General features: G+C 67.8%; 54 protein-coding genes and 2 tRNA genes (1 of these 56 running past the window's edge). 26 read left to right on the top strand and 30 right to left on the bottom strand.

Going from position 1 to position 54,410, the window contains the following annotated elements:
• Positions 1–307: 307 nt before the first annotated feature.
• Both fdxA and mutS read right to left on the bottom strand, forming a co-directional pair.
• Entirely contained in the window at positions 308–631 is a 324-nt protein-coding gene (fdxA, locus tag LMJ29_RS13270) for a ferredoxin FdxA (protein WP_229605996.1), read from the bottom strand.
• A gap of 78 nt (positions 632–709) precedes the next feature.
• Positions 710–3,289, bottom strand: a complete 2,580-nt coding sequence (gene mutS / locus LMJ29_RS13275) for a DNA mismatch repair protein MutS (protein WP_229605997.1) — start codon at positions 3,287–3,289, stop codon at positions 710–712.
• A gap of 74 nt (positions 3,290–3,363) precedes the next feature.
• Here mutS and LMJ29_RS13280 point away from each other — a divergent pair, with 74 nt between their 5' ends.
• From LMJ29_RS13280 to recX, 3 genes are all read left to right on the top strand, one after another.
• Positions 3,364–3,864 (top strand): CinA family protein, encoded by a 501-nt coding sequence (locus LMJ29_RS13280; RefSeq protein WP_229605998.1) that lies wholly within the window; start codon positions 3,364–3,366, stop codon positions 3,862–3,864.
• Between the two features lie 84 nt (positions 3,865–3,948).
• Entirely contained in the window at positions 3,949–4,998 is a 1,050-nt protein-coding gene (gene recA / locus LMJ29_RS13285; RefSeq protein ID WP_229605999.1) for a recombinase RecA, read from the top strand.
• 6 nt (positions 4,999–5,004) lie between these two features.
• On the top strand, positions 5,005–5,466 hold the full coding sequence (recX, locus tag LMJ29_RS13290; protein ID WP_229606000.1) for a recombination regulator RecX: 462 nt from the start codon (positions 5,005–5,007) through the stop codon (positions 5,464–5,466).
• Positions 5,467–5,537: 71 nt separating this feature from the next.
• On the opposite strand, the gene LMJ29_RS13295 is transcribed toward recX, so the two are convergent.
• Together LMJ29_RS13295 and LMJ29_RS13300 are read right to left on the bottom strand one after the other, a co-directional pair.
• The gene (locus tag LMJ29_RS13295) at positions 5,538–6,626 is read right to left on the bottom strand and encodes an LOG family protein (RefSeq protein WP_229606001.1); all 1,089 of its coding nucleotides are present in this window, start codon (positions 6,624–6,626) and stop codon (positions 5,538–5,540) included.
• A 24-nt stretch (positions 6,627–6,650) separates the two neighbouring features.
• Entirely contained in the window at positions 6,651–8,054 is a 1,404-nt protein-coding gene (locus LMJ29_RS13300) for an MBL fold metallo-hydrolase RNA specificity domain-containing protein (protein WP_229606002.1), read from the bottom strand.
• A 124-nt stretch (positions 8,055–8,178) separates the two neighbouring features.
• Here LMJ29_RS13300 and LMJ29_RS13305 point away from each other — a divergent pair, with 124 nt between their 5' ends.
• Positions 8,179–10,584, top strand: coding sequence for a phosphoketolase family protein (locus tag LMJ29_RS13305; protein WP_229606003.1), 2,406 nt, complete (start codon positions 8,179–8,181; stop codon positions 10,582–10,584).
• Positions 10,585–10,598: 14 nt separating this feature from the next.
• On the opposite strand, the gene LMJ29_RS13310 is transcribed toward LMJ29_RS13305, so the two are convergent.
• Entirely contained in the window at positions 10,599–11,003 is a 405-nt protein-coding gene (locus LMJ29_RS13310) for a quorum-sensing-regulated virulence factor family protein (RefSeq protein ID WP_229606004.1), read from the bottom strand.
• Positions 11,004–11,173: 170 nt separating this feature from the next.
• On the opposite strand from LMJ29_RS13310, the gene LMJ29_RS13315 reads away from it, so the two are divergent.
• A complete protein-coding gene (locus LMJ29_RS13315; RefSeq protein WP_229606005.1) occupies positions 11,174–11,890 on the top strand; it encodes a tRNA-uridine aminocarboxypropyltransferase in 717 nt (238 codons plus the stop codon).
• Here the strand turns inward: LMJ29_RS13315 and LMJ29_RS13320 are convergent.
• Positions 11,881–12,774, bottom strand: coding sequence for a DMT family transporter (locus LMJ29_RS13320; protein ID WP_229606006.1), 894 nt, complete (start codon positions 12,772–12,774; stop codon positions 11,881–11,883). The genes LMJ29_RS13315 and LMJ29_RS13320 overlap by 10 nt on opposite strands.
• A 191-nt stretch (positions 12,775–12,965) precedes the next feature.
• Here LMJ29_RS13320 and erdR point away from each other — a divergent pair, with 191 nt between their 5' ends.
• Positions 12,966–13,616 carry a response regulator transcription factor ErdR gene (gene erdR / locus LMJ29_RS13325; protein ID WP_229606007.1) on the top strand — a complete coding sequence of 217 codons (651 nt, stop codon included), beginning with the start codon at positions 12,966–12,968 and terminating at the stop codon, positions 13,614–13,616.
• 89 nt (positions 13,617–13,705) lie between these two features.
• Positions 13,706–14,074 carry a diacylglycerol kinase gene (locus tag LMJ29_RS13330; RefSeq protein WP_229606008.1) on the top strand — a complete coding sequence of 123 codons (369 nt, stop codon included), beginning with the start codon at positions 13,706–13,708 and terminating at the stop codon, positions 14,072–14,074.
• Positions 14,075–14,097: 23 nt separating this feature from the next.
• Here LMJ29_RS13330 and LMJ29_RS13335 read toward each other — a convergent pair whose 3' ends face one another.
• On the bottom strand, positions 14,098–15,024 hold the full coding sequence (locus LMJ29_RS13335; protein WP_229606009.1) for a LysR family transcriptional regulator: 927 nt from the start codon (positions 15,022–15,024) through the stop codon (positions 14,098–14,100).
• A 130-nt stretch (positions 15,025–15,154) separates the two neighbouring features.
• On the opposite strand from LMJ29_RS13335, the gene fpr reads away from it, so the two are divergent.
• The gene (fpr, locus tag LMJ29_RS13340; protein ID WP_229606010.1) at positions 15,155–15,931 is read left to right on the top strand and encodes a ferredoxin-NADP reductase; all 777 of its coding nucleotides are present in this window, start codon (positions 15,155–15,157) and stop codon (positions 15,929–15,931) included.
• A gap of 170 nt (positions 15,932–16,101) precedes the next feature.
• On the opposite strand, the gene tsaA is transcribed toward fpr, so the two are convergent.
• From tsaA to LMJ29_RS13380, 8 genes are all read right to left on the bottom strand, one after another.
• On the bottom strand, positions 16,102–16,800 hold the full coding sequence (gene tsaA / locus LMJ29_RS13345; RefSeq protein WP_229606011.1) for a tRNA (N6-threonylcarbamoyladenosine(37)-N6)-methyltransferase TrmO: 699 nt from the start codon (positions 16,798–16,800) through the stop codon (positions 16,102–16,104).
• A gap of 96 nt (positions 16,801–16,896) precedes the next feature.
• Positions 16,897–18,105, bottom strand: coding sequence for a tryptophan synthase subunit beta (trpB, locus tag LMJ29_RS13350; RefSeq protein WP_229606012.1), 1,209 nt, complete (start codon positions 18,103–18,105; stop codon positions 16,897–16,899).
• A gap of 106 nt (positions 18,106–18,211) precedes the next feature.
• On the bottom strand, positions 18,212–18,595 hold the full coding sequence (locus tag LMJ29_RS13355) for a hypothetical protein (RefSeq protein ID WP_229606013.1): 384 nt from the start codon (positions 18,593–18,595) through the stop codon (positions 18,212–18,214).
• 107 nt (positions 18,596–18,702) lie between these two features.
• Positions 18,703–19,416, bottom strand: a complete 714-nt coding sequence (locus LMJ29_RS13360) for a ZIP family metal transporter (RefSeq protein ID WP_229606014.1) — start codon at positions 19,414–19,416, stop codon at positions 18,703–18,705.
• Positions 19,417–19,526: 110 nt separating this feature from the next.
• The gene (gene rimO / locus LMJ29_RS13365; protein WP_229606015.1) at positions 19,527–20,852 is read right to left on the bottom strand and encodes a 30S ribosomal protein S12 methylthiotransferase RimO; all 1,326 of its coding nucleotides are present in this window, start codon (positions 20,850–20,852) and stop codon (positions 19,527–19,529) included.
• Between the two features lie 147 nt (positions 20,853–20,999).
• Positions 21,000–21,542: a cytochrome b gene (locus LMJ29_RS13370; RefSeq protein WP_229606016.1), complete on the bottom strand. Its 543-nt coding sequence runs from the start codon at positions 21,540–21,542 to the stop codon at positions 21,000–21,002.
• A gap of 125 nt (positions 21,543–21,667) precedes the next feature.
• A tRNA-Met gene (locus LMJ29_RS13375) sits at positions 21,668–21,744 on the bottom strand.
• 131 nt (positions 21,745–21,875) lie between these two features.
• Positions 21,876–21,952, bottom strand: a tRNA-Met gene (locus LMJ29_RS13380).
• 222 nt (positions 21,953–22,174) lie between these two features.
• Here LMJ29_RS13380 and dinB point away from each other — a divergent pair.
• Complete coding sequence (gene dinB / locus LMJ29_RS13385) at positions 22,175–23,224, top strand: DNA polymerase IV (RefSeq protein WP_229606017.1); 1,050 nt, start codon at positions 22,175–22,177, stop codon at positions 23,222–23,224.
• A 33-nt stretch (positions 23,225–23,257) separates the two neighbouring features.
• On the opposite strand, the gene LMJ29_RS13390 is transcribed toward dinB, so the two are convergent.
• The 4 genes from LMJ29_RS13390 to LMJ29_RS13405 are packed head-to-tail and all read right to left on the bottom strand — an operon-like array spanning position 23,258 to position 27,936.
• Complete coding sequence (locus LMJ29_RS13390) at positions 23,258–23,659, bottom strand: META domain-containing protein (RefSeq protein WP_229606018.1); 402 nt, start codon at positions 23,657–23,659, stop codon at positions 23,258–23,260.
• Positions 23,659–24,096, bottom strand: a complete 438-nt coding sequence (locus tag LMJ29_RS13395; RefSeq protein ID WP_229606019.1) for a hypothetical protein — start codon at positions 24,094–24,096, stop codon at positions 23,659–23,661. The genes LMJ29_RS13390 and LMJ29_RS13395 overlap by 1 nt, the downstream gene beginning before the upstream one ends.
• Positions 24,097–24,143: 47 nt before the next feature.
• The gene (locus LMJ29_RS13400; RefSeq protein ID WP_229606020.1) at positions 24,144–25,133 is read right to left on the bottom strand and encodes a 2-hydroxyacid dehydrogenase; all 990 of its coding nucleotides are present in this window, start codon (positions 25,131–25,133) and stop codon (positions 24,144–24,146) included.
• A gap of 13 nt (positions 25,134–25,146) precedes the next feature.
• Positions 25,147–27,936, bottom strand: a complete 2,790-nt coding sequence (locus LMJ29_RS13405) for a response regulator (protein WP_229606021.1) — start codon at positions 27,934–27,936, stop codon at positions 25,147–25,149.
• A gap of 209 nt (positions 27,937–28,145) precedes the next feature.
• Between LMJ29_RS13405 and cysM the strand changes: the two genes are divergently transcribed.
• From cysM to LMJ29_RS13430, 5 genes are all read left to right on the top strand, one after another.
• Positions 28,146–29,051, top strand: a complete 906-nt coding sequence (gene cysM, locus LMJ29_RS13410) for a cysteine synthase CysM (protein WP_229606022.1) — start codon at positions 28,146–28,148, stop codon at positions 29,049–29,051.
• Positions 29,052–29,141: 90 nt separating this feature from the next.
• Complete coding sequence (rlmD, locus tag LMJ29_RS13415; protein ID WP_229606023.1) at positions 29,142–30,506, top strand: 23S rRNA (uracil(1939)-C(5))-methyltransferase RlmD; 1,365 nt, start codon at positions 29,142–29,144, stop codon at positions 30,504–30,506.
• A 149-nt stretch (positions 30,507–30,655) separates the two neighbouring features.
• Entirely contained in the window at positions 30,656–32,899 is a 2,244-nt protein-coding gene (gene relA / locus LMJ29_RS13420; RefSeq protein WP_229606024.1) for a GTP diphosphokinase, read from the top strand.
• Positions 32,900–33,014: 115 nt separating this feature from the next.
• Positions 33,015–33,848 carry a nucleoside triphosphate pyrophosphohydrolase gene (gene mazG / locus LMJ29_RS13425; protein WP_229606025.1) on the top strand — a complete coding sequence of 278 codons (834 nt, stop codon included), beginning with the start codon at positions 33,015–33,017 and terminating at the stop codon, positions 33,846–33,848.
• Positions 33,849–34,009: 161 nt separating this feature from the next.
• Positions 34,010–34,552: a DUF2058 domain-containing protein gene (locus LMJ29_RS13430; RefSeq protein WP_229606026.1), complete on the top strand. Its 543-nt coding sequence runs from the start codon at positions 34,010–34,012 to the stop codon at positions 34,550–34,552.
• Between the two features lie 21 nt (positions 34,553–34,573).
• On the opposite strand, the gene LMJ29_RS13435 is transcribed toward LMJ29_RS13430, so the two are convergent.
• The 4 genes from LMJ29_RS13435 to purM all read right to left on the bottom strand — a co-directional run bounded on the left by LMJ29_RS13435 (position 34,574) and on the right by purM (position 37,434).
• Positions 34,574–34,840, bottom strand: a complete 267-nt coding sequence (locus LMJ29_RS13435; RefSeq protein WP_229606027.1) for a Rho-binding antiterminator — start codon at positions 34,838–34,840, stop codon at positions 34,574–34,576.
• 121 nt (positions 34,841–34,961) lie between these two features.
• Entirely contained in the window at positions 34,962–35,672 is a 711-nt protein-coding gene (locus tag LMJ29_RS13440) for a DUF3108 domain-containing protein (RefSeq protein WP_229606028.1), read from the bottom strand.
• A 38-nt stretch (positions 35,673–35,710) separates the two neighbouring features.
• A complete protein-coding gene (gene purN / locus LMJ29_RS13445; RefSeq protein ID WP_229606029.1) occupies positions 35,711–36,376 on the bottom strand; it encodes a phosphoribosylglycinamide formyltransferase in 666 nt (221 codons plus the stop codon).
• On the bottom strand, positions 36,376–37,434 hold the full coding sequence (gene purM / locus LMJ29_RS13450; RefSeq protein ID WP_229606030.1) for a phosphoribosylformylglycinamidine cyclo-ligase: 1,059 nt from the start codon (positions 37,432–37,434) through the stop codon (positions 36,376–36,378). Before purM ends, purN begins: the two co-directional genes overlap by 1 nt.
• 164 nt (positions 37,435–37,598) lie before the next feature.
• Between purM and LMJ29_RS13455 the strand changes: the two genes are divergently transcribed.
• Genes LMJ29_RS13455 through hda form a run of 3 tightly spaced genes read left to right on the top strand, consistent with a single transcriptional unit; the run spans position 37,599 to position 40,475 of the window.
• Positions 37,599–38,636 carry a DUF2066 domain-containing protein gene (locus tag LMJ29_RS13455; protein WP_229606031.1) on the top strand — a complete coding sequence of 346 codons (1,038 nt, stop codon included), beginning with the start codon at positions 37,599–37,601 and terminating at the stop codon, positions 38,634–38,636.
• A gap of 43 nt (positions 38,637–38,679) precedes the next feature.
• The gene (locus LMJ29_RS13460) at positions 38,680–39,774 is read left to right on the top strand and encodes an AI-2E family transporter (protein WP_377656705.1); all 1,095 of its coding nucleotides are present in this window, start codon (positions 38,680–38,682) and stop codon (positions 39,772–39,774) included.
• Entirely contained in the window at positions 39,771–40,475 is a 705-nt protein-coding gene (gene hda, locus LMJ29_RS13465; protein ID WP_229606032.1) for a DnaA regulatory inactivator Hda, read from the top strand. The genes LMJ29_RS13460 and hda overlap by 4 nt, the downstream gene beginning before the upstream one ends.
• 123 nt (positions 40,476–40,598) lie before the next feature.
• Here hda and LMJ29_RS13470 read toward each other — a convergent pair whose 3' ends face one another.
• From LMJ29_RS13470 to arsC, 3 genes are read right to left on the bottom strand one after another with little or no spacing between them, the layout of a single operon-like run.
• Positions 40,599–41,006 (bottom strand): DUF2069 domain-containing protein, encoded by a 408-nt coding sequence (locus LMJ29_RS13470; RefSeq protein WP_229606033.1) that lies wholly within the window; start codon positions 41,004–41,006, stop codon positions 40,599–40,601.
• Between the two features lies 1 nt (position 41,007).
• Positions 41,008–41,604, bottom strand: a complete 597-nt coding sequence (gene wrbA, locus LMJ29_RS13475) for an NAD(P)H:quinone oxidoreductase (protein ID WP_229606034.1) — start codon at positions 41,602–41,604, stop codon at positions 41,008–41,010.
• A complete protein-coding gene (arsC, locus tag LMJ29_RS13480; RefSeq protein WP_229606035.1) occupies positions 41,601–41,954 on the bottom strand; it encodes an arsenate reductase (glutaredoxin) in 354 nt (117 codons plus the stop codon). Before arsC ends, wrbA begins: the two co-directional genes overlap by 4 nt.
• 96 nt (positions 41,955–42,050) lie before the next feature.
• On the opposite strand from arsC, the gene LMJ29_RS13485 reads away from it, so the two are divergent.
• Positions 42,051–43,283 (top strand): YihY family inner membrane protein, encoded by a 1,233-nt coding sequence (locus LMJ29_RS13485; RefSeq protein WP_229606036.1) that lies wholly within the window; start codon positions 42,051–42,053, stop codon positions 43,281–43,283.
• A 6-nt stretch (positions 43,284–43,289) separates the two neighbouring features.
• On the opposite strand, the gene LMJ29_RS13490 is transcribed toward LMJ29_RS13485, so the two are convergent.
• Positions 43,290–43,661 (bottom strand): hypothetical protein, encoded by a 372-nt coding sequence (locus LMJ29_RS13490; protein ID WP_229606037.1) that lies wholly within the window; start codon positions 43,659–43,661, stop codon positions 43,290–43,292.
• Positions 43,662–43,873: 212 nt separating this feature from the next.
• Here LMJ29_RS13490 and LMJ29_RS13495 point away from each other — a divergent pair, with 212 nt between their 5' ends.
• Entirely contained in the window at positions 43,874–44,344 is a 471-nt protein-coding gene (locus tag LMJ29_RS13495; protein ID WP_229606038.1) for a TlpA family protein disulfide reductase, read from the top strand.
• A gap of 13 nt (positions 44,345–44,357) precedes the next feature.
• Here the strand turns inward: LMJ29_RS13495 and LMJ29_RS13500 are convergent, their stop codons facing one another.
• The 3 genes from LMJ29_RS13500 to LMJ29_RS13510 all read right to left on the bottom strand — a co-directional run bounded on the left by LMJ29_RS13500 (position 44,358) and on the right by LMJ29_RS13510 (position 48,536).
• Positions 44,358–45,311 carry a hypothetical protein gene (locus LMJ29_RS13500; RefSeq protein WP_229606039.1) on the bottom strand — a complete coding sequence of 318 codons (954 nt, stop codon included), beginning with the start codon at positions 45,309–45,311 and terminating at the stop codon, positions 44,358–44,360.
• An 8-nt stretch (positions 45,312–45,319) separates the two neighbouring features.
• Positions 45,320–47,035, bottom strand: a complete 1,716-nt coding sequence (locus LMJ29_RS13505) for a proline--tRNA ligase (RefSeq protein ID WP_229606040.1) — start codon at positions 47,033–47,035, stop codon at positions 45,320–45,322.
• Between the two features lie 163 nt (positions 47,036–47,198).
• The gene (locus LMJ29_RS13510) at positions 47,199–48,536 is read right to left on the bottom strand and encodes an OprD family porin (protein ID WP_229606041.1); all 1,338 of its coding nucleotides are present in this window, start codon (positions 48,534–48,536) and stop codon (positions 47,199–47,201) included.
• A gap of 248 nt (positions 48,537–48,784) precedes the next feature.
• Here LMJ29_RS13510 and LMJ29_RS13515 point away from each other — a divergent pair, with 248 nt between their 5' ends.
• The 7 genes from LMJ29_RS13515 to LMJ29_RS13545 all read left to right on the top strand — a co-directional run.
• On the top strand, positions 48,785–49,483 hold the full coding sequence (locus LMJ29_RS13515; RefSeq protein WP_377656715.1) for a thermostable hemolysin: 699 nt from the start codon (positions 48,785–48,787) through the stop codon (positions 49,481–49,483).
• On the top strand, positions 49,467–50,921 hold the full coding sequence (locus LMJ29_RS13520; protein ID WP_229606042.1) for an AMP-binding protein: 1,455 nt from the start codon (positions 49,467–49,469) through the stop codon (positions 50,919–50,921). The genes LMJ29_RS13515 and LMJ29_RS13520 overlap by 17 nt, the downstream gene beginning before the upstream one ends.
• Positions 50,922–50,934: 13 nt before the next feature.
• On the top strand, positions 50,935–51,609 hold the full coding sequence (locus tag LMJ29_RS13525; protein WP_229606043.1) for a TenA family transcriptional regulator: 675 nt from the start codon (positions 50,935–50,937) through the stop codon (positions 51,607–51,609).
• Positions 51,596–52,387: an SDR family oxidoreductase gene (locus LMJ29_RS13530; protein WP_229606044.1), complete on the top strand. Its 792-nt coding sequence runs from the start codon at positions 51,596–51,598 to the stop codon at positions 52,385–52,387. Before LMJ29_RS13525 ends, LMJ29_RS13530 begins: the two co-directional genes overlap by 14 nt.
• A gap of 25 nt (positions 52,388–52,412) precedes the next feature.
• On the top strand, positions 52,413–53,069 hold the full coding sequence (locus LMJ29_RS13535) for a TRAP transporter TatT component family protein (protein WP_377656718.1): 657 nt from the start codon (positions 52,413–52,415) through the stop codon (positions 53,067–53,069).
• Positions 53,070–53,167: 98 nt separating this feature from the next.
• Positions 53,168–53,827, top strand: a complete 660-nt coding sequence (locus LMJ29_RS13540; RefSeq protein WP_229606045.1) for a response regulator — start codon at positions 53,168–53,170, stop codon at positions 53,825–53,827.
• Positions 53,824–54,410: the 5' portion of an ATP-binding protein gene (locus LMJ29_RS13545; RefSeq protein ID WP_229606046.1), read on the top strand. The gene runs 886 nt beyond the window's last position; 587 of the gene's 1,473 nt are visible here — the first part of the coding sequence; its start codon is at positions 53,824–53,826; its stop codon lies off the right edge, out of view. Before LMJ29_RS13540 ends, LMJ29_RS13545 begins: the two co-directional genes overlap by 4 nt.

Consider the following 54,410-nt stretch of genomic DNA (forward strand, 5'->3'; position numbering starts at 1 on the left):
GGTCATCGTCAAGCACCTATACCGAACCCCCGATCAGCATTGCTGGTCGGGGGTTCGTCTTTGCGCGCCGGAAAAAGGGCGCCGGACGGCGCGGGCCGACGGGTAGGCCTGCCGCTGCAGGGGCGAATGCATTGGCCCCTGCAACACACAGACCACTGCTCAGCGTCGGGCCTCGCTCCACAGGCACAGATCCAGACTGTGCTTCGCCCCCGGCACGAGGCCTACACGGCTGGTCACGGATCTTGCAGGCATAAAAAAGCCCCGCTGCGTCAGCAAGCGGGGCTTTGCGGGGCCTGATCGTATTAGATCAGCGCTCCAGATGCTGCAGCTTGTCCTTCACGCCATCCCACTCTTCGGCGTCGGGCAGAGCATCCTTCTTCTCGGTGATGTTCGGCCAGACCTCCGCCAGATCGCGGTTCAGCTCGATGAACTCTTGCTGCTCCTCAGGCACCTCGTCTTCCGAGAAGATAGCCTGGGCCGGGCACTCGGGTTCGCACAGCGCGCAGTCGATGCACTCGTCCGGGTGGATCACCAGAAAGTTCGGGCCTTCGTAGAAGCAGTCCACCGGGCAGACTTCCACGCAGTCGGTGTACTTGCACTTGATGCAGTTGTCGGTAACGACGAAGGTCATATTTTTTTATCTCCTCAGACGGGCAGGCGCGAGCCACGGCATGGCGCGCAGAATTTTAACAGTTTGGCTTTCGGTTGGTTATAGCTGGCTCTTCCAAGCATATAGCAGCTCCAGTGCCTGCCTTGGCGACAGGTCATCAGGCGTCAGCCGCTCGAGCTCCTCCAGCAACGGATGTGCCTGGCTTGCAAAGAGATCCGGCTGGATCGGCGCTGCCTTGCGGCTTTTCTTGTCAGGGGGGCTGCTGGGCGCCTCATGGGGCAGACTGGTCTGCTCGAGGCGAGCCAGATGCTCGCGTGCACGACGAATCACCGGATCGGGGACCCCCGCCAGTTGGGCCACCGCCAGGCCGTAGCTCTGGCTGGCCGGCCCGGGCAATACATGGTGCAGGAAGACGATACGCTCCTTGTGCTCGGCAGCATCGAGGTGAACGTTGGCCACCACCGGCTCGCTCTCGGGCAGCACCGTCAGCTCGAAATAGTGGGTGGCGAATAGAGTGAATGCGCGCAGCCGGGCCAGATGTTCGGCGGCTGCCCACGCCAGCGACAGGCCGTCGAAGGTGCTGGTGCCGCGACCGACTTCGTCCATCAGCACCAGGCTGCGTTCGCTGGCATTGTGCAGGATACTGGCGGTTTCGCTCATCTCGACCATGAAGGTCGAGCGCCCGCCCGCCAGATCGTCGCTCGAGCCGATGCGGGTGAAGATTCGGTCGACCAGCGACAGCTCGCAGGCTTCGGCCGGTACGTAGCTGCCGATATGGGCCAGCAGGACGATCAGCGCGGTCTGCCGCATGTACGTGGATTTACCGCCCATGTTCGGACCGGTGATGATCAGCATCCGCGTGTTGTCGTCGAGGCTGACGTCGTTGGCGACGAAGGGCGTGGTCAGCACCTGTTCGACCACCGGATGGCGGCCCTGCGTGATGCATAGGCTGGGCTCGTCGACGAAGGTCGGCCGGCTGAGGTCGAGGTTGAGTGCACGCTCGGCCAGATTGCTCAGTACGTCGAGTTCGGCCAATGCGGCGGCGGTGTCCTGCAGCGGTGCCAACTGCTCTATCAGGGCTTCGATCAGCGCGTCGTAGAGCATTTTTTCGCGCGCCAGCGCGCGGCTCTTGGCCGACAGCGCCTTGTCCTCGAAGGCCTTCAGCTCGGGAGTGATGAAGCGTTCGGCGCCCTTGAGGGTCTGGCGGCGAATGTAGTCGGCCGGCGCCTGTTCGGCCTGTACGCGCGGTAACTCGATGTAGTAGCCGTGGATGCGGTTGTAGCCGACCTTGAGGTTGGGCAGGCCGGTGCGCGCCTTCTCGCGAGTCTCCAGATCCATCAGGTATTGCCCGGCGTTCTCGCTGAGCAGTTGCAGGTCGTCGAGCTCGGTGTCGTAACCGCGCTTGATCACCCCGCCGTCGCGAATCACCGCCGGCGGATTGTCGATGATCGCCCGAGCCAGCAGATCGGCCAGTTCCGGATAGGTGCGGATGCTACCGGCCAATTCCTGCAGACGCGGTGCCTCCAGGGCGCTCATGTGCTGTTGCAGATCGGGCAGCGCGGCCAGGGCGTCGCGCAGGCGGGCGAGATCGCGTGGTCGCGCGCTGCGCAGGCCGATACGGGCGAGGATCCGTTCGACGTCGCCGATTTCCTTGAGGCGCGGTTGCAGATTCTCGAAGCGATAGTCGTCGAGCAGGCAGCCGATGGCCTGCTGGCGGCCCTCGAGGACGGCGCGGTCGCGCAGCGGGCGATTCAGCCAGCGGCACAGCAGGCGGCTGCCCATGGCGGTCATGCTGCGATCGACCACGCTCTGCAGGGTGTTGTCGCGGCCGCCGGCGAGGTTGGTGTCGATCTCCAGGTTGCGTCGGCTGGCGGCATCCAGGATCACCGCATCGTCGAGACGCTCGTGGCGCAGGCTGCGGATGTGCGGCAGGGCACTGCGCTGGGTCTCGCGCGCATACAGAAGCAGGCAACCGGCGGCGCCGATGGCCAGGGTCAGCCCCTGGCAGCCAAAGCCGTTAAGGTCCTGGGTAGCGAACTGCTGGCACAGGCTTTTCAGCGCAGTGGCGCGATCGAAGTCCCAGGGCGCACGGCGACGCACGCCGGGGCGCCTTTCCGCCGGCAAGTCCTGCGGCCAATCGTCGGGAATCAGCAACTCGGCTGGATTGAGCCGCTCCAGCTCGGCCAGGAGCGCCTCCCAGCCCTTGATCTCCTGCACGCTGAAACGCCCGCTGGTGATGTCCAGTACCGCCAGGCCGAACAGGCGTTCGTCGCCGAGCAGCGCCGCGAGCAGGTTGTCGCGACGCTCGTCGAGCAGCGCTTCGTCGCTGACCGTACCGGGGGTGATGATGCGGACCACCTGGCGCTCGACCGGGCCCTTGCTGGTGGCCGGATCGCCGATCTGTTCACAGATCGCCACCGACTCGCCGAGCTTCACCAGGCGGGCCAGGTATCCTTCCGCCGAGTGGAACGGAATACCGGCCATCGGGATCGGCTGACCGGCCGACTGACCGCGCGCGGTGAGGGTGATGTCGAGCAGCTTGGCCGCCTTCTGCGCGTCGGCATAGAACAGCTCGTAGAAGTCGCCCATGCGATAGAACAGCAACTGATCGGGATGCTGCTGCTTGATCTTCAGGTACTGCTGCATCATCGGCGTGTGGGCGGAAAAATCGGTGCTCATCGCGGTCGGGCTTCAGGTCGCAAAAGCGCCTAGTGTACGGTATCGCTCCGACAGGCTTAACCCCGGAGGCATTCATGGATCGCATTACCCGCCTGGCTGCACGATTGGGGGAAGCGCTGGTCGCCCGGCAACTGCAGGTGACCACTGCGGAATCCTGTACCGGCGGTGGCATCGCCGAGGCCATCACCCGCATTCCCGGCAGTTCGCAGTGGTTCGAGGCGGGCTATATCACCTACTCAAATCGCCAGAAGAGCCTGCAGCTCGGCGTGCCCGAAGCCCTGTTCGCGACGGTCGGTGCGGTCAGCCGCGAGGTGGTCGAAGCCATGGCGCGCGGTGCCTGCACGCACAGTGGCGCGCCGCTGGCGGTGGCGGTCAGTGGCATCGCCGGCCCGGATGGCGGCAGTCCGGACAAGCCGGTGGGTAGCGTGTGGCTGGCCTGGCTGGCGCACGGGCAGCTGTTCAGTTGTCGATGCCAGTTTGCCGGCGATCGCCAGGCGGTGCGCGAGCAGACGGTGGCGCGTGCCTTGGAGGGATTGGTGCGACTGACGGCAGGGGAAAATCCCGCTGAGGGGTAGGCGGGTGCTCGACCCTGTGAAATAATACTGGCTAATTATACAGTTGATAAAGGCCTGCTGGCCGCTAGCAAAGAGAGGACTTCAATGGACGAGAACAAGAAGCGCGCCTTGGCTGCGGCCCTGGGTCAGATCGAGCGTCAGTTTGGCAAGGGCGCGGTCATGCGCATGGGCGACCACGAGCGCCTGGCGGTGCCGGCCGTCTCCACCGGTTCGCTGGGCCTGGACATCGCGCTCGGCATCGGTGGCCTGCCCAAGGGCCGTATCGTCGAGATCTACGGACCGGAATCCTCGGGCAAGACCACCCTGACCCTGTCGGTGATCGCCGAGGCGCAGAAGCAGGGCGCCACCTGCGCCTTCGTCGACGCCGAGCACGCGCTGGATCCCGACTATGCCGCCAAACTGGGTGTCAACGTCGACGACCTGCTGGTCTCGCAGCCGGACACCGGCGAGCAGGCTCTGGAGATCACCGACATGCTGGTGCGCTCCAACGCCGTGGACGTGGTGATCGTCGACTCCGTGGCCGCTCTGGTGCCCAAGGCCGAGATCGAAGGCGAGATGGGCGACCAGCACGTTGGCCTGCAGGCCCGCCTGATGTCCCAGGCCCTGCGCAAGATCACCGGCAACATCAAGAACGCCAACTGCCTGGTGATCTTCATCAACCAGATCCGCATGAAGATCGGCGTGATGTTCGGCAACCCGGAAACCACCACCGGCGGCAACGCGCTGAAGTTCTACGCCTCGGTGCGCCTCGACATCCGTCGTACCGGCGCGGTCAAGGAAGGCGACGAGGTGATCGGCAACGAAACCCGCGTCAAGGTGGTCAAGAACAAGATGGCCCCGCCGTTCCGCCAGGCCGAGTTCCAGATCCTCTACGGCAAGGGCATCTACCGCACCGGCGAGATCATCGACCTCGGCGTGCAACAGGGCCTGATCGAGAAATCCGGCGCCTGGTACAGCTACCAGGGCAGCAAGATCGGCCAGGGCAAGGCGAATGCCGCGCGCTTCCTGGAGGACAACCCCGAGCAGTGCCAGACCATCGAGAATGCGATCCGTACCCAGCTGCTCGCCCAGCCCGGCGCCCTCAAGACCACCGCGGGCAGCGAGGAAGAGGCCGACCTGGAAGTGGATATCTAAGCGGCCATGCCCGTGGTGCTGGACAGCCCCGCCGCGGTGCGGCGGGCAGCCATGGACCTGCTGGCGCGACGCGAGCACAGTCGTGTGGAACTGGCCCGCAAGCTGCGCCAGCGCGGTGCTGCCGGCGAGCTGATCGAGACTGCCCTCGAGCGCTTGAGCGAGGAGGGCTTGCTCAGCGATGAGCGCTTTCTCGACAGTTTCATCCGCAGTCGCTCGGGGGCCGGTTATGGACCGCTGCGCATCCGCGACGAGCTGAACCAGCGCGGTTTGCCCCGCGCCGCCGTGGAGCGGGCATTGGCCGACTGCGGCGTCGACTGGACGGGCAACCTGCGCGAGCTGTGGCAGCGGCGCTTCGCCAGCCTGCCGCAGGATCCCCGCGAGCGGGCCAGACAGGGTCGCTTCCTGCTCCAGCGCGGCTTTTCCCACGAAGCGGTGAGTCGCCTGCTGCGTGGCGCCAGCGACGAATAAAAGTTGTGCCTGACAATGAAAAACGCCCCGGCTGTCGAGTAGTCGGGGCGTTTTGCGTTACGAGGCTGCGCTCAGGCGTGCGGCAGGTCGCGTTGCCAGTTTTCCGGCAGGTTGATGAAGTTGATCAGCTCGCGCAGACGACCCTGGTCGCGGCCGTTGAACTGGAAGGCGAGGCGGGTCAGGTGGCTGAATTCCGGTTCGTCCTGCTCAAGTTCGCTATAGGGCTGCTGATGGAAGCCTTCCGCCAGGCACAGGTCGGCGAACTCGTCGTGCAGGTAGGCCAGCGCGCGCGCGTTCAGCGGGCGGTTCATGCGGATGGCGAACAGTCCCTTGAGCCAGCGGCTGGAGTGGTAGTTGCGGTAGAAGTGGATGATCTCCATCACCGCCTCCTCGGCGCTGGTCACCAGCTTCAGCAGGTTCATGTCGCTGGGCAGGATGTAGCCGTTTTCCTCCAGTTGCTCGCGGATGAAGTGCAGGGCGTCCTTCCAGTAGCGGCCTTCGGGTACGTCCAGCAACACCACCGGCACGATCGGACTCTTGCCGGTCTGGATCAGGGTCAGCACCTCCAACGCCTCGTCCAGCGTGCCGAAGCCGCCGGGGCAGAGCACCAGAGCGTCGGCCTCCTTGACGAAGAACAGCTTGCGCAGGAAGAAGAAGTGGAACGGCAGCAGGTTGCCGGTGTCGTGCACCACATCGTTGGCGCGCTGCTCGAAGGGCAGGGTGATGTTGAAGCCCAGGCTGTGCTCGAGGCCCGCGCCCTCGTGGGCGGCGGCCATGATGCCGGCGCCGGCGCCGGTGACCGTCATCAATTCGTGGTGGGCGAGCAGGTGGCCGAGGTCGCGAGCCTGCAGGTAGAGCGGGTGGTCGGGCTTGGTACGCGCCGAACCGAACACCGTGACCTTGCGGCGGCGCTTGAACTGCTCGAGCATGCTGAACGCACTTTCCATCTCGCGCAGGGTCTGCAGCATGATCTTGGCGTCCCAACGGTTGCGGTCGGCCTCGGCCATGCGCACCACGGTCATCAGCATCTCGTGGTAGAGGGCTTGATTGGGGCTTCCAGGCGGCACGCTCAGGGCGATCAGTTCGTCGACCTTTTCTCCCAGGTCGATAGCGGTGGTCTGGAAGTGTCTCGACAGATAGTCATCGGAATCGTAAGGCATAACCTACTCCTTGTTGTCTGTCGCTCAGAGTGCGATCTGCTCACCCGGTTCCGGGATGTTGGCAGTCCACTGCAGGCGATCATGCAGTGCCTGTTGCAGCACTTTCATTTTCTCCAGCTCTCCATGCACTAAATATAGCTCCGGGCGGTGATCGAAATGTTGCAGCCAATCGATCAGTTGCGATTGCCCGGCATGTGCGGAGAAGCCGCCCAGGGTGTGCACCTTGGCCTTGACGGCGATGCGCTGGCGCAGCACGCGTACGGTCGGTGCACCCTCGACGATGGCCCGGCCGAGGGTGCCCTGGGCCTGGTAGCCTGGGAACACGATGTGGCACTCCTTGCGCCACAGGTTGTGCTTGAGGTGGTGGACGATGCGGCCGCCGTTGCACATGCCGCTGCCGGCGATGATGATCGCGCCGCTCTGGATGCGGTTGATCGCCATCGAGTCCTCGGCGTCGGGGGTACAGCGCAGAATCGGCAGCCAGTCTTCGACGCGGGTGACGTGGTTGCTGCGCAGCAGCTCGCGATCCTTGGGATCGAACTGTTCGTGGAAACGGTGGTAGATGGCGTTGGCCTGGATCGCCATCGGGCTGTCGAGGAACACCGCGCGCTGTGGCAGGCGTCCCTCCTGGTAGAAGCGGCCGAGATGGAAGATCAGATCCTGGGTGCGGCCGACGGCGAAGGCGGGGATCAGCACGTTGCCGCCGTCGCGGTCGGCCTGCTGCAGGATGTCGGCCAGCTCCTCGAGCGTGTCGGCGTCGCAGCGGTGGTCACGGTCTCCGTAGGTCGACTCCACCAGCACCACATCGGCCTTGCTGAGCGGGGTCGGGTCGCGCATCAGCGGCGTGCAGGTGTTACCCAGGTCCCCGGAGAACACCAGGCGACGGGTCAGCCCGTGGTCGTGGACGTCCAGTTCGACGATCGCCGAGCCGAGGATGTGGCCGGCGTCGTGGAAGGTCACCCCGATGCCCCGCGCAACCTCTACCCGTACGCCATACTCCACCGGCCGGCGCAGCTCGAGTGCCGCTTCGGCGTCGGCGGTGGTGTACAGCGGCACCACCGCTTCACGGCCCAGCCGGGCGCGCCACTTGTTCTCCCACTCGGCGTCCTTTTCCTGAATGTGCGCGGCGTCCAGCAGCATCAGCTGCATCAGCTCGCAGGTCGCGCTGGTGGCGTAGATCGGACCGCGGTAGCCTTCGGCCGCGAGGCGCGGCAGCAGGCCACTGTGATCGATGTGCGCGTGGGAAATCACCACCGCGTCCACTTCGGCGGGGTCGAAACCGAAGGACGCATTGTTGTGTGCCTCGTCCTCGCGTCGTCCCTGGCACATGCCGCATTCCAGCAGCACCCGCGCGCCTTCGCGGGTTTCGATCAGATAACGGGAGCCGGTGACCTGCTGGATGGCCCCCATGAAAGTGAGCAGCGCCATAGATAATCCTTATGCGGATGGCCACGGCTGCCTGCCGGGAGTGCGGCAGGGGTCTGATGCAAATCAGCCGCGGAGGGTGTCATGGTTCTAGACTACTCCCAGGCCTGCCCCGGAGTCTTCTCCCATGACCCAGCTTTTGCCCAGCGCCGAAGAACTGCATGCCCATGCCCGTGCCGAACCGGCCTTCGCCGAGTGGGCCAGGGGCTATGGTCCCCTGCTCCATGAGCCCCCCTCCCAGGCCGCGGTTTTCCGCCTGGCCCACCGCCTGGTCCAGGCCGGCCGGCAGCCCGATCTGGCCTCCGTCTACCACCTGTTGCAGGCGCTCGACCGGCTGACCTGCGCCGGCCTCTGGCTGGTGGCGCACATGACCTACGCCCGGCGGGTGCGCCTGGATGGCAAGCCCCTGCAGGCCGACGACTTCAAGGCGCACCCCGAAGGGCATACCGGTGGCGCACTGAACGTGGTGCCGGCCTACGCCGGCTACCTGGCGCTCAATGCCCTGACCGGCGAGACCCGAGCCTGGACCCTGGGCCAGGGGCACTGCGTGGCCGCCATCGAGGCGCTCAACACGCTCGTCGGCAACCAGCATGCGGAGCAGGCCGCGCGCTACGGGCGCGACGAGGCCGGCCTGAGCCGCCTGGTCGACGACTTCTACAGCTACGCCCAGGCTGCCGACGGCTCGCCAGGTGTACCGCTGGGCAGTCACGTCAATCCGCACACCGCCGGCGGCAGCGCCGAAGGCGGCTATCTGGGCTTCGCCGAGTTGAAGTACGCCCATCAGCCGCTGCCGGGCGAGACGCTGGTGGCCTTCCTTTCCGACGGTGCGGCCGAGGAGCAGCGCGGCAGCGACTGGATGCCGCGCTGGTGGCGTGCCGAGGACTGCGGGGTGGCTCTGCCGGTGTTGATCGCCAACGGCCGGCGTATCGAGCAGCGCACGGACCTCGCCACCGCCGAGGGCCTGGCCGGCTTCGTCGAGCATCTGCGCCATTGCGGTTTCGACCCCCTGCGTTGCGACGGCCGCGATCCGGCCGCCTTCGTCTGCGTCCTGCACGAGATGGAGCAGCATCTGGCGCATCGGGTCGACGACCTGGCACGTGGCATCCTCCAGTACCCACTGCCGATTCCCTTCGCCATCGCCGAAACGGTCAAGGGCTTCGGCTTCTTCGGCGCCGGCAGCAACGCCGCGCACAACCTGCCGCTGCCGGACAATCCGCGCAGCGACGCCGAGGCGCGCCGGCTGTTCAACGAGAGCGTGGCGGGCCTGTGGGTGGCGCCGGACGAGCTGGATACGGCGCTGGCGCGTTTCGCGGCGCTGCGCGGCGGCCGGCCGCTGGAGCGCGATCATGCGCTGGCGGTGCGCAGGCCGCCGTTGCCGCAGATCCCCGAACTGCATTTCCACGACCAGCCCTGTTCGCCGATGAGCGCCATCGACCGCTTCTTCGTCGAGCTGGTGGCGGCCAACCCGCAGCTGCGCCCACGCGTCGGCAATCCCGACGAGCTGGCCAGCAACGGCCTGCACGGCTTGCTGCAGACGCTCAAGCACCGGGTCAGCGCTCCCGAGAACAGCAGTGAGGCGGTCCACGGCAAGATCATCACCGCGCTCAACGAGGAGGCCGTGGTGGCGGCTTGTCTCGCCAACCAGGGCGGGCTCAACCTGGTCGCCAGCTACGAGGCGTTCTGCGTGAAGATGCTCGGCGCGGTGCGCCAGACGTTGATCTTCGCCCGTCAGCAGCAGGAGGTCGGGCGTCCGGCCGGCTGGCTCGGCTGGCCGCTGGTGGCCAGCTCGCATACTTGGGAGAACGGCAAGAACCAGCAATCGCACCAGGACCCGACCTTCTGCGAGGCGCTGCTTGGCGAGATGGGCGACACCGTGCGGGTACTATTCCCGGCCGACCACAACAGCACCCTGGCGCTGCTGCCGCAGATCTACCAGGCGCGCGGCCGGCTGGCTTGTCTGGTGGTGCCCAAGCGCGAGCGCCCCTGTGTGTTCGATGCCGGGCAAGCGCAGCAGCTGGCCCGCGACGGCGCCATCGTGGTGGCGGAGACTTCGGGCGACGAGCCCCTGCTGCTGATCGCCAACGGCAGCTATCAACTGGCCGAGATGCAGCGTGCGGCCAAGCGGCTGGGCGAGGCCGGCGTCGCCTTCCGCCTGGTTTATCTGCAGGAGCCCGGGCGTTTCCGCGCCCCGCGCGACGCGCTGGAGCAGCGGGTGGTCGCCGACGCCAAGCTGTGCGAGCGACTGTTCCCGGGCGTATTGCGTCGCCGTGTACTGCTCACCCACATGCGCGCGGAGGTGGCGCGTGGCCATCTGTGGCCGATCCTGCCGGATGCCAGGCAGAGTGCTGCGCTCGGCTATCGCAATCGCGGCGGCACGCTCGACGAGGCCGGCATGCTGTTCGCCAATCGGGCCTGCTGGGCCAACGTGCTGGCGGCCTGCGCGAGTCTGCTGGGCGTGCGGCGCGGCAAGCTGCTGAGCGCGGCGGAGACGGCGGCGCTGGCCGGCAAGGGCGATCCCGCGGTGTTGCGCTGAGCGTGGGGCGCGCCTTACTTGCGGGCCGCGCAGTCGCTCGCCTGGAAGCGCTCGGTCGCCACCGGACGATTGGTCTTGTACTCGCTGAAGGCGTAGGTCAGTACCGCGCCCTTGGCCAGCAATTGGCGATAGCCGGGATTGGCGCACACGCTGGCGGCGAGCTGCTGGCGCACCGCATCCGGGTTGCTGCGCATTTGCTGGGCATGGCTGGGGCGCACGCTGAGATGGTTGATCAGCTGGTTGCCTTCGCTGGTGTAACCCTGGTCGAGGATGTCCTCGTTGATGGCCCGCGGTGTGCCGACGCTGCTTTGGCGGGCCACCTCCTTGAGCAGCTTGCTGAGTTCGAAGTCCTGCAGCGAGGCGGCCTGCACGGTGCAGGTGGCCAGCAGGGCGGCGAGCAGGGCGGAAATACGGCGCATGGCGAGTCTGTCTCCTGGAGAACCGATGCTTCGACCCGTCGGCGCGCGGCGGGTTCGCGTGGGCGGATGATACGCGCCTCGCGCGGCGGTGGCTCTGCTAGACTGCCGCGCCCGTTGCGCGGCCGTTCACAGCGCCGCGCGGCCTCGCCGATCGTCTCCAGGATCCACCGATGAGCAACAGTGTCGCCCGTCTGCGCGTGGAGCGTCTTGCCCGCAGCGCCAAGCCCTTCGTCGCCCGTGGCTCGCGCATGCCGCGCTGCCCGGACTGCCGGCTGGCGTTCAGCCACTGCCTGTGCGCCTGGCGTCCGCAGGTGGCGGCCCGCTCCGGCGTATGTCTGCTGATGCACGACATCGAGGCGCTCAAGCCGAGCAACACCGGCTGGCTGATCGCCGACCTGGTGGCCGACAACAGCGCCTTCTGCTGGTCGCGCCTCGAAGTGGACGAGCGGCTGCTGGCGTTGCTCGACGATCCGCAGTGGCAACCCTATGTGGTGTTCCCCGCCGAGTACGCCGCTCCCGAGCGGGTGGTGCAGACGGTCGAGCCGGAGGCCGGCCGCCGCCCGCTGTTCATCCTGCTCGACGCCACCTGGACCGAGGCGCGCAAGATGTTCCGCAAGAGTCCCTACCTGGAGCGCTTCCCGGTGCTCAGCCTGAGCCCCGAGCAGCACTCGCGCTATCGCCTGCGCCGTTCGACCCGCGGCGAGCACCTGTGCACAGCCGAAGTGGCGGCGCTGTGCCTGGAGCTGGCCGGCGACCAGCAGGCCGCTGCGGCGCTGGATGCCTACCTCGACGTGTTCAGCGAACGCTACCTGAGTTTCAAGCGCCAGCTGCCGCTGGACGAGCAGAGCGCGGCGCATCAGCGCCTGCGCCCCTTCGTTCAGCCCTGAGCGGCCACCGCCGCACGGCGTCCGGGCCACAGCTGGGCGGCGAGCATGCCGGTGAACATCAGCGCGCAGCCCAGATAGCCGCGCGCCGACAGCGACTCGTCGAGCACCAGCGCGCCGGCGATGGCGGCGAACACCGCCTCCAGCGACAGGATGATCGCCGCGTGCGAGGCGATGGCGTGCTTCTGCGCCACCACCTGCAGGGTGTAGCCGATGCCCACGGCGATCACCCCGCCGTACAGCACCGCCGGGGCCGCGCGCAGGATGGCGTCGAGGCGGATCTCCTCGAGGATTCCGGCCAACAGCAGGCTGATCGCGGCGCAAGTGACGAACTGCAGGAAGGCCAGACGCAGCGGATCGTGGCGACTGGCCAGGGCGCCGACCAGCAGCACGTGTACGCCCCAGACCAGCGCGCCGGCCAGCTGCAGCCAATCGCCGGAAGCGACCCGGAAGTCCGGGCCGATGCTCAGCAGGGCCATGCCGAGCACCGCCAGGCTGGCGCCCAGCCAGGTGCCCGGGCCGGTACGCTGGCCGACCAGCAGGCCGAGCAGCGGCACTATGATCACGTACAGGCCGGTGATGAAGCCGGAGTTGGTCACGCTGGTGAACAGCAGGCCGACCTGCTGCAGGTTGATGCCGGCTGTCAGCGCCAGACCGAGCAGCAGGCCCCCGGCCAGCAGGCCGCGATGGAAGGGCTCGGTCACGCCGCCGGCGGGGCGGCGCAGCACCCACGGCAACAGCACCAGGGCGCCGAGGGCGAAACGCAGGCCGGTATACAGGAACGGCCCGATCTCGTTCATTCCCAGTCGCTGGGCGACGAAGGTGGTCCCCCAGATCAGGGCGGTGAGCAACATCAACAGATCGGCCCGCAGGGATGGGCGATGCATGGCAGGGACCTCAGAAAAAAGGCGAAATTATTGGTGAACGGGTAGAATCGGGGAACTTGTGTAGCGGCGGCATGGTCGCGCTACCAAGTCCTTAGGAGTTTTCCGGGTATTTAGCTTGACCGGCCGGGGTGTGCTCGGCATCCTGAGCGCCGCTCGCGCCCCGCCCGTTCAGAAAAACAACAGGACATATCATGGCCGCCTACGAAATACTGATTGCCGACGACCATCCGTTGTTTCGCAGCGCCCTGCAGCAGGCGTTGACCATGGGCCTCGGCGCGGACGCTCATCTGGTGGAAGTGGCCAGTATCGCCGAGCTGGAAACGCGCCTCAACGAGAAGCGCGACTGGGACCTGGTCCTGCTCGACCTCAACATGCCCGGCGCCTACGGCTTTTCCGGCCTGGTCCTGCTGCGCGGCCAGTACCCGCAGATTCCCGTGGTGATGGTCTCCGCCCAGGAAGAGGCGGCCGTGGTGCAGCGCTCGCGCGAGTTCGGCGCCAGCGGCTTCATCCCCAAGTCCAGCCCGCTGGAGACCATCCAGGACGCGGTACGCGCGGTACTCGACGGCGACAGCTGGTGGCCGCCGCAGCTCGAGGAAGCCGCCGCGATGTCCGAGGAAGTGCGCGCCGCCAGCGAGGGGCTGGCCAGCCTGACCCCGCAGCAATTCCGCGTGCTGACCATGGTCTGCGAAGGCCTGCTCAACAAGCAGATCGCCTACGAACTGAACGTCTCCGAGGCCACGGTCAAGGCCCACGTCACCGCCATCTTCCGCAAGCTGGGCGTACGCACCCGCACCCAGGCCGCGCTGCTGCTGCAGCAGATGGAGTCGATGCCGGCCGCCTGACCGGCGCAGTAGCAAAGCGCGGCGCTTAACGTTCCCTTCAGCACGCCTGGGGCAGACTGCCGCCTTTGCCATCGAATGGACGTCTTTCCATGCTTTCCCCCTTCAAGGGCCGCACCGGCCTCAAGCGCATCGTCAATGCCGCCGGCTATTCGTGGGACGGCCTGCGCGCCGCCTTTGCCGGCGAGGCCGCCTTCCGCCAGCTGGTGTTGCTGAATGCCGTGCTGGTGCCGCTGGCGTTCGCCCTCGACGTCAGTCGTGGCGAGCGGGCCATCCTGGTGGCGGTGTGCCTGCTGGCGCTGATCGTCGAGCTGCTCAATTCGGCGGTGGAAGCCGCCATCGACCGCATTTCCCTCGAGCGTCATCCGCTATCGAAGAACGCCAAGGACATGGGCAGCGCCGCGCAGTCGGTGGTTCTGAGCATGATCGCCCTGGTCTGGAGCATCATCCTGCTCGGCTGAGCCGGTCCTGCGCCGCGGCGCGCTTAAGGAATTTCCTGGAGCTGGATCTGATCGCTGCGTTGTGCGCCGGCGGTGAAGCCGCGGCACAGCTCGACGAACTCGCGCATGGCGCTGCTCTGGTACTTCTGCTTGTGCCAGATGAAGGAGAACTGGCGGCGCAGGTCCAGTTCGGGGGTGTCCAGCGCCACCAGGCTGCCGCGCCGGAAGGCATCGCGCAGGGCCAGGCGCGAGATGCAGCCGATGCCCAGGCCCGACTCCACGGCGCGTTTTATCGCCTCGGTATGCTCCAGCTCAAGGCGGATGTTCAGCGGTGTGGGATGATGGCGCATGCCCTGGTCGAAGGTCAGGCGGGTGCCCGAACCCTGCTCGCGCAGGATCCAGGCTTCCCGGGCCAGTTCGTCGAGGCTCGCCGTACCGCGGATGGCCAGCGGATGTTGCGGGGCGCAGAACACCACCAGCTCGTCTTCCAGCCAAGGCTGCACGGCGAGGTCTGGGTGCTGGCAATCGCCCTCGATCAGGCCGAGGTCGAGGCCGTGCTGGGCCACGCCCTGCACCACGTGGCTGGTGTTCTGCACGTGCAGGCGCACCCGGCACTCCGGATGGGCCTGCATGAAGCGGCCGATCAGCAGGGTGGCCAGGTAGTTGCCGATGGTCAGGGTCGCGCCGAGCTGCAGCGAGCCGAAGCCGATCTTGCCCTGCAACAGTTGCTCGATCTCCTCGGCGCGGTCGAGCAGGGCCACCGCCTTGGGCAGCAACTGGGAGCCCAGCGCGCTGAGGGTCAGGCGTTTGCCGATGCGGTCGAACAGCGGACTGTCGTAATGGCGTTCCAGTTCGGCCAGCGAGGTGCTGGCGGCCGACTGCGACAAGGCCAGCGACTCGGCGGCGCGGGAAACGCTTTCCAGACGGGCCACGGCGACAAAGACCTGCAATTGTCTAAGGGTAAATCGCATATCGATATAACCGATTAACCATATACTAATTATTCATTTAACGAATATCTTGCGCGACTGTAAACTTACGCGCAACGCAACCTTTCAGCTTTTCCGCCTTTTAAACTTTCGCTTCTGCAAGGAGTCACCCATGAGCAACCTGGTGAGCGAGCGCGTGATCAGCGTGCATCACTGGAACGATACACTGTTCAGTTTCAAGACCACCCGCAATCAGGGGCTGCGCTTCGAAAATGGCCAGTTCGTGATGATCGGTCTGGAAGTGGACGGTCGCCCGCTCATGCGTGCCTACAGCATCGCCAGCCCGAACTACGAAGAGCACCTCGAGTTCTTCAGCATCAAGGTGCCCAACGGTCCGCTGACCTCGCGCCTGCAGCACCTGCAGCCGGGCGACCAGCTGATGGTCAGCCGCAAGCCGACCGGTACCCTGATCCTCAGCGACCTGCGTCCGGGCAAGCACCTGTACCTGCTGGGCACCGGCACCGGCCTGGCGCCGTTCATGAGCGTGATCCAGGACCCGGAAACCTACGAGCGCTTCGACAAGGTGATTCTGGTCCATGGCGTGCGCTGGGTCAGCGAGCTGGCCTACGCCGACTTCATCACCAACGAGCTGGCGCAGAACGAGTTCTTCGGCGATGCGGTCCGCGAGAAGCTGATCTACTACCCGACCGTAACCCGCGAGCCGTTCCGCAACCAGGGCCGCATGACCGACCTGATGCGCAGCGGCAAGCTGTTCGCCGACATCGGCCTGCCGCCGATCAACCCCCAGGACGACCGCGCCATGCTCTGCGGCAGCCCGAGCATGCTCGATGAGACCAGCGAAGTGCTGGACAGCTTCGGCCTCAAGGTTTCCCCGCGCATGGGCGACCCGGGCGACTACCTGATCGAGCGCGCCTTCGTCGAGAAGTAAGCGCTCCCGCAGGGAAAAACGGCGGAGTCCCGGCAAACGGGCTCCGCCGTTTTCGTTTGTGGGGGAAACGGAGCGGGGTATCTCGCCAGCCGTACCGCACCGTCCATAGGGCAGAAAACCCGCGCAGCGGTTTTCACCGATGGGTGAGGCGCCGGTGCAGGGGCCGGCGTCTACGCTGCCTCGCGCACCACCTCCAGCACGCGGATACATCCCACCTGCGGGTAGTGCCAGCGCACCTGCAGATCCCAGAACTGCACCCCATAGCGCCGCTCCGGAGTCGGCGTCTGGTAGGCCGGTCGCGGATCCTGGGCCAGGCACTGCTCGATCAGCTCGACCACCGGCTCGCCCAGCCGCTGCGCCTGCTCGCGTGCCTGGAGCAGGGCGGTATCGCTCCACTCCAGCGCAATGGCCGGCGGCGGCGCGTCGGCGATCGCATTGTGCGCGTCGCTCACGATGTCCGCGTAGGGGACGTAGGGCTTGATGTCCAGCACCGGCGTGCCATCCAGCAGGTCGATGCCGGACAGGTGCAGGCGGCCCGGCTCGACCTTCTCCAGCTTGACCACCGACTGGCCGATGCCGTTGGGCCGGTGGGTGGCGCGGGTGGCGAACACCCCCAGCGCGCGGTTGCCGCCCAGGCGCGGCGGCCGGACCTTGAGGCGCGGCTTGTCCTCCAGCGCCTGGTGGAACAGGAACAGCAACCAGACGTGGCTGACCTGCTCCAGCCCGGCCACCGCGGAGCCATCGTCGAACGGCGGCAGCAGCTCCAGCACGCCGCGCGCCGCCGGGGCCAGCTGAGGCTGGCGCGGGATGGCGAACTTCTCCTTGAAACAGGAGCGCAGGATGCCGACGGGGCTGACGCGATAGGACATGGCGGGCGACCGGTGAGGGAACGGGGAGGGGATGATACGCGCCGGGCGAGGCAAGAACACCCCGCATCCCGGTCGGGACGCGGGGCAGACGGCGGGTTACAGGCCGAGCAGGCGCGCCACGTAGTCGGCGTCCTTGTCGCCGCGGCCGGACAGGTTGACCAGGATGTGCGCGTCCTTCGGCAGCGTCGGCGCCACGCGCATCGCCCAGGCCACCGCGTGGGCGCTTTCCAGCGCGGGAATGATGCCCTCGACGCGCGACAGCGTCATGAAGGCGTCCAGGCATTCCTGGTCGCTGGCGGTCTGGTAGCTGACCCGGCCGATATCCTTCAGGTAGCTGTGTTGCGGGCCGACACCGGGGTAGTCGAGGCCCGAAGCGATCGAGTGCACCGGCGCCGGGTTGCCTTCGGCATCTTCCAGTACATAGCAGGCCATGCCGTGCAGCTCGCCGGGCTTGCCCATCGACAGGGTGGCCGAGTGACGGCCGGGCTTGTCCAGGCCCTCGCCAGCCGGTTCGACGCCAACCAGGGTGACCTCTGCATCGTCGAGGAAGGCGGTAAACATGCCCATGGCGTTGGAGCCACCGCCGACGCAGGCGGCGACCTGATCGGGCAGGCGGCCGTGCTTGCTCAGGAACTGCGCGCGCGCCTCGTTGCCGATGATCGACTGGAAGTCGCGGACCATCTTCGGGAATGGATGCGGGCCGACCACCGAGCCGATGGCGTAGATGAAGTTGTGCGGATCCTTGAGGTATTCCTCGAAGGCGCTGTCCACCGCCTCCTTGAGGGTCGCCGCGCCGCGGGTCACCGGCACCAGCGTGCAGCCGAGGATCTTCATCTTGGTGACGTTGGGGTGTTCCTTCTCGATGTCCACCTGGCCCATGTGGATCTCGCAGGGAATGCCCACCAGCGCGCAGGCGGTGGCCAGCGCCACGCCGTGCTGGCCGGCGCCGGTCTCGGCGATCACCTTGGTCTTGCCCATGAACTTGGCGAGCAGCGCCTCGCCCAGGCAATGGTTGATCTTGTGCGCGCCGGTGTGGTTGAGGTCCTCGCGCTTCAGGTGGATCTGCGCGCCGCCGAGCTTCTCGGACAGGCGGCGGGCATGGAAGATCGGGCTGGGGCGGCCGACGTAGTCGGCGAACAGGCTGGCCAGCTCCTGCTGGAAGTCCTCGCGCTGGCGGATCTCCTCGTAGGCGGCGTCGATCTCGTCCATCACCTGCTTGAGCTCGGGCGGCACCAGCTGGCCGCCGTAGGGGCCGAAGTAGCCGCGGGCATCGGGCATGGGGGCGAAGCGGGAGGCGGAACTCATCGTCGGGTACTCATCCTGAAGGGGCGCCAAAGCGCGGGACGGGGCGGGCAGGACGCCCCGCGGGGTCGTGTCGATCTTAACGAGTCATCCGCGGCGGCGAAATGCGTCAATGGCAGTCGTCGGCGCCGGCTGCGCGCAAGTCGAGGATCTGCTCGACCTGCAGACGCTCGCCGACGCCGCCGCCGCTGGCCAGGCGGCGGCCGCGCGCCTGCAGGAAGGCCTCTTCGTAGGGCTCGCCGACGAGGGCCAGATACTCCGCGCTCAGGCGCTCGCCGAGCACGGGATCGGCGACCACCTGCAGCGGCCGGCTGGCGCCGCAGGGCAGGAAGGCATCGCTATCCGGGCCGAGCGACAGGTGGCCGCGATGCACGTCGCCGCGGGCCTGTGGCGTGGTAGCGGGGCCGCTGCAGCCGCTGCTCAGCAGGAGCGCGGCGCCGAGCAGCAGCGGTTGGCAAGCGGAGAGGCCGGAGGCCAGGCCGTCGATGCGCATGGTCGAAGGTTCTCGCAAAAGGAGTGGGGCGCCCGGGAAATCGTCCCAAGCATGGACCTTCGCCGCGCCGCCGTCATCCCGGCGAAGGTCCAAGCCGGCCTGTGCCGCTAAGCGCCCAGCGGCTGCGCGACCATGCCCAGCAGAAAACCGGCCACCGCGCCCAGCGGCGGCGACCAGTGGCGCTGCAGCGGGACCTGCGGGGCGATGTCCTGGAACACCGAGTAGAGGATGCCGCCGGAGGCGAACAGCATGATAACGCCGACCGCTTGCGGGTACGGCGCCAGCCACAGATAGCCACAGACGCCGGCCAGCGGGCCGAGCAGGGCGATCAGGGTGAACAGGCCGATGATAAAGCGGTTGCCGAAGCGCGTGCCGCGGCGCATCTCGCGGTAGGCGTTGAAGCCCTCCGGCAGGTTCTGCAACGCCATCAGCAGGGCCAGCAGCAGTCCGCCAGGGCTGCCGAGGGCGACCGCCGCGCCGAGGGCGAGCGTCTCCGGGACATAGTCGAGCAGCATGTCGATCGCCTGGCTCGCGGCCGCGCGATGGGCGGCGAGGAAGCGGTCGACCAGCATGAACAGCAGGCCGCCGCCGGCGAAGCTGACGGCGACGAGGCAGGTCGGCAGGCCGCGCATGCCTTCGGGGACCAACACCAGGGCCACGGCGGCCAGCAGGGCACCGGCGCCGAAGGCGAGGACGGTATGACGCAGCTCGGTTTCCAGCCAGCGGGGATGGATGTGTTCGTGGAGGGCGAGCAGGGCGCCGAGCGGCATGGCCAGACCGGGCAGCAGGGTCAGGCCGAGGATATGCAGCCAGGGATGCATGGGCGCCTCCATCCATAGGACGAGGCTCCATTACAGCGCATTTGCCGGGCCCGGCCCAGAGACGACGAGCCCGGCGCGGGGCCGGGCTCGTCGGGAGGGAAGGGGAAGCCTTAGATGACTTCCGCCCACAGGTCGTACTCGTCGGCGTCGGTGACCCGCACCCACACCTTGTCGCCCGGCTGCAGCGGCTGTTCGCTGTCGACGTAGACGTTGCCGTCGATCTCCGGGGCGTCGGCGGCGGAGCGGCCGATGGCGCCCTGCTCGTCGACCTCGTCGATCAGCACCTCGATTTCCTTGCCGATCTTCAGCTGCAGGCGCGCCGCGCTGATCGCCTGCTGGTGGGCCATGAAGCGCTCCCAGCGCTCCTGCTTGACCTCGTCCGGGACCGCTTCCAGGCCCAGCTGTTCGGCCGGCGCGCCTTCGACCGGCGAGTACTGGAAGCAGCCGACGCGATCGAGCTGTGCCTCGGTGAGCCAGTCGAGCAGGTACTGGAAGTCCTCCTCGGTCTCGCCGGGGAAGCCGACGATGAAGGTCGAGCGGATGGTCAGCTCCGGGCAGAGCTCGCGCCACTTCTTGATCCGCGCCAGGGTCTGGTCCTCGAAGGCCGGACGCTTCATGGCCTTGAGCACCTTGGGGCTGGCGTGCTGGAAGGGGATGTCCAGGTACGGCAGGATCTTGCCGGCGGCCATCAGCGGGATGACGTCGTCGACGTTCGGGTAGGGGTAGACGTAGTGCAGGCGCACCCACACGCCCATGCCGGACAGCGCCTCGCACAGCTCGAGCATGCGGGTCTTCACCGGCTGGCCGTTCCAGAAGTCCAGCTTGTACTTGAGGTCGACGCCGTAGGCGCTGGTGTCCTGGCTGATCACCAGCAGCTCCTTGACCCCGGCCTTGACCAGGCGCTCGGCCTCGGACAGCACGTCGCCGACCGGGCGGCTGACCAGCTTGCCGCGCATCGACGGGATGATGCAGAACGAGCAGCTGTGGTTGCAGCCCTCGGAAATCTTCAGGTAGGCGTAGTGGCGCGGGGTCAGCTTGATGCCCTGCGGCGGCACCAGGTCGACGAACGGGTCGTGGTCGACCTTCGGCGGCACCACCTCGTGCACCGCGTTGACCACCTGCTCGTACTGCTGCGGGCCGGTGACCGCCAGTACGCTGGGGTGCACGTTGCGGATGCTGTCCTCGGACACGCCCATGCAGCCGGTGACGATCACCTTGCCGTTCTCCGCCAGCGCCTCGCCGATGGCGTCCAGCGACTCGGCCTTGGCGCTGTCGATGAAGCCGCAGGTGTTGACCACCACCACGTCGGCATCCTCATAGGAGGGGACGATCTGGTAGCCCTCCATGCGCAGCTGGGTAAGGATGCGTTCGGAGTCGACGGTCGCCTTCGGGCAACCGAGGGAAACGAAACCGACTTTGGGCGTGGCGGTGGACATGCAGACTAACCTCGGAGAGCGCCCGGCAGGCGCCTTGATCAAAAAGTGCGCAATTCTAGCGGCGCCCGGCGCGCTTGGCCAGTGCCGCGCGGGCAAACCAAAGGCCCCGCGCGCGAAGCGGGCGGGGCGGGATGAGCAGGCCGGGATTCAGCTGCGGCCGGGTAGCATGCGCGCCAGGGTGTTGTCGCGCACCACGTAGTGGTGGAACAGGCCGGCGAGAGCGTGCAGGCCGATCAGGAAGTAGCCGGCCTGACCGCCGAACTCGTGCAGTTCCTCGAGACTTTCTGCCAGGCCGGGGTTCTTCGCCATCAGCATCGGCAGTTCCAGGCCGAAGAACGGCGCCGGTTTGCCCTCGGCGTTGAGGATCAGCCAGCCGACCAGCGGCATGCCGATCATCAGCACGTACAGCGCCAGGTGCATCAGGTGGGCGAGGCCGGTCTGCCAGGCCGGTGAGGGCGGCTGGATCGCCGGGGCCTTGGTCAACAGGCGGCCGAGTAGGCGCAGCCACACCAGCGCGAAGATGCCGAGGCCAAGCATGAAATGCCACTGCTTGAGCAGTTCGCGGATCTCGCTGCCCTTGGCGAAGTTGCCCTTGAGTTCGATACAGGCATAGACCGCGGCGATCAGCAACAGCATCAGCCAGTGCAGCGCGACGTTGAGGGGGCTGTAGCGGGAAGGGCGGCTGGCCATGAGGGCTCCTGGGCATGCGCTGAAGTGGATGCGCAGGAGTCTAGGCGGGCAAGCTTAAGCCAAGCTGAGTGCTCGGCGGCGGCACAAATGAAAAAGGCCATTCCGGAGAATGGCCTTTTCGAATTTGGTTGCGGGGGCAGGATTTGAACCTACGACCTTCGGGTTATGAGCCCGACGAGCTACCAGACTGCTCCACCCCGCGTCTGATGGCGGCCATTCTACCCGCAAATGGCTGGGAGTCAACCAATAGTTTTTCTGAATCAATGACTTGCTGCGGAAACGTGCAGCGAACGGAAACGAAAAAGGCCATTCCGAAGAATGGCCTTTTGAATTTGGTTGCGGGGGCAGGATTTGAACCTACGACCTTCGGGTTATGAGCCCGACGAGCTACCAGACTGCTCCACCCCGCGTCCGATGGCGGCGATTCTACGTAAAAACGCCTGGCTGTCAAGCTGATCCTGAAAAAACTTTCGCCGGATCAAGCAGTTATGCCGCTCGGCAAAGGCCCTGTAGCCCCCCTGCAGTCCCCGTCCGCCGCGGCCTGCAGAGGGGTTGCCACACTTCGCTGCGCGGCAGCGTTACACTGGCGACCTGTCCGCCCTCTCCACAGTCCGACCCTGCCGTCTCCTGCCGTGCGCAAGATCATCCACATTGACTGCGACTGCTTCTATGCCGCCATCGAGATGCGCGACGACCCGCGTCTGGCCGGTCGGCCGATGGCGGTGGGCGGCGCGCCGGACCGGCGCGGGGTGATCGCCACCTGCAACTACGAGGCGCGCGCCTTCGGCGTGCGTTCGGCGATGCCCTCACGGCAGGCGCTGGCGCTGTGTCCGCAGCTGCTGATCGTGCGGCCGCGCTTCGAGGCCTACAGGGCCGCTTCACAGCAGATCCACTCCATCCTCCACGACTACACCGAGCTGATCGAGCCGCTGTCGCTGGACGAGGCTTACCTGGACGTCTCCGATTCCGCGCACTTCGCCGGCAGCGCCACGCGCATCGCCCAGGACATCCGCCGCCGCGTGCGCGAGCAGCTGGAAATCACCGTGTCGGCCGGCGTGGCGCCGAACAAGTTCCTCGCCAAGATCGCCAGCGACTGGCACAAGCCGGACGGGCTGTGCGTGATCACCCCGGCACAGGTCGACGAGTTCGTCGCGGTGCTGCCGGTGGCACGCCTGCACGGGGTAGGCAAGGTCACCGCCGAACGCCTGGCGCGCCTGGGCGTCCAGCGTTGCTGCGACCTGCGTACATGGGAGCGCCGGGCGCTGGTGCGCGAGTTCGGCAGTTTCGGCGAGCGCCTGTGGCAGCTCGCCCACGGCATCGACGAGCGGTCGGTGCAGGTCGAGCGACGCCGCCAGACGCTGAGCGTCGAGCACACCTTCGACGCCGACCTGCCGGATCTGGCCGCCTGCCAGGCCGAACTGCCGACCCTGCTCGAGCAGCTGGAGCGGCGCCTGCTGCGCCTGGACGAGGGCTACCGGGCCGACAAGCCGCTGGTCAAGCTGAAGTTCCACGACTTCACCCAGACCACCCTCGAGCAGGCCGGCGCCGGTCGCGACGCGGGCAGCTACCAACGCCTGCTGGCGGCGGCCTTCGCCCGCGGCGGCAAGCCCGTGCGGCTGATCGGCGTGGGCGTGCGCCTGCTCGACCTGCGCGAAGGCGGCGAGCAGTTGACGTTGTTCTAGGGGAGGCCGGCGGGCGCCGGCCCCTGGGCGGGCTCAGCCTTGGTCGGGCTTCAGGCGCAGCGGCTTGCCCTGCTCGGGCCACAGACGCAGCTCGCCGAGCGGCGAGACGTCCCAGCGGCGTACCTGGCGCAGGCTGTCGAAGAAGCGCTGCTCCTGCTCCATCAGCTCCGGCGAACACAGCCGGCGGGTGCTGCCGACCCGGCTGAAGCGCAGGATCTCGCCCTCGATGCCGTAGCCGGCGAACCAGTGGTTGCAGCCGCCGGTGCCGTAGGCGCGGTCGTCGGCGCCGAAGGTGATGGTCAGGTAGCTGCGCTCTGCCAGCGGCAGGGCGCCGATCCATTCGACGCGGTAGGTGCGCTCCTGCTCCAGCGCCGGCGGTGCGCTGGCGCAGCCGGCGAGAGCGAGGGCGATGCCGACGAGGGTGGGGCGTAACATCAGGCCTCCTTGGCGTGACAGCTCGGGCAGAGATGGCGGCCGGCGCTGTGCTGCCAGCCCAGTTCGGCGATGCGGGCTTCGGCGGCCGGCGCGCAGGCGGCCGCGCCGAGGGCACCGTCGACGGCGAACTCGAAGTCGAGTTGCTTGGCGCAGCCGTCGCAGGCTACCTGCCAGTTGTGGATATTGAGCTCGCGGAACGCCGGGCCGCGGGCTACCGCCAGCCACTGGCCGGGCGGATTGATCAGGTGGCGGACCTTCTCGACGCTCAGGCGCATGGACAGGTCGCGGCTGCCCTTGAGGGTGACCAGCAGGACGTCGCCGCTCTGGATCGAGCCGCCGTTGCCGGTGACCTGGTAGTGGCCGGGCGCCAGGGCACGGCACTCGATGAGGGTGTGTTGCGGGTTGAGCAGGTTGTAGCGGAAATCGTGTTCGGTCATGGCGCCTCCGGGCAGGTGCGCAATGCTAGCACGCTGCCCGTGACGCTTCAGAGCGGCACGCGGTTGACGGCCTGCCCGGCCTGCCAGGCCGCGACGTTGTCCAGGGTGGTGGTGGCGATCGCCGCCAGCGCCTCGCGGGTCAGGAAGGCCTGGTGGGCGGTGATGATGACGTTGGGGAAGGTCAGCAGGCGCGCCAGCACGTCGTCCTGCAGCGGCAGGTCGGAGCGGTCCTCGAAGAACAGGTCGGCCTCTTCCTCGTAGACGTCGAGGCCCAGGTAGCCGAGCTGGCCGCTCTTCAGCGCCTCGATCAGCGCCGGCGTGTCGACCAGCGCGCCGCGGCCGGTGTTGATCAGCATGGCGCCGCGCTTCAGGCGCGCCAGGCTGCTGCGATCGATCAGGTGGCGGGTGGCCGGCGTCAGCGGGCAATGCAGGCTGAGGACGTCGCTGCTCGCCAGCAGTTCGTCGAGCCCGGCGTAGCGGGCGCCCAGCGCTGCCAGGCCGGCGTCGGCGTGCGGGTCGTGGAGCAGCACCCGGCAGCCGAAGCCGAGCATGATGCGCGCGAACGCCGCGCCGATCTGCCCGGTGCCGATCACCCCGACGGTCTTGCCGTGGAGGTCGAAGCCGGTCAGCCCGTGCAGCGAGAAGTCGCCCTCGCGGGTGCGGTTGAAGGCGCGGTGCAGGCGCCGGTTGAGCGCCAGCACCAGCGCCGCCGCGTGCTCGGCCACCGCGTGCGGCGAGTAGGCCGGCACGCGCACCACCGGCAGGCCGAGGCTCTGCGCGGCGGCCAGGTCGACGTGGTTGTAGCCGGCCGAGCGCAGGGCGATCAGCTGCGTGCCGCCGGCCTTGAGCTGCGCCAGCACCGGGGCGGACAGGTCGTCGTTGACGAAGGCGCAGACCGCCGGACTGCCAGCGGCCAGGGTGGCGGTATCGAGGTCCAGGCGCGCGTCGAGAAAATGCAGCTCGAAGGCGCCGGCCTGATTGGCGGCGGTGAAGCTGTCACGATCGTAGGGCTTGCTGCTGAACAGGGTCAGGCGCACGGGGGAACTCCGGTCAGGACGCCGTTTCCGGCGCGTTTCGCGTGGCCTGCTCGGCCAGGCGGGTGATGGCGGCATCCAGTTCGTCGAGGGCCACGGAAGCCGGTGCGCTCTGCTTGAGCAGGCTCTCGCTGCGCTGGCAGGCGGCGCGCAGCTGGGGTACGCCGCAGTAGCGAGTGGCGCCGTGCAGGCGATGGATGCGTTCGATCAGCGCGGTGCGGTCGTTGCTGGCGCGTGCCTCGCGGATCGCCGCCTGGTCGGCGGCCAGCGAGTCGAGCAGCATGTTGAGCATGTCGCTGGCCAGGTCGGCCTTGCCGGCGGCCAGGCGCAGGCCTTCGGCGGCGTCGAGGACCAGCAGCTCGGGACTGGCGCTGCCGCGCTCGGGCAGCTGCGCCTCGGCCGGATCGGCGCTGTGCAGCGACAGCCCTGTCCACTTCAGCACCACTTGGGCCAGCTGGCGCTCGCTGATCGGCTTGGTCAGGTAGTCGTCCATGCCGCATTGCAGCAGGGCGCGCTTCTCGTTGGCCATGGCGTGGGCAGTCAGGGCGACGATCGGCAGCGGTGCCTGGCCCTGCTCGCTTTCCCACAGGCGGATCGCTTCGGTGGCCTCGCGCCCGTTCATGCCGGGCATCTGCACGTCCATGAACACCAGGTCGAAGCTGTCCTGCTTGACCGCCCGCAGGGCGTCGTAGCCGTTGTCCACGGCGGTGACCTGAGCGCCCATGTCGCCGAGCAGGGTCTTGACCAGCATCAGGTTGGCCGGATTGTCGTCCACGCACAGCAGCCGCGGGGCGCGGCTGGCCGCGTGGTTGGCGGCCAGCGCGGTGCCGGCCGGCTCGACCCGCTGCACGCGCGGGCTGAGCATGTCGATCAGGGTGCTCTGCAGCTTGCGGGTGCATACCGGCTTGGCCTGCAGCTGGCCGTGGCTTTCCGGCAGGTTGGCATGGTAGAGCGCCTGCTCGGTGGTCGGGCAGAGCAGCAGCGCCTGGCAGCCCTGCTGGTTGAGCTCCCACAGCTGGCGGGTCAGCCGCTCCGGCGGGTGCTCGCGGGTGTTGATGCCGATCAGGGCGACGCTCAGCGGCGCGTTGCCGTGCTGGCGCAGCGAGGCTTCCTCGATCAGCGCGTCGAGGTTGCCGAACTCGATCACCTGCATGCCGCAGTCCTCGAGCTGGTGGCGCAGCGACTGGCGGGTCAGCTCGTGGCTTTCCAGCAGCGCGGCGCAGCGCCCGCCGAGCAGGGCGCGCGGCAGTTCGTCGCCGTCGTCGGCGGCCTTGGGCAGGTTGATCACCAGCCAGAACTCGGCACCCTCGCCGCTTTCGCTGATCACCCCGATTTCGCCGCCCATCTGCTCGATCAGGCGCTTGGAGATCACCAGGCCCAGGCCGGTGCCGCCGGCGTGGCGCGCGCTGGTGTGCTCGCCCTGGTTGAAGGCCTGGAACAGATTGCGCTGCTCGGCCTCGGTGAGGCCGACGCCGCTGTCCTGCACGCTGATGCGCAGCTGGGCGTGGTCGCCGAGGTCCTCCTCGAGCATGGCGCGCACCACGATGCTGCCCTGGCGGGTGAACTTGATGGCGTTGCTGACCAGGTTGGTGAACACCTGCTTGAGGCGCAGCGAGTCGCCGACCAGGGTCTGCGGGGTGTCGCGGTAGATCAGGCTGACCAGTTCGAGCTGCTTGTCGTGGGCCGAGGGGGCGAGGATGGTCAGGGTGTCCTGGATCAGGTCGCGCAGGTTGAACGGCACCTGCTCGAGCACCAGCTTGCCGGCCTCGATCTTCGAGAAGTCGAGGATCTCGTTGATGATCGCCAGCAGGTTGTCGGCGGACTTCTCGATGGTGTGCAGGTAGTCGAGCTGGCGGCTGTTGAGGCCGCTCTTCTGCAGCAGATTGGTGAAGCCGAGGATGCCGTTGAGCGGGGTGCGGATCTCGTGGCTCATGTTGGCGAGGAACTCGGACTTGATCCGGCTGGCCTCCAGGGCCTCCTTGCGCGCCAGGCTCAGCTCGATGTTCTGCACCTCGATGGTTTCCATGGTGTTGCGCAGGTCCTCGGTGGCCTGCTCGACGTTGTGCTGCAGTTCCTCGCGGGCGTTCTCCAGCGATTCGGCCATGCGGTTGATGCCGTTGGCCAGCTCGTCCAGCTCCTGACTGGCGAAGCCGGGCAGGCGGGTGTCGAGCTTGCCGTCGCGGATCTGCGAGACGCCGCGGTTGATCTGCTCCAGCGGCTGGTTGATCGCCCGGCTCATGCGCAGCGCCAGCACGGCGCTGATCGCCAGGGCCAGCAGGGTCACCAGCAGGCTGGCCAGCAGGCTGTGGTAGCCCTGCAGCAGGGTGCCCTGGTGGGAGAGCTCCAGTTCGATCCAGCCGAGCAGCTTGTTGTCCTCGTCGGCCGGGGCATGGCCGCCGATCTGCCGGTGCGCACCGTACACCGGCAGCAGGAAGCGGGTGGCCGTGGGGCTGCTGGCCTGGCTGAGGCCATTGATCAGCTGCTCGGGCGCGGCGGTGCGCATCAGCGGGCCGGCGTGGGCGAGCACCTCGCCGCTGGGATTGAGCAGCTGCACGGCGCGCACGTCGGGCTGCTCGAGGGTCTGGGTGGCCAGCCGGTCGAGCAGCGGCAGGTCGGCGGCCGCCAGCAGGCGCGCGCTGAGGGGGGCGAGGTGTTCGACCAGCAACTGGCCGCGTTCGCTGAGCTGGCGGTGCATCTGGCTGAGCTGAACGTAGACGAAATAGCTGCCGAGGATGACCGCCAACAGGCTGGCCGGCAGCAGGGTCAACAGGAGGACGCGGCCCTTGATGCCGAGTTTGTCGAACACGCCGATGCTCCTGAAACTGAAAGTAGCCGCAGTGTAGCCTTTGCCCGTTGGCGGACAAAAGCGCCGCCGCGGCTCGCGGCGCAGCGCGCGGCGTAGAGCGACGGGTTTTCGGCTCCGGTGGAAACGGCGGCGGCCCTGCCGTGTTATCGACCGGCGGCGTTTGTCGCTATCATAGGGCTCCCGTGACCCTGCGATGACCCGAGCGCCCCATGACCGTGCAGTTTCCCACCATTGCCGAGTGCATCGGCAACACCCCGCTGGTCCGCCTGCAGCGCCTGCCGGGCGAGACCTCGAACACCCTTCTGGTCAAGCTGGAAGGCAACAACCCGGCCGGTTCGGTGAAGGATCGTCCGGCGCTGTCGATGATCACCCGGGCCGAACTGCGCGGCGCCATCCAGCCGGGCGACACCCTGATCGAGGCCACCTCCGGCAACACCGGCATCGCCCTGGCGATGGCCGCGGCGATCAAGGGCTACCGCATCATCCTGATCATGCCGGACAACATGAGCGCCGAGCGCAAGGCGGCGATGACCGCCTACGGTGCCGAACTGGTGCTGGTCAGCAAGGCCGAGGGCATGGAGGGCGCCCGCGACCTGGCGCTGCAGATGCAGGCCGACGGCCTGGGCAAGGTGCTCGACCAGTTCGGCAACCAGGACAACCCGGTGGCCCACTACGAGGGCACCGGTCCGGAAATCTGGCGGCAGACCCAGGGCACCATCACCCACTTCATCAGCTCGATGGGCACCACCGGCACCATCATGGGCACCTCGCGCTACCTCAAGGAGCAGAACCCGGCGATCCAGATCGTCGGCCTGCAACCGCAGGAAGGCTCGGCGATCCCCGGCATCCGCCGCTGGCCGCAGGAATACCTGCCGAAGATCTTCGATGCCAGCCGCGTCGACCGGGTGGTCGACATGGCGCAGAGCGAGGCCGAGGAGGTGATGCGTCGCCTGGCCCGCGAGGAGGGCATCTTCTGCGGGGTTTCCTCGGGCGGCGCGGTGGCGGCCATGCTGCGTCTGTCGCGCGAGGTGGAGAACGCCGTGATGGTGGCGATCATCTGCGACCGCGGCGACCGCTACCTGTCCACCGGCGTCTACGACGCTCCCCAGGCCTGAGGGGCGCCGGCCGTCTGCCGGAAGCGTGGCTTCCGGCTTCCTTTTCCTTGGGTGCGCCGGGCGCACCTACACTGATTTGCAGGTTGCCTGATGGCCAAACGCAACAGCGGGCTGCGCTTCCAGCCGAGCGGCGGTTCGCGCGCCGCGCAATTGCCGGTGGGCAAGAAGCAACGTCTCACCATCGAGCGCCTGGCCCACGACGGCCGCGGCATCGCCCACGACGGCGGACGCACCTGGTTCGTCGCCGGCGCGCTGGCCGGGGAAGAGGTCGAAGCCCGCGTACTGGCGGCCCGTAGCCAGGTGGTGGATGCGCGCGTCGAGCGCGTGCTGGTCGCCAGCGAACTGCGCCGCCAGCCGCCCTGCGCACTGGCCGGGCACTGCGGCGGCTGCACCCTGCAACACCTGTCGCATGCCGACCAGCTTGCCCTGAAACAGCGCACGCTGGCCGAGCAGCTGCACCGCCAGGCGGCGCTGGAGCCCGAGGAGTGGGCGCCGCCGCTGGTCGGGCCGGAGTTCGGCTACCGGCGCCGGGCGCGCATCGCGGTGCGCTGGAGCCCCAAAAGCGGGCAGCTTGAGGTCGGTTTTCGGGCGGCGGCAAGTCAGGCGATAGTCGATCTGGACCGCTGTCCGGTACTGGTACAGGCTTTGCAATCGCTGCTCGCCGCGTTGCCGGCGGTCCTGCGCGGGCTGCGCAAACCGCAGGCGATCGGTCATGCCGAGTTGTTCCACGGCACCGCCAATGCGCTGCTGCTGCGCCTGACCCAGCCGCTGCCAGAAGAGGACCGCGCTGCGCTGCGCGCCTTCTGCGCGGCGCAGGGGGCGCAGCTGTGGTGGCAGGCGGAGGGCGAGCCCGAAGCCGACGACCCCACGCAAATGCTCGGTTACCGGCTGGAGGCCGACGACCTGACCCTGGCCTGGCGGCCGGGCGACTTCGTCCAGGTCAACGCGCCGGTCAACGAGGCCATGCTCGCCCAGGCGCTGGACTGGCTGGCGCCGCAGGCCGACGAGCGGGTGCTCGACCTGTTCTGTGGCCTGGGCAACTTCGCCTTGCCACTGGCCCGCCGCGTGGCCGAAGTGGTCGGCGTGGAAGGCGTGCAGGCGATGGTCGAGCGCGCGGCGGCGAACGCCGCGGTTAACGGTCTGGACAACGTGCACTTTTACCGTGCCGACCTGTCCGAACCGCTGGAACAGGCAGCCTGGGCGCGCGGCGGCTTCGCCGCGGTGCTGCTCGATCCGCCGCGCGACGGCGCCGCGGCAGTGGCCGCACAGCTGCGCCGCCTGGGTGCGCGGCGGGTACTCTACGTATCGTGCAACCCGGCTACGCTGGCGCGCGATGCGGCACTGCTGGCGCAGCAGGGCTATCGTCTGAAGCGCGCCGGCATCCTCGACATGTTCCCGCAGACGGCGCATGTCGAGGCGATGGCATTGTTCGAAGCGGACGCCGAGCGTCCGTAGCGGGTCGTGGTCGTGCGGGCGGCGTGGTCGCCGGCTGCGTTCGACGACCTGGCAAAGCGGACCGGCCCACAGAAGGCCGGCTTGATCAGGACCTGCGCGTCCTGGACCAGGTGCGGGCGTGCCGCGCCGTGGCAGAAAGGTGACAAACGATGGTACAGGTAAGAGCGCAACAGCCGGTCAACACCGACGGCAGCATCAATCTCGAGGCCTGGCTGGACCACATCCTCAGTGTCGATCCGGCACTCGAGCGGGACAGCCTGCGCAAGGCCTGCGAGTTCGCCCTCGAGGCGGAACGCCAGGCGATCGACACCCAGCACATCTGGGCCGAGGGCATGTCCAGCTTTCGCACCGGCCTTGAGATCGCGGAAATCCTCGCCGACCTCAAGCTCGACCAGGAATCGCTGGTCGCCGCCGTGCTCTACCGCGCGGTGCGCGAGGGCAAAGCCGAGCTCGAGGCGGTGGCCCGGCAGTTCGGCGCCCAGGTGGCCAAGCTGGTCGAGGGCGTGCTGCGCATGGCGGCGATCAGCGCCAGCCTCAATCCGCGCGAGTCGCTGGTGCTCGGCAGCCAGGCGCAGGTCGACAACCTGCGCAAGATGCTGGTGGCGATGATCGACGACGTGCGTGTCGCGCTGATCAAGCTGGCCGAGCGCACCTGCGCCATCCGCGCGGTGAAGAACGCTCCCGACGAGAAGCGCTACCGGGTGGCTCGCGAGGTGTTCGACATCTACGCGCCGCTGGCCCATCGCCTGGGTATCGGTCACATCAAGTGGGAGCTGGAGGACCTATCCTTCCGCTACCTGCAGCCCGAGCAGTACAAGCAGATCGCCAAGCTGCTCCACGAGCGGCGCCTGGACCGCGAGCGCTACATCAACCAGGTCATGCAGCAGTTGCGCGACGAGCTGACCGCCACCGGCATCGAGGCCGACATCAGCGGCCGGGCCAAGCATATTTATTCGATCTGGCGGAAGATGCAGCGCAAGGGCCTGGAATTCAGCCAGATCTACGACGTGCGCGCGGTGCGCGTGCTGGTTCCCGAGGTGCGCGACTGCTACACCGCCCTCGGCATCGTGCACACCCTGTGGCGGCACATCCCCAAGGAATTCGACGACTACATCGCCAACCCCAAGGAAAACGGCTATCGCTCGCTGCACACCGCGGTGATCGGCCCGGAAGGCAAGGTGCTCGAGGTGCAGATCCGCACCCAGGGCATGCACGAGGAGGCGGAGCTGGGCGTCTGCGCGCACTGGCTGTACAAGGGCACCGACGTCAAGTCCGGCTCCAGCCACTACGAGGAAAAGATCGCCTGGCTGCGCCAGGTGCTCGAATGGCACGAGGAACTGGGCGACATCGGCGGCCTGGCCGAACAGCTGCGCGTCGACATCGAGCCCGACCGGGTCTACGTGTTCACCCCCGACGGCCACGCCATCGACCTGCCCAACGGCGCCACGCCGCTGGACTTCGCCTATCGCGTGCACACCGAGATCGGCCACAACTGCCGCGGCGCCAAGGTCAACGGCCGCATCGTGCCGCTCAACTACAGCCTGCAGACCGGCGAGCAGGTGGAGATCATCACCGGCAAGCACGGTGCGCCGAGCCGCGACTGGCTGAACCCCAACCTCGGCTACGTGAGCACCTCGCGGGCGCGGGCGAAGATCATCCACTGGTTCAAACTGCAGGCGCGCGACCAGAACGTGATCGCCGGCAAGAACTACCTGGAGCGCGAGCTGAACCGTCTGGCTCTGCAGGGGGTGGACTTCGACAGGCTGGCCGAGAAGTGCAACCTGAAGAATGCCGAGGACCTGTTCGCCGCCCTCGGTGCCGGCGACCTGCGCCTGGCCCACGTGGTCAACGCCGCCCAGCAGCTGCTCGAGCCCGAGCGCGGCTTCGACCAGCTCGAACTGCTGCCGCGCCGCCACGCGCCGACCCGCGTCGGCGGTGCCGACGAGATCCAGATCCTCGGCGTCGGCAACCTGCTCACCCAGATGGCCGGCTGCTGCCAGCCGGTGCCGGGCGATGCGATCGTCGGCTACATCACCCAGGGGCGCGGCGTCAGCATCCATCGTCAGGACTGTCCGTCGGTGCTGCAACTGGGCGAGCGCGAGCCGCAGCGCATCATCCAGGTGAGCTGGGGACAGGCGCCGGCCAAGACCTACCCGGTGGACATCCAGATCCGCGCCTACGACCGCTCCGGCCTGCTGCGCGACGTCACCCAGGTGCTGCTCAACGAGAAGATCAACGTGCTGGCGGTCAACACCCAATCGGACAAGAGCGACAACACCGCCAACATGCGCCTGACCATCGAGATTCCCGGCATGGCCGCGCTCGGCCGCCTGCTGGCGCGCATCGCCCAGCTGCCCAACATCATCGAGGCCAAGCGCAGCCGCGCGAGCTGAGAGGGCGCCGGCCACGGGGCGCTGAGAAGGGCGTATCGGCGCGAGCCGAGGGTGCCCTTCCAGCGTCCCTGTGCTGTTTATCGGCATGTCGCAACCATCCGACCCGGACACCGCCATGTATCAACTGAACGACCTGCTGCACCTGATGGCCCGCCTGCGCGACCCGCAGTACGGCTGTCCCTGGGACCTCAAGCAGGACTACGCCAGCATCGTGCCGCACACCCTGGAGGAGGCCTACGAGGTGGCCGACGCCATCGAGCGCGGCGACTTCGCGCACCTGCCCGGCGAGCTCGGCGACCTGTTGTTCCAGGTGGTCTACTACAGCCAACTGGGCCGCGAGGACGGACGCTTCGACTTCGCCCAGGTGGTCGATGCCATCACCCGCAAGCTGGTCCGCCGCCATCCGCACGTGTTTCCCGACGGCGACCTGTACGGCGCTCCCGATCTGGCGCGGCTCTCCGAGGCGGCGATCAAGCAGCGCTGGGAGGAGATCAAGGCCGAGGAACGCGCCGAGCAGGCGAGCGCACCCGAGCAGCTGTCGTTGCTCGACGATATTCCCCAGGCGCTGCCGGCGCTGTCGCGCGCCGCCAAGCTGCAGAAGCGCGCCGCCCAGGTCGGCTTCGACTGGCCGGCGCCGCTGCCGGTGCTGGACAAGCTGCGCGAGGAGCTCGACGAGGTGCTCGAGGCCATGGCCGAGGGCGACCAGCAGCATATCGCCGAGGAGCTGGGCGACCTGCTGTTCGTGGTGGTCAACCTGGCCCGCCATCTCAAGGTCGAGCCGGAGGCGGCGCTGCGTGCGGCCAACGGCAAGTTCGAGCGGCGCTTCCAGTTCATCGAGCAGGCCTTGCGCGCGGCCGGCCGGCGCATGGAAGATTGTCCCCTCGAAGAGCTGGACGCCCTGTGGGGCGAGGCCAAGCGGCTGGAGCGGGAAGGTCCCGCCTGCGGCTAAGAGCCTGTTCACGACCTGCTGTGCTTCGGCCATGCTGCGTTGAAATCGGTTTCGCCTTGCCTGGCTCTTGCTCGCGAGGTCGTGAACAGGCTCTATGAAGCAATTCCGGCGCCACCCGTGGGTGGCGCCCTCTGTCGGATGCGTCGGACACAAGGTACGTCATGAGTCTTTCCCTACGCGACCAGCTGCTCAAGGCAGGCCTGGTCAACGAGAAGCAGGCCAAGCAGGCCACCAAGCAGAAACAGAAGCAGCAGCGCCTGGAGCACAAGGGCCAGGTGGAGAAGGACGACTCGCAGCGCGAGGCGGCGCTCAAGGCGCAGGCCGAGAAGCTGGCGCGCGATCAGGAGCTGAACCGCCAGCAGCAGGAAAAGGCGCAGAAGAAGGCGCTGGCCGCCCAGGTCAAGCAACTGATCGAGGGCACCCGCCTGCCCCGGCTGAATACCGAGGATTACTACAACTTCGTCGACGACAAGAAGGTCAAGCGCATCGCCGTCAACCCGCAGCTGCGCGACAAGCTGAGCCGCGGCAGCCTGGCCGTCGTTCGCCTGGAGGGCAAGTACGAGCTGGTCCCGCGCGAGGCGGCGCTCAAGGTCCAGGAGCGCGAGCCGCAGCGCATCATCGTGCTCAACACCGTGGTCGAGTCGGCGGCGGACGAGGACGATCCGTACAAGGACTTCGTGGTCCCCGACGACCTGATGTGGTGACGGCCGGCGCCGGTCGCCCGGTCAGGGCCGGAGCACCACCCGGCCGAAGCGGGCGCCCGGCGTCAGCGCGGTGATGGCGTGCAGGCGGTCGAGACGCAGCTGGCGTTCTTCGCCGGCCGCCCGGACCACCAGCACCTCCTCCTTGCTCGGCAGCGTGCGGGTGTCCAGCGCCCGCGCATTCAGCCAGCTGCCGTCGTCCAGCTCGATGCGCAGGCGATAGCCGTACAGGCAGGCGATTTCCAGGTAGTCGTGCAGGTCGCAGGCCAGCGGCCGGTAGGGGATGCTCATGGCGTGAACCCGGCGTCAGCTCATGGGGATCCGTTCAGACTACGCCACCGGGCGACGGATGAGCGATGCCGGAAAGAAAACGCCCGGCGCAATGGCCGGGCGTCGATCGGCAAAGGCCGGACTACTTGCCCTGCACGGCGCGGCCGTTGACTGCGCCCTGCTTGAGCATGATCTGGTATTCCTTGCCGTCCTTCTCCACCTGGTGCAGGCGCACCAGCAGGTAGTCCCAGTCCTTGGCGAACCACATCACGGTCTGGCGCTGGGACTTGGTGGGGTCGCGTACCCGCTCGACCTTGATCGCCTCGATCTGGCCGGCCTCGGTCTGCACCTGCTCCGGGCCGAGCACGCGGAAGTCGTAGGTGTCCACTTCGTCGCCGCTGAGCACCTGATAGGTCAGGTTGTTCTTGCCCGCGGCGACATCCTCCTGCAGGGCCAGCTGGTAGGTGGACTTGTCCAGCATGCCGCTCTTGAGCACCAGCTTGACCGGCTTGTCGCGATCGATGCCGGTGACCAGCTTGCCCTTCCAGTCGAAGTCGTGGACGACCTTCTTGCTCTTGCCCAGCCCGTTGCGCTCGAAGCGGTAGCTGAGCGGTACGAAGCGCTGGTTGTCGTAGCGGAAGTGGCTCTGCTCGGTCAGACCGGCGACCAGCATCGAGGCCTGGAAGGTGAGATTCCAGCTGCCGTCGGGATTCTTTTCCAGCTTTCGGGAGGCCGTGCCGCTGACCGGCACCTGCTGCCAGTCGGCGGTGTACTCGGCGGTGAAGGGCTCCAGGGCCTGGGCGGCCCCGGGCAGGGCGCACAGGGCCATGGCAAGCATTAACGCGCGTCGCATGGTGACTCTCCTTGGGTTGCGCACGCCCGCCACGGCTCTCAGTGGGGTAGCGGCAGGTCGCGAATCTGCTGGCCGCTGGCCGGCAGCAGCGCACCGTCCAGTTCGGCGCCCTGGGGGCCGAGATGCAGACGGCCCTCGGCGAACCAGCGCACGGCCAGCGGATAGATATGATGCTCGCCGATCTGCACGCGCTTGGCCAGCGATTCGGGGCTGTCACCCGCCTGGACCGGCACCACCGCCTGTACGACCAGCGGGCCGCCATCGAGTTCCTCGGTGACGAAATGCACGCTGCAGCCGTGCTCGGCATCCCCTGCCTCCAGCGCGCGCTGGTGGGTGTGCAGGCCCTTGTAGTTGGGCAGCAGCGAGGGGTGGATGTTGAGCAGGCGGCCGGCATAGTGACGCACGAAGGCCGGGGTGAGGATGCGCATGAAGCCGGCGAGCACCACCAGGTCGGGCCGGTAGGCGTCGATCGCCTCGATCAGCGCGGCGTCGAAGGCCTCGCGACCGGCGAACGCCTTGTGGTCGAGCACTGCGGTGGGGATGTCGGCGTTCTGCGCGCGGGTCAGGCCGTAGGCATCGGCGCGGTTGGAGACCACCGCGCCGATGCGGGCCGGGATGCCGCCTTCGGCGATACCGTCGATCAGCGCCTGCAGGTTGCTGCCGGAGCCGGAGATCAGCACCACCACATTGCAGCTGTTGCCCATCAGTGCGCCTTCAGGTTGTTCAGCACGACGCGTTCGGCGCCTTCGCCGCAGGCGGCGATGCTGCCGATCAGCCACGGGGCTTCGCCCGAGGCGCGCAGGCTGGCCAGGGTGTTTTCCACCTGGTCCTGGGCCACGCAGATGACCATGCCGACGCCGCAGTTGAGCACGCGGTGCATTTCACGCTCGTCGACGTTGCCGTGCTGCTGCAGCCAGTCGAACACCGCCGGGCGGGTCCAGCTGGCCACGTCGATGATGGCCTGGGAGCCGGCCGGCAGCACGCGCGGGATGTTCTCGGTCAGGCCGCCGCCGGTGATGTGGGCCATGGCCTTGACCGCGCCGGTGTCCTTGATCAGCTTGAGCAGCGGCTTGACGTAGATGCGGGTCGGCGCCATCAGCAGGTCGGCCAGCGGCTGACCGTCCAGCTGCACGCTCTCGATGTCGGCGCCGGCGACCTCGATGATCTTGCGGATCAGCGAGTAGCCGTTGGAGTGCGGACCGGAGGAGGGCAGGGCGATCAGCGCGTCGCCGGCGACGACCTTGGAGCCGTCGATGATCTCGCTCTTCTCCACCACGCCGACGCAGAAGCCGGCCAGGTCGTAGTCCTCGCCCTCGTACATGCCGGGCATCTCGGCGGTTTCGCCACCGACCAGCGAGCAGCCGGCCAGTTCGCAGCCGGCGCCGATGCCGGTGACCACGGTGGCGGCCACGTCGACGTTGAGCTTGCCGGTGGCGTAGTAGTCGAGGAAGAACAGCGGCTCGGCGCCGCACACCACCAGGTCGTTGACGCACATGGCGACCAGATCCTGGCCGATGCTGTCGTGTTTGTTGAGGTTCAGCGCCAGGCGCAGCTTGGTGCCGACGCCGTCGGTCCCGGAGACCAGCACCGGCTGCTTGTAGCCGGCCGGGATTTCGCACAGGGCGCCGAAGCCGCCCAGCCCGCCCATCACTTCAGGGCGTGCGGTGCGCTTGGCCACGCCTTTGATGCGTTCGACCAGTGCTTCACCGGCGTCGATGTCAACACCGGCGTCCTTGTAGCTCAGGGAGGGTTGCTTGCTCATGAATACGGGCCTTTGAGGGAAGTGCAGGAAAGCGCGCGATTCTAGCATTCTCGCGAGATAGCGGCCATCCGGGCGGTTGCCGCCATCCAGACGGCTGTTTAAGGTATAGGCTTTGTTCCTGACACGCGCCGGACGCGCGCCTGTCCCCCAGCCGAGATGCTCGCATGCACCTGATCGCCCGATTGTTCGCCTTCTGCCTGTTGTTCGCCACCCTGTCGGCCGGCGCCGCGCAGGTCGAGGGCCTCTACGAGGTACGCGAACCGGTGGCCTCGCAGGATCCGGCCGAGCGGGCGGCGGCCATGAGCCGCGCCCTGCAGACCCTGGTGGTGCGTCTGACCGGCAAGCGCGAGGCGGCCCAGGACAGCCGCCTGCAGCCGTTGCTGGCCGATCCGCAGCAACTGGTGCAGCAGTACGTCTACGAGTCCGGCACGCCGGTCACCCTGTCGGTGGTGTTCGATCCGGTGCTCACCCAGAAAGCCCTGCGCGAGGCGGGACTCACCCTGCAGACGGCCGAGCGGGCCAACGTGCTGGCCTGGTGGGTGACCGAGGGCGAGGTCGGCAACACCCTGCTGGTCGAGGATCAGGAAGGCGCCGCCGCCCTGCGCGATGCCGCCCGCAATCGCGGTGTGCCGCTGAGCCTGCCGCTGGGCGATCTCAACGAGCAGTTGCTGGCCGACCCGCAGACCCTGCGCGGCAGCGACGCCCAGGCCCTGCAGGAGGCCTCGGCGCGCTACGCAGCCGATGCCCTGCTGGCGGTGGTGGCCAAGGGCGCCGGGGAGAGCTGGCAGGCCGACTGGCAGTTGTTTATGGGCGGCAAGCGCGTCTCGGGCTCGAGCAGCGCGGCAAGCCAGGCCGCCCTGGCCGATGCCGTGCTGCTGGATGTCGGCGAGCAGCTGGCCAACCGCTTTGCCGGCGCCGCTGCGGCGCAGAGCCTGACCCTCGAGGTGCAGGGCAACGATCTGGCCCGCTATGCCGCCCTGCAGCGTCTGCTCGAGCCCTTCGGCGCGCGTCTGCAGGCGGTGGACGGCACCACCCTGGTCTACCAGGTCAACGCCAGCCCGGAACAGCTGCGCGCTCAGCTGCAGCTCGGCCGCCTGCACGAGGTGCCGGCGCAGGCCGCGCCGGTCGACGCCCAGGCGGCTCCCGCCCAACCCATGCAGGTACCGGCGGCCGCCGCCGACCGCCTGCGCTTTGCCTGGTAAGTACGGCTCGCGGGCCGGTTCAGGGACAGAACGGAGTACGCCCATGCTGAACAATTCGCGCAGCTGGCTGGGGCTGGCTGCCTTGGTCCTGCTCGGTTGGCTGATCCATCAGCTGCAGCCGGTGTTGATGCCCTTCCTGGTCAGCCTGCTGCTGGCCTATCTCGGCGACCCGCTGGTGGACCGTCTGGAGCGGCGCGGTCTGTCGCGCACCTGGGCGGTGGTGGCGGTGTTCGTCCTGTTCGCCCTGATCCTGCTGGCCATGCTGCTGGTGTTGCTGCCGCTGCTCGGCAGGCAGCTGGTGCGTCTGTACGAACTGGCGCCGCAGATGCTCGACTGGCTGCAGGGCTCGGCCCTGCCCTGGGTGCAGCAGCAGCTCGGCCTGCGCGCCGACTTCTGGCGCTTCGATCGCCTCAAGGCGCTGTTCAGCGAGCATCTCGGCCAGGCCACCGACATGGCCGGCCTGCTGCTCTCCCAAGTCACCGCCTCGAGTCTCGCCCTGCTCGCCTGGCTGGGCAATCTGCTGCTGATCCCGGTGGTGAGCTTCTACCTGCTGCGCGACTGGGACCTGATGCTGGCCCATCTGCGCAATCTGCTGCCGCGTCGCCGCGAGGGGATGGTGGTGGTGCTCGCCGGCGAATGCCACGAGGTGCTCGGTGCCTTCCTGCGCGGCCAACTGCTGGTGATGCTGGCGCTGGCGCTGGTCTACGCCGGCGGGCTGATGGCCGTCGGCCTCGAGCTGGGCCTGCTGATCGGCCTGCTCGCCGGACTGGCCAGCATCGTGCCGTACATGGGCTTCGTGGTCGGCATCGGCGCTGCATTGGTGGCGGCGCTGTTCCAGTTCGGCCTTGACTGGTATCCGCTGCTCGGTGTGCTGCTGGTGTTCACCATCGGTCAGCTGCTCGAGGGCATGTGGCTGACCCCGCTGCTGGTCGGCGATCGCATCGGTCTGCATCCGGTGGCGGTGATCTTCGCCATCCTCGCCGGCGGCCAGCTGTTCGGCTTCACCGGCGTGCTGCTGGCCCTGCCGGTGGCGGCGGTGATCATGGTGCTGCTGCGCCATGTTCACGATTTCTATAAACTGTCGGCACTTTACGGAGAGTCGGGCGGCGGCTCGCAGGAGTCGTCGGAGTCCCCATGAAACCTATCCAGCTGCCCCTCGGTGTGCGTCTGCGCGACGACGCCACCTTCGCCAACTACTACCCCGGCGCCAACGCGGCCGCCCTGGGGTACGTGGAGCGCATGTGCGAAACCGACGCCGACTGGGCGGAGAACCTCATCTACCTGTGGGGCGCGCCCGGGGTCGGGCGCAGTCACCTGCTGCAGGCCGCCTGCCTGCGCATGGAGCAGTTCGGCGGCCGCGCCGTGTATCTGCCGCTGGACGCGGTGGCCATGTACGGTCCGCAGCTGCTCGACAACCTCGAACGCTGCGATCTGGTGTGCATCGACGAGGTGGACCTGGTGGCCGGCCATCCGACCTGGGAAGAGGCGTTGTTCCACCTGTTCAATCGCCTGCGCGATGCCGGCCGCCGCCTGCTGCTGTCGGCCTCGGCGCCGCCGCGCGAAGTGGCGATCAAGCTGCCCGATCTCAAGTCGCGTCTGACGCTGGCCCTGGTGTTCCAGCTCCACGGCCTGTCAGACGAGGACAAGCTGCGCGCCCTGCAGCTGCGCGCCTCGCGGCGCGGCCTGCACCTCACCGACGAGGTCGGCCGCTTCATCCTCACCCGCGGGTCGCGCAGCATGAACTCGCTGTTCGATCTGCTCGAGCAACTCGATCATGCCTCGCTGCAGGCGCAGCGCAAGCTGACCATTCCCTTCCTCAAGGAAACCCTCGGCTGGTGAGGCTGGTGTAGGGTGGGTTAGCCGCAGCGCGGCGTAACCCACCACCAATGCCGTCAGGCATCGTGATGGCCAGCCTGACAGCGGGTCGGTGGGTTACGGCCTGCGGCCTAACCCACCCTGCGCTCACTCGCCAGCCAGCTTGCGCTGGTACTGGTAGCTCCAGCGCGTGTAGAGCAGGGCGCTGCAGAACAGCAGGGCGCTGAGTGCCGCCTCCAGGCTGCCGTAGACCGTGCGCCCCGGTTCGAAAGCGGTGACCACGCCCTGGATGAAGTACAGGTTGAGCACGTAGCAGGCCCAGGCATGCGCGCGCACGTTGCCGAGCAGGATACCGGGGGCGACGATCGCCAGCGGGACCAGGTGTACGCCGAGGATCACCCAGGGACGGGCGCCGTGCAGGTCGACGATCAGCAGGTACCAGACGCTGAGCAGCGCGATCAGGGCGACGAACAGCGCGAGACTCAGCCAGCGCGTCAGACGACGGCGCGGCGCCAGCCAGTCCAGCGCCGGCAGCGGTTTTTTCTTGCGCGCCATCTCAGCTCCTCAGCTTCTGTGCGGTCCGCGCCAGGCGCAAACCCAGGGCACGGCACAGGGTGCTCTCGTGCTCGTCCAGCGGCCGCTTGCCGTCGGCGCCGGCGTGGTGGCTGGCCCCGTAGGGCGTGCCGCCGCCACGGGTTTCCAGCAGGGCCGTCTCGCTGTAGGGCAGACCGCAGACCAGCATGCCGTGATGCAGCAGCGGCAGCATCATCGACAGTTGGGTGCTTTCCTGGCCGCCGTGCAGGCTGGCGGTGGAGGTGAATACCCCCGCCGGCTTGCCGACCAGTTCGCCGGTCAGCCACAGGCTGCTGGTGTTGTCGAGAAAGTGCTTGAGGGGCGCGGCCATGTTGCCGAAGCGGGTCGGGCTGCCGAGGACCAGCCCGGAGCAATGCTTGAGGTCGTCGAGGGTGGCGTAGACGGCGCCCTCTTCGGGGATTTCCGGCGCCACCGCCGCGCATTCGGGGGAGACCGCCGGCACGCAGCGCAGGCGCGCGACCAGGCCGCCCTGCTCGATGCCGCGGGCGATCTGCCGGGCCATCTCGGCGGTGGCACCGTGGCGGCTGTAGTACAGCACCAGGATGTAGGGTTCGCTCACGGCAGCAGCTCCAGGACGCGCTCCGGCGGCCGGCCGACCACCGCCTTGTCACCGCTCACCAGGATCGGCCGTTCGATCAGGCGCGGATGTTCGACCATCGCCGCGATCAGTGCCTCCTCGTCCAGCGCCGGATTGGCGAGGCCGAGCTCCTGGTACAGGTCTTCGCCGCTGCGCAGCAGCTGGCGGGCGCTGTAGCCGAGCTTGCCGAGCAGCGCGCGCAACTCGGCGGCGGAGGGCGGGGTCTCCAGGTAACGCACCACTTGCGGCTGCAGACCGCGCGCCTCGAGCAGCTCGAGAGCACCACGGGATTTCGAGCAGCGCGGGTTGTGGTACAGGATCAGGTCGGTCATGTCGGTTGGCCCATGGATGGGAAAGGGCGCTATTCTACCCGCGTCGACTCGTCCTCAGAACCATCCAGGCCGCTCGCCGGACCGCAAGGAGAGGGAATGCTCGAACTGCTGCAGGCAGCGCGGCGCATAGTCGTGCATCTGTACCAGCGCTTTTTCGCCGATCGCATCCTGCAAAGCGCGGCAGCGCTGACCTATACCACCCTGTTCTCGGTGGTGCCGGTAATGACGGTGACCTTCGTCATGCTCGCCGCGATCCCGGCGTTTCGCGATCTGGGCGACCCTATCCAGGCCTTCATCTTCCACAACTTCCTGCCGTCGGCCGGCGAGCAGATCCAGCAGTACCTGCGCGAATTCAGCAGCCAGGCGCGCGAGCTGACCTGGATCGGCGTCGGCATGCTGATGGTCACCGCCCTGCTCACGCTGCACACCGTCGAGGGGGCGTTCAACTACATCTGGCGGGCGCCCCGGCTGCGCCGTCCGATGTCCAGTTTCCTGCGCTACTGGGCCATTCTCAGTCTCGGCCCGCTGCTGCTCGGCGCCGGCTTCGCCGCCAGCACCTATGTCACTTCGCTGGAACTGCTCTCCGGGCCCCATGCCCTGCCGGGCGTGGCGACGCTGCTCAACCTCGTGCCATTGCTCAGCGGAATTGCCGCCTTCACCCTTCTCTACGCGGCGGTGCCCAATGCCCGGGTGCCGTTCAGGCACGCGCTGGTCGGTGGCTGCTTCGCAGCCTTGCTGTTCGAGGCGGCCAAGGCGCTGTTCGCCCTCTACGTCAGGCTGTTCCCCTCCTATCAGCTGATCTACGGTGCGTTCTCCGCGGTGCCGTTATTCCTGCTGTGGATCTACTTCACCTGGTTGATCGTGCTGATGGGCGCCGAGCTGACCTGCCATCTGAGCGATTCGCCGCACTGGCGCAGCAGCGCCCGCCCGGCTCTGGTCAACCTGCTGGGGCTGCTGGCGCAATTGCATGCCTGTCAGCGCAGTGGGGAAGCCTTGTCCCGGGACGGGCTGGCGCGCCTGGGCTGGGGATTGGCCGAGGACGAATGGCGGCGCCTGATCGGCTTTCTCGAGCGCGAACGGGTGGTGAGCGCCGTCGGCAATGGCGAGTGGGTGCTGTCTCGCGATCTGTCGCGGCTGTCGTTGCACGAGCTGCTGCTGCGCTGGCCCGAGCCGCTGCCGGCCAGTCTGCCGGAGCACCTGCCCAAGCCGCTGGAGGCGAGCTGGTATCCGCGCCTGCGCGCGGCCCTGCAACAGCTGGCGCAGGCGCGCGGCGAGAGTCTGGGCGGAAGCCTGGCCGATTGGCTGGCCGAGCCCACCCCGCGGGAGTGAGGCCGATCAGTTCAGGTTGCTGGCGATCGGCTGGATGAAGATCTCTTCGATCTTGACGGTCTGCGGGGCCACGGCGCTGCGCAGGCGCAGTTCGACGCCTTCGAGCTTCTGCTTCACCGGCAGGCGGGCGACCCCGGACAGCAGGATGCGCTGCTGCGGATCGATACGGCCGTGGTCGATCGAAATCTCGCGTTGCTGGTCGCCGTCGCGATAGCTGATCAGCAGCGAGACCGGCAGGTCGGATAGCCCTGGCAGATGCAGCCAGGCGGCGATCTCCAACTCCACCATGCGGCCATCCAGGGCCGTAGCCCGCGGCCGGGCGGCCGCCAGTTGGGGGGGAGTCAGGGTGTGCAGCAGTTGGTCCTGGGTGGAGAACATACAAACCTCCGCTAACGGTGTCTTCGGTCGAAAAATTATCCAGCAGGGGGACGGCGGATACTGTGCCCCAGGACCGGGCAGCGGGTGACGGGATGCGCACTTTGCGCAGTCGTCGGGACGGCCGGGCTTTTGCCGCGGCTGGCGCTTTCGGCTAAGGTCGCGCCAACCGCGCCGGGACGGGCGCGACAAGCGCAAAAGGAGAGCAGTACGCGATGCGAAAAGCCTGGGGAAGGGCGCTGGCGTTCGGTGCCGCGCTGTTGCTGACGGCCTGTGGCGAGCCGGAGTGGGGGCTCGACCAGCATGGTCGCGCGGTCGAGGCGGCGCAGTTGGAGGGGCGCTGGCTGGTGATCAACTACTGGGCCGAGTGGTGCGGGCCCTGCCGCAAGGAAGTGCCGGAACTCAATCGTCTGGCGGAGGAGCAGGCAGGGGGCGCCGTGCGGGTGCTCGGAGTCAACTTCGACGCCCTGCAGGGAGAGGCGCTGCGACAGGCCGCCGCGACGCTGGGTATCCGCTACACCAACCTGGCCAGCGATCCCGGAGCGCGCCTGGGATTGACGAGGAGCCGGGTGTTGCCGGTGACCTGGCTGGTCGACCCGCAGGGGCAGGTGCGCAAGCAGCTGACCGGGGAGCAGACGGCGGTGGGACTCAAGGCGGAACTGGCGGCGCTCGGCGCGCCGCTCTGAACGCGGCGACCGCTCAGTCGCCCTCGCCCGGATCGCTGGCGATGCGCCCGGCATCCTTGCGCAGCGCCTGGATCAGCTCCTGCTGCAGCTCCGGATCGTTGCGGGTCAGCTCCACCAGACTCTGTTCCAGTTCGCGAGCCTCGTCTTCCATGCCCAATTCGGCCAGGCGCTTGACCCGGTGCACCCAGTGCGCCACCTCGTCGCCTTCCAGATCGGCGTAGATCAGCTCGTGGGCCTCGCGCAGGCGACCGCGCAGCGCCTTGCTGACCAGCAGGGTGACTTCGGCGTGAGCCTGATCCTGCGGATCCTGCACGCGCAGCTCGAGCTTGCCGACACGCTCCAGCTCCTGCTCGGCGAAGGGCCCGTCGAGCAGGTTGAGGCTCAGCACGCCGTTGCGATTGGTGGTCAGCTCATGGGTCTGCTGGCCGGCGCGGACCTGCACCGGGCGTTCGGCCCAAGGCAGATTGGAGTACTCCAGGCGGGTGGCGCCCTGCTGTTCGTCCAGCGTGGCCAGGTTCTGCTGGGCGCGGCCGTTGGATTCGACGTTCAACAGCGGATTGAGGCCGGCGAAGCCATAGTCGATCCAGCCGCGGGTGGCGCTTTCCGGCAGACTGCCGAGCAGCACCACATTGAGCGCGTTGGCGCCGATGCCGGCGACCACCGCCAGCGCACCCAGCGGAATCTCGTAGAGTTCCCGCCAGGGCTGGTAGGGCGTGTAGCGCTGGTAGCGGCGAGTCACCTCGAAGGGGGTGACCTCGAAGGTCTTCTGCTCGCGGATCTGGATACGGCGCTGCGGCAGGTCGAGCACCAGCGGACTGCCGGCGTCGATCTGCAGGCTGTGGTCGAGCAGCTTGCGCTCGACCCGCTCCTCGAGTTCGCTGCGTTGCGGCAGCTGGTTGGCACAGCCGGTGAGGAACACGGCGCCGCACAGGGCGGCGCCGGCAAGGCGATGGCAGCGTCTGGGCATGATCTCGGTTAGCGGTTGATGCGGGCAGCGAGGAACGACTGGATGTCGGCGAGCGGAACGCTCTGCGCCTCGCTGTCGCGACGGCCCTTGTACTCGAGAACCGATTCGGCCAGGCCGCGCTCGCTGACCACCAGACGATGCGGGATGCCGATCAGTTCCATGTCGGCGAATTTGACGCCCGGACTGGTCTTCTTGTCACGGTCGTCGAACAGCACCTCGTAGCCGGCGGCGCTGAGCTCGGCGTACAGCCGATCGGCGGCTTCCTTGACCGCGGCGTTCTCGTACTTCATCGGCACGATGGCGATCTGGAAGGGGGCCAGCGCCTCCGGCCAGAGGATGCCGCGCTCGTCGTAGTTCTGCTCGATGGCGGCGGCCACCACGCGCGACACGCCGATGCCGTAGCAGCCCATGATCAGGGTCACCGGCTTGCCGCTCTCGCCCAGGACTTTGCAGCCCAGTGCTTCGCTGTACTTGGTCCCGAGCTGGAAGATGTGGCCGACCTCGATGCCGCGCTTGATCACCAGGGTGCCCTGGCCATCCGGGCTCGGGTCGCCCTCGACCACGTTGCGCAGGTCGGCGACTTCCGGCAGCGGCAGGTCGCGCTCCCAGTTGACGCCGAAGTAGTGTTTGTCGTCGATGTTGGCGCCGATGGCGAAGTCGCTCATCAGAGCCACCGAGCGGTCGACGATGCACGGCAGCGGCAGGTTACGCGGGCCGAGCGAGCCGGCGCCGGCGCCGATGGCGGCGCGCAGCTCGGCCTCGGAGGCGAAGACCAGCGGGCTGGCAACGCGCTCGTGGTTGGCGGCCTTGATCTCGTTCAGCTCGTGGTCGCCGCGCACGATCAGGGCGATCAGCTTGCCTTCCTCGGCGGCGTGCACCACCAGGGTCTTGACGGTCTTCTCGATCGGCAGGCCGAACTGCTGGACCAGGTCGTCGATGGTCTTGGCGTTGGGGGTGTCGACCAGGCGCAGCTCCTCGCTGGCGGCACCGCGCTCTTTCTCGCGCGGGATGGCCTCGGCCTTCTCGATGTTGGCGGCGTAGTCGGAGCTGTCGCTGAAGGCGATATCGTCCTCGCCCGACTCGGCCAGCACGTGGAATTCGTGGGAGCCGGTGCCGCCGATCGAGCCGGTGTCGGCCTGCACCGGGCGGAAGTTCAGGCCCAGGCGGGTGAACACGTTGCAGTACGCCTGGTGCATGCGGTCGTAGGTTTCCTGCAGCGATTCCTGGGTCATATGGAAGGAGTAGGCGTCCTTCATCAGGAACTCGCGGCCGCGCATCAGGCCGAAGCGCGGGCGGATCTCGTCGCGGAACTTGGTCTGGATCTGGTAGAAGTTGATCGGCAGCTGCTTGTAGCTGTTCAGCTCGTTGCGTGCCAGGTCGGTGATCACTTCCTCGTGAGTCGGGCCGACGCAGAAGTCGCGCTGGTGGCGGTCCTTGATGCGCAGCAGCTCGGGACCGTACTGCTCCCAGCGGCCGGATTCCTGCCACAGCTCGGCCGGCTGGATGGCCGGCATCAGCACCTCGAGGGCGCCGGCGGCGTCCATCTCCTCGCGCACGATCCGCTCCGCCTTGCGCAGCGCGCGCAGGCCCATCGGCAGCCAGGTGTACAGGCCGGAGGCCAGCTTGCGGATCATGCCGGCGCGCAGCAGCAGCTGGTGACTGATCACCACGGCGTCGGCGGGGGTTTCCTTGAGGGTCGAGATCAGATACTGGCTGGTACGCATGGGCAGGACGATCCGGTTTCGCTGAACGGAAAAATGCCCGCATTGTACGGGGCTCGGGGCCCCGGCGTACAGGCGCGCCGGGGGATTCCGCCGTTCGGCGCCGCAGGCAAAAAGAAACCCGGCCGAGGCCGGGTTTCTGCTGTCGCCGAAGCGGTCGCGGGACTTACAGGATGTCCAGCGGGTACTCGGTGATCACGCGGATTTCGTCGAGATCGGTGCCGAGGTAGGCGTTGCCGACGCTGTTGGCACGCCAGGTGGAGTGACGGATGCGGATGGACAGATCCTTGGCGGCGCCTTCCTGGACCACGTACTTGGCCTCGAGGTTGCGCTCCCACTCCTTGCCTTCTTCGCCGGTGCCATCGTTGTAGTAGGCATAGGCACTGCTCGGGTCGATGTTGCTGCCATCGATGTCGTCGCCGGTGAGGTAGCGGGCCATGAAGCTCAGGCCCGGCACGCCGTAGGCGCCCATGTCCAGGTCGTAGCGCAGCTGCCAGGACTTCTCGTTCGGGCCGTTGAAGTCGGAGTATTGCACCGAGTTGGCCAGATAGATCGAGTCGCCGGAGTTGCGGCCGTCCATGGAGATGTAGTCGAAGGGATCGTCGCCTTCCATCTGCTGGTGGGCCAGGGTGAACTTGTGCGCACCCAGCTTGTAGGCCACCGACAGCGACCAGGCGGTGTTGTCGATCTCGCCGGCCTTCTCGTCACCGGTTTCGCTGGTGTCGTAGACGTTGGCGTCGAAGGTCAGGGCCTGATCGTCGCTCAGCGGGATGTTGTAGTTCAGGTTGGCGTAGTACTGATCCCACACGTCTTCCAGCTGGGCGGCGAACAGGGTGGCGCTGAAGTTGTCGCTGAAGGCATAGGTGCCGCCCAGGTAGTCAGCGCTGTTGGCAACGGTGCCGCCGTAGGTGGTGGTGATCTCGCCGTCGCTGTTGGTTTCGCGGCTGCCGTCGCGGATGGCGGTGAAGTGACCGCCGTCGATGCTCAGGTTCTCGATCTCGCTGCTCAGCAGCTGGAAGCCGGTGGCCGAGCCCGGGAACAGACGGGCGGTACCGGTGGCGAATACCGGTGCGGTCGGGAACAGGTTGCCGTACTTCAGTTCGGTGTTGGATATGCGTGCCTTCACCGCGCCGCCGGCGTAGGAGTAGTCGTCCTGCGTGCTGCCGTCCTCGCTGGAGGTGGGGATCAGGCCGGTGCCGCTGGTGCCGCCACCGCCATCCAGCTTGATGCCCACCGCGCCGTGCGCGTCGACACCGAAGCCGACCACGCCCTGGGTGTAGCCGGATTCGTAGGTGGCCATAACGCCGTGGACCCACTCTTCGCGGTAGCTCTGGCCGCCGGTGTTGTTGCGGAAGTCGCGGTTGAAGTAGAAGTTCTTGTTCAGCAGAACCAGGTTGCTGTCCTCGACGAAGCCTTTCGAGTCGGACTGCGCGCTGGCCTGGGCCAGTTGAGAGGATGCGGCCGCCACGGCCAGTGCGATGAAGCTCAACTTCTTCAATTGCATATGGAATTGCCCCTAGGTTTACGAAGTGCTTGTTCCCTGCCCGTACTGCTGCAGGGCTGTACTTTCTTTTTGTCGGCACGGACTTATAGCATGCCGCTCAAGTTCGACGATAGTTCTAGTACTCGGTCTAGGTCATTCGTCGCTCGCCGGCAGTCCCAAAGCATCCCCCGCCATTTAGCGTTCCACTTAAGACTGCGTTAAGTCTGCCCACCGAGAATCTCCCCATACCCCGGAGGGAGACCCTGTTCATGGCACCGCTTCAGGCTGCTCGGGACGACAATCTGGCGACGATAGGCACGAGTACCGAACTCACGCTGCGCTTGGCTATGCAAGAGCCGTGCACAAATCGCCGCAAGCAGCTGGAAAACTTCATCGCGGGTCGATTCGCCGAGCAATACGGCGCGCGGCTGCGCCACTTCATGCCCTGCCTGCTCGGTCTCTACGATGGCTCGCAGCAGTTGCAGGCGGCGTTGGGCGTGCGCTGCGGCCAGCAGGGCGCGCTGTTCCTCGAGCATTATCTGGATGCGCCGGTCGAGCAGTGCATCGCGGCGCATGCGGCCATCGCCCTGCCATCGCGCGGGCGGATCGCCGAGGTCGGCAATCTGGCCGCCATCGGCGCCGGCCATGCGCGCCTGCTGATCGTCGCGCTCACCGATCTGCTGGCCGCCGCGGGCTTTCGCTGGGTGGCCTTCACCGGCACGCCGCTACTGCTCAACAGCTTCCAGCGCCTGGGTCTGAGCCTGCTGCACCTCGGCCCGGCCGACGGCCAGCGCCTGGGCGCCGAACTGGCCGACTGGGGTAGCTACTACGCCACTGGGCCGCAGGTGATGGTCGGCGACGTGCTGGCCACTCATCAGCGCCTGCTGGCGCTGGGGATCTACCGGCGGCTGGGCTATCAGTCGCGGCACGCCTTGGAAGGGGAGTTCGCCCATGTCGCCTGCGGTTGAGCGTTTCTGGCAGCAGTTGGCGGCCCACGGAACGCGGATCGCCCTGCGCGATGACTCGCGCGAGTGGACGTACGCCGATCTGCTGAGCGAAGTGGGCGCCCGCGAGTTGTTGTTGCGCCAAAATGGGGCGCGGCGACTGGCGATTGCCCTCGACAATGGCCCCGAGTGGCTGTTCTGGGACCTCGCCGCGCTCTGCGCCGGGGTAGTCTGCGTGCCGCTGCCGGGGTTCTTCTCGCCTTCGCAGCAGCGCCATGTGCTGGACAGTGCCGGCGTGGATACCCTGGTCACCGCCGATCCGCACGGTTTCGTCGCCCTGGAGTTCGTCCTCCAGGGCGAGCTGGGCCGCCGCGCGGTGGTGGCTCCCGCGCCGTTGCCGGCCGGCACGGCGAAGATCACCTTCACTTCCGGCACCACCGGTCAGCCCAAGGGCGTGTGCCTGTCCGCCGAGGCGATGCTGGGCGTGGCGCAGAGCATCGCGGCGGCCACCGCCGGCAGCGGCATCGAACGCCATCTGTGCGTGCTGCCGCTGGCGGTACTGCTGGAGAATCTGGCCGGCAATTACGCGCCGCTGCTGCTCGGTGCCTGCCTGGAGATGCCGTCGCTGGCCAGTGTCGGCATGCGCGGCGCCAGCCAGTTCGAACTGCCCGCCTTCCTCGCCAGCCTGGCGCGGGTACGGCCGAGCAGCCTGATCCTGCTGCCGCAGCAGCTGCTGGCACTGGTCGCGGCTGCCGAGCGCGGCGTGGCGCTGCCCGATTCCCTGCGCTTCATCGCCGTCGGTGGCGGACGGGTGGCACCGCAGCTGCTCGACCGTGCCGAATCCCTCGGTCTGCCGGTGTTCGAGGGCTACGGCCTGTCCGAGTGCGCCTCGGTGGTCTGTCTGAATACTCCCGGTCAGCGCCGCATCGGCAGCGTCGGCCGCCCGCTGGCGCATCTCGAGGTGCGCCTGGCGGACGACGGCGAGGTGCTGGTGCGTGGGGCGACCTTCCTCGGTTACCTGGGCGAACCCGTACGGCCGGGCGAATGGCTGGGCACCGGCGACCTGGGCCACTGGGAGGACGGTTTCCTGGTCCTGCACGGGCGCAAGAAGCACCAGCTCGTCACCGCCTTCGGCCGCAACGTGAATCCCGAGTGGGTCGAGGCCGAACTGGTCCAGCAGGCGCCGATCGCCCAGGCCTGGCTGCATGGCGAGGCGCTGCCGGCCAACGTCGCCGTGCTGGTGCCGCGCGGCGAGACCAGCGATGCCCGCCTACAGGCGGCGGTCGACGAGGTCAACGCCGGCCTGCCCGACTATGCCCGTGTGCATCGCTGGTTGCGCGCCGAGCAACCCTTCGGCGAGGCCAACGGTCTGGCCACCAGCAACGGCCGCCTGCGCCGCGCCGCCCTGTTCGAGCACTACTGCCGTGCCATCGACTGCCTGATGGCCGAATCGAGCCTTTAGAGGACCCGCATCCATGAGTTTCTTCGACATCCTGCAGGAGCAGACCCGGACCGAGCGCGAGTACCTGCTGGCGGCGCCGATCTTCGCCGAGGTGCTGGCCGGGCGGATCGGCCTCGGCAGCTACCTGGCCTTCCTCGGTCAGGCCTATCACCACGTCAAGCACACGGTGCCGCTGCTGATGGCCTGCGGCGCGCGCCTGCCGGAGCGCCTGGAGTGGCTGCGCGAGGCGATCGCCGAATATATAGAGGAGGAGTACGGTCACCAGGAGTGGATTCTCAACGACATCCGCGCCTGTGGCGGCGATCCCGAGGCGGTGCGCCATGCCATTCCCAACCTGCCCACCGAACTGATGGTCAGCTACGTCTACGACCGCATCGCCCGCAGCAACCCGGTGAGCTTCTTCGGCATGGTCAACGTGCTGGAAGGCACCAGCATCGCCCTGGCCACCCAGGCCGCGGCGATCATTCAGGACAGTCTGCAGTTGCCCGCCCAGGCGTTCAGCTACCTGACCTCGCATGGCAGCCTGGACATCAGCCACGTGGAGTTCTTCAAGACCCTGATGAACCGGCTCGACGACGCCCACGACCAGGCCGCGGTCATTCACACCGCCCGAGTGGTCTACCGTCTCTACGGCGACATGTTCCGCAGCCTGCCGCTGGCGGAGGAGGCACGGCATGCAACTGTCTGATTGCCGCATTCTGCTGACCGGGGCGACCGGTGGCATCGGCCAGCAACTGGCCGAGCATCTGAGCCGCGGTGGCGCGCGTCTGCTGCTGGTCGGTCGCCAGACCGAGCGGCTGGAGCATCTGGTTCGCCGCTGCCACGGCCGTGCCGAGGCCGTGTGCGCCGACATCACCGAGCGTGCCGGACGCGAGGCCGTGCTACAGGCGGCGCGTCGGCTGGGCGGCGTCAACCTGCTGATCAACGCCGCCGGGGTCAATCACTTCAGCCTGCTCGAGCAGCACGACGAGGACGCCATCGCCGCGCTGGTCCAGCTCAACGTCACCGCCACCCTGCAGCTCACCCACCGCCTGCTGCCCATGCTGTGCCAGCAGGAGCGGGCGATGGTGGTCAATATCGGCTCGACCTTCGGTTCCATCGGCTATCCGGGCTTCGCCGCCTACTGCGCCAGCAAGTTCGCCCTGCGCGGTTTCTCCGAGGCGCTGCGCCGCGAACTGGCCGACACCCGGGTCAAGGTTCTCTACATTGCACCGCGCGCCACCCGCACCAGCATGAACGAGCAGAGCGTGGTGGCGATGAACGACGAGCTCAAGGTGGCGATGGACGAGCCGGCCTGGGTGGCCGCGGCGGTGGTCGCCGCCATCGGTCGCGAGCGCGAGGAACTGTACCTCGGCTGGCCGGAGAAGCTCTTCGTGCGGCTCAACAGCCTGCTGCCGCGGGTAGTCGACCAGGCGCTGCGCAAGCAGCTGCCGATCATCCAGCGCTTTGCCCGCGGCAAATCCTGATTATTTCCTGGAGTGGAGAAGCGCCATGTCGAAATCCTGCCTGCGTAACCTGGTCCTCGGGGGCGCGCTGCTGCTCAGTCTGCCGAGCTTCGCCCTCACCTCCAACGGCGAGCAGAGTCTCAAGCAGTTGCAGAGCCGCTGGGCCGAGATCAACTACCAGTTGCCGGAGGCGCAGCGCGAGGCGGCCTTCGAGAGGCTGGCCGGCGAGGCGGAGGCGGCGCTCAGGGCCGAGCCGCGGGCGCCCGAGCTGCTGATCTGGCGCGGCATCATTCTCAGCACCTGGGCCGGGGCCAAGGGCGGCCTGGGCGCGCTGGACCTGGTCAAGCAGGCGCGCGGTCAGTTCGAGCAGGCGCTCCAGCTCGATCCCAAGGCCCTCGACGGCTCGGCCTACACCAGTCTGGGCTCGCTCTACTACCAGGTGCCGGGCTGGCCGGTGGGCTTCGGCGACGACGAACGCGCCGAGCGGTTGCTCAAGCAGGCGCTGATCCTCAATCCCAACGGCATCGATCCCAACTACTTCTACGGCGACTTCCTGCTTCGCGAGAAGCGTTACGCCGAGGCCGAGAAGGCCCTGCAGAAGGCCCTCGCGGCGCCGCCGCGGCCCGGCCGCGAGGTGGCCGACGCCGGTCGGCGCAAGGAGGCCCAGGCGCTGCTGGAGAAGACCCAGGCCAAGCTGCACTGAGTACCCGTACGGATCGAGCGCCGGGTTGGCGGGGGTGCGATACTCTCGCCAAGCCGGCGTTTTTCCGTGGGCGAAGGATGGCTATCGAGGAGTGATGCATGCGGATACTGCTGGTGGAAGACGACCAGGCGCTGGGCGAGGGCATCCGCACCGCGCTCAAGCCCGAGGGGTATACCGTGGATTGGGTGCAGGACGGCGCCAGTGCCTGGCACGCCCTGAGCCATGAGAGTTTCGCCCTGTGCGTGCTGGATCTCGGCCTGCCGCGCATGGACGGCCTCGAAGTGCTGCGCCGCCTGCGCGGCGCCGGCAGCGCCCTGCCGGTGCTGGTGCTGACCGCGCGCGACGCCACCTGCGACCGCATCGCCGGCCTCGACGCCGGTGCCGACGACTACCTGGTCAAGCCGTTCGACGTCGCCGAGCTCAAGGCGCGCCTGCGCGCCCTGCTGCGGCGCAGCTTCGGCCGTGCCCAGCCGGCGCTGGAGTACCGCGGCATCCGCCTGGAGCCGGACAGCCAGCAGGTGACCTTCCAGGGCGCGCCGGTCAACCTGGCGCGCAAGGAATTCCTCCTCCTCCACGAACTGCTCGCCCAGCCTGGCCGGGTGCTGACCCGCGATCGCCTGCAGCAGGTGCTCTACGGCTGGGACGAGGAAGTGGAGAGCAACGCCCTCGAGGTGCACGTGCACCACCTGCGCAAGAAGCTCTTCCCCGAGCTGATCCGCACCGTGCGCGGCGTCGGCTACTTGGTGGACAAGGCATGAGACTGCGCTCGATCCGCACCCGCACCCTGGTGCGGGTGCTCGGGGTGCTCACCCTGGCGCTGACGGTGATCTCCTGGCGCAGCTACAGCGACGCCAAGCACGAGACCGAGGAGCTGTTCGACGCCCAGCTGGCGCAGAGCGCGCGCCTGCTCGAGGGCATGGTCGGCCGCGAACTGTCGGCCGAAACCCGCGCCGCGCTGCAGCAGGCGCTGAATGCCGCGCAACGCGTCCAGTACGACCCGGAAGGCCCGGCGGCGCTCGCCGATGGGCATCGCTACGAAACCAAGCTGGCCTTCCAGGTGCTCGACGAAGGGGGGCGGGTGCAGCTGCAGTCGGCCAGCGCGCCGCCGACCCTGCTGCCGCGCCTGCTCGAACAGCTCGGGGCGGGCGCCCCGGCGGCGGACGGGGCGCGCCCCCTGTCCGCATTGGGCAGCCAGCTGGCCGGCTATCACGACGTGGCCCTTGGCGATGTGCACTGGCGGCTGTTCGTGCGCCCGGACCCGGCCGACCGTCACTGGATCCTGGTCGGCGAGCGCGAGGACGTGCGCGGCGAACTGGTCGGCAAGATCACCCTGCGCAGCCT

Source organism: Pseudomonas oryzagri (assembly GCF_020831405.1).
GTDB classification, from domain to species: Bacteria; Pseudomonadota; Gammaproteobacteria; order Pseudomonadales; family Pseudomonadaceae; genus Geopseudomonas; species Geopseudomonas oryzagri.

Bases quoted from the DNA above. Each gene is read 5' to 3' on its own strand.
- tsaA (WP_229606011.1), bottom strand. From the start codon at position 16,800: ATGTCCTATCGCGTCAGCCCCGTCGGCATCCTGCGCTCCTGTTTCAAG.
- mutS (WP_229605997.1), bottom strand. From the start codon at position 3,289: ATGAGCACCGATTTTTCCGCCCACACGCCGATGATGCAGCAGTACCTG.
- purM (WP_229606030.1), bottom strand. From the start codon at position 37,434: ATGAGCAAGCAACCCTCCCTGAGCTACAAGGACGCCGGTGTTGACATC.
- LMJ29_RS13535 (WP_377656718.1), top strand. From the start codon at position 52,413: ATGTCGAAATCCTGCCTGCGTAACCTGGTCCTCGGGGGCGCGCTGCTG.
- LMJ29_RS13395 (WP_229606019.1), bottom strand. From the start codon at position 24,096: ATGACCGAACACGATTTCCGCTACAACCTGCTCAACCCGCAACACACC.
- LMJ29_RS13440 (WP_229606028.1), bottom strand. From the start codon at position 35,672: ATGCGACGCGCGTTAATGCTTGCCATGGCCCTGTGCGCCCTGCCCGGG.
- LMJ29_RS13315 (WP_229606005.1), top strand. From the start codon at position 11,174: ATGAGCAACAGTGTCGCCCGTCTGCGCGTGGAGCGTCTTGCCCGCAGC.
- rlmD (WP_229606023.1), top strand. From the start codon at position 29,142: ATGGCCAAACGCAACAGCGGGCTGCGCTTCCAGCCGAGCGGCGGTTCG.
- LMJ29_RS13300 (WP_229606002.1), bottom strand. From the start codon at position 8,054: ATGGCGCTGCTCACTTTCATGGGGGCCATCCAGCAGGTCACCGGCTCC.
- hda (WP_229606032.1), top strand. From the start codon at position 39,771: ATGAAACCTATCCAGCTGCCCCTCGGTGTGCGTCTGCGCGACGACGCC.
- LMJ29_RS13370 (WP_229606016.1), bottom strand. From the start codon at position 21,542: ATGGCCAGCCGCCCTTCCCGCTACAGCCCCCTCAACGTCGCGCTGCAC.
- LMJ29_RS13520 (WP_229606042.1), top strand. From the start codon at position 49,467: ATGTCGCCTGCGGTTGAGCGTTTCTGGCAGCAGTTGGCGGCCCACGGA.
- relA (WP_229606024.1), top strand. From the start codon at position 30,656: ATGGTACAGGTAAGAGCGCAACAGCCGGTCAACACCGACGGCAGCATC.
- LMJ29_RS13455 (WP_229606031.1), top strand. From the start codon at position 37,599: ATGCACCTGATCGCCCGATTGTTCGCCTTCTGCCTGTTGTTCGCCACC.
- LMJ29_RS13495 (WP_229606038.1), top strand. From the start codon at position 43,874: ATGCGAAAAGCCTGGGGAAGGGCGCTGGCGTTCGGTGCCGCGCTGTTG.
- arsC (WP_229606035.1), bottom strand. From the start codon at position 41,954: ATGACCGACCTGATCCTGTACCACAACCCGCGCTGCTCGAAATCCCGT.
- LMJ29_RS13530 (WP_229606044.1), top strand. From the start codon at position 51,596: ATGCAACTGTCTGATTGCCGCATTCTGCTGACCGGGGCGACCGGTGGC.
- LMJ29_RS13390 (WP_229606018.1), bottom strand. From the start codon at position 23,659: ATGTTACGCCCCACCCTCGTCGGCATCGCCCTCGCTCTCGCCGGCTGC.
- fpr (WP_229606010.1), top strand. From the start codon at position 15,155: ATGAGCAACCTGGTGAGCGAGCGCGTGATCAGCGTGCATCACTGGAAC.
- LMJ29_RS13280 (WP_229605998.1), top strand. From the start codon at position 3,364: ATGGATCGCATTACCCGCCTGGCTGCACGATTGGGGGAAGCGCTGGTC.
- LMJ29_RS13460 (WP_377656705.1), top strand. From the start codon at position 38,680: ATGCTGAACAATTCGCGCAGCTGGCTGGGGCTGGCTGCCTTGGTCCTG.
- rimO (WP_229606015.1), bottom strand. From the start codon at position 20,852: ATGTCCACCGCCACGCCCAAAGTCGGTTTCGTTTCCCTCGGTTGCCCG.
- LMJ29_RS13505 (WP_229606040.1), bottom strand. From the start codon at position 47,035: ATGCGTACCAGCCAGTATCTGATCTCGACCCTCAAGGAAACCCCCGCC.
- LMJ29_RS13490 (WP_229606037.1), bottom strand. From the start codon at position 43,661: ATGTTCTCCACCCAGGACCAACTGCTGCACACCCTGACTCCCCCCCAA.
- recX (WP_229606000.1), top strand. From the start codon at position 5,005: ATGCCCGTGGTGCTGGACAGCCCCGCCGCGGTGCGGCGGGCAGCCATG.
- recA (WP_229605999.1), top strand. From the start codon at position 3,949: ATGGACGAGAACAAGAAGCGCGCCTTGGCTGCGGCCCTGGGTCAGATC.
- LMJ29_RS13435 (WP_229606027.1), bottom strand. From the start codon at position 34,840: ATGAGCATCCCCTACCGGCCGCTGGCCTGCGACCTGCACGACTACCTG.
- LMJ29_RS13500 (WP_229606039.1), bottom strand. From the start codon at position 45,311: ATGCCCAGACGCTGCCATCGCCTTGCCGGCGCCGCCCTGTGCGGCGCC.
- purN (WP_229606029.1), bottom strand. From the start codon at position 36,376: ATGGGCAACAGCTGCAATGTGGTGGTGCTGATCTCCGGCTCCGGCAGC.
- LMJ29_RS13360 (WP_229606014.1), bottom strand. From the start codon at position 19,416: ATGCATCCCTGGCTGCATATCCTCGGCCTGACCCTGCTGCCCGGTCTG.
- cysM (WP_229606022.1), top strand. From the start codon at position 28,146: ATGACCGTGCAGTTTCCCACCATTGCCGAGTGCATCGGCAACACCCCG.
- LMJ29_RS13335 (WP_229606009.1), bottom strand. From the start codon at position 15,024: ATGCGATTTACCCTTAGACAATTGCAGGTCTTTGTCGCCGTGGCCCGT.
- LMJ29_RS13525 (WP_229606043.1), top strand. From the start codon at position 50,935: ATGAGTTTCTTCGACATCCTGCAGGAGCAGACCCGGACCGAGCGCGAG.
- mazG (WP_229606025.1), top strand. From the start codon at position 33,015: ATGTATCAACTGAACGACCTGCTGCACCTGATGGCCCGCCTGCGCGAC.
- LMJ29_RS13330 (WP_229606008.1), top strand. From the start codon at position 13,706: ATGCTTTCCCCCTTCAAGGGCCGCACCGGCCTCAAGCGCATCGTCAAT.
- LMJ29_RS13355 (WP_229606013.1), bottom strand. From the start codon at position 18,595: ATGCGCATCGACGGCCTGGCCTCCGGCCTCTCCGCTTGCCAACCGCTG.
- LMJ29_RS13485 (WP_229606036.1), top strand. From the start codon at position 42,051: ATGCTCGAACTGCTGCAGGCAGCGCGGCGCATAGTCGTGCATCTGTAC.
- LMJ29_RS13510 (WP_229606041.1), bottom strand. From the start codon at position 48,536: ATGCAATTGAAGAAGTTGAGCTTCATCGCACTGGCCGTGGCGGCCGCA.
- LMJ29_RS13310 (WP_229606004.1), bottom strand. From the start codon at position 11,003: ATGCGCCGTATTTCCGCCCTGCTCGCCGCCCTGCTGGCCACCTGCACC.
- fdxA (WP_229605996.1), bottom strand. From the start codon at position 631: ATGACCTTCGTCGTTACCGACAACTGCATCAAGTGCAAGTACACCGAC.
- LMJ29_RS13430 (WP_229606026.1), top strand. From the start codon at position 34,010: ATGAGTCTTTCCCTACGCGACCAGCTGCTCAAGGCAGGCCTGGTCAAC.
- LMJ29_RS13320 (WP_229606006.1), bottom strand. From the start codon at position 12,774: ATGCATCGCCCATCCCTGCGGGCCGATCTGTTGATGTTGCTCACCGCC.
- erdR (WP_229606007.1), top strand. From the start codon at position 12,966: ATGGCCGCCTACGAAATACTGATTGCCGACGACCATCCGTTGTTTCGC.
- LMJ29_RS13305 (WP_229606003.1), top strand. From the start codon at position 8,179: ATGACCCAGCTTTTGCCCAGCGCCGAAGAACTGCATGCCCATGCCCGT.
- LMJ29_RS13515 (WP_377656715.1), top strand. From the start codon at position 48,785: ATGGCACCGCTTCAGGCTGCTCGGGACGACAATCTGGCGACGATAGGC.
- LMJ29_RS13540 (WP_229606045.1), top strand. From the start codon at position 53,168: ATGCGGATACTGCTGGTGGAAGACGACCAGGCGCTGGGCGAGGGCATC.
- LMJ29_RS13295 (WP_229606001.1), bottom strand. From the start codon at position 6,626: ATGCCTTACGATTCCGATGACTATCTGTCGAGACACTTCCAGACCACC.
- LMJ29_RS13470 (WP_229606033.1), bottom strand. From the start codon at position 41,006: ATGGCGCGCAAGAAAAAACCGCTGCCGGCGCTGGACTGGCTGGCGCCG.
- trpB (WP_229606012.1), bottom strand. From the start codon at position 18,105: ATGAGTTCCGCCTCCCGCTTCGCCCCCATGCCCGATGCCCGCGGCTAC.